This window comes from Aquaspirillum sp. (assembly GCF_055136605.1).
The window spans coordinates 57,672-99,973 of sequence record NZ_JBSQVP010000002.1 but is presented as its reverse complement, the minus strand read 5'-3'; the positions used below and the strand labels follow the sequence as shown (position 1 = coordinate 99,973).

At 51.0% G+C, this 42,302-nt stretch carries 35 protein-coding genes (1 of these 35 only partly in view); 19 read left to right on the top strand and 16 right to left on the bottom strand.

From position 1 onward, the window contains the following. On the top strand, positions 1 to 236 hold a 236-nt coding region (locus tag ACTBZS_RS00980; RefSeq protein ID WP_463043022.1), incomplete at its 5' end, for a hypothetical protein. A gap of 654 nt (positions 237 to 890) precedes the next feature. Here the strand turns inward: ACTBZS_RS00980 and ACTBZS_RS00975 are convergent. The 7 genes from ACTBZS_RS00975 to ACTBZS_RS00945 all read right to left on the bottom strand — a co-directional run bounded on the left by ACTBZS_RS00975 (position 891) and on the right by ACTBZS_RS00945 (position 8,365). Further along, the gene (locus ACTBZS_RS00975; protein WP_022652540.1) at positions 891 to 1,601 is read right to left on the bottom strand and encodes an ABC transporter ATP-binding protein; all 711 of its coding nucleotides are present in this window, start codon (positions 1,599 to 1,601) and stop codon (positions 891 to 893) included. Next, on the bottom strand, positions 1,598 to 2,368 hold the full coding sequence (locus ACTBZS_RS00970; RefSeq protein ID WP_460431081.1) for an ABC transporter ATP-binding protein: 771 nt from the start codon (positions 2,366 to 2,368) through the stop codon (positions 1,598 to 1,600). Before ACTBZS_RS00970 ends, ACTBZS_RS00975 begins: the two co-directional genes overlap by 4 nt. A gap of 3 nt (positions 2,369 to 2,371) precedes the next feature. After that, complete coding sequence (locus ACTBZS_RS00965) at positions 2,372 to 3,487, bottom strand: ABC transporter permease subunit (RefSeq protein WP_022652542.1); 1,116 nt, start codon at positions 3,485 to 3,487, stop codon at positions 2,372 to 2,374. A 19-nt stretch (positions 3,488 to 3,506) separates the two neighbouring features. Then, complete coding sequence (locus tag ACTBZS_RS00960) at positions 3,507 to 4,436, bottom strand: branched-chain amino acid ABC transporter permease (RefSeq protein ID WP_460431082.1); 930 nt, start codon at positions 4,434 to 4,436, stop codon at positions 3,507 to 3,509. Between the two features lie 659 nt (positions 4,437 to 5,095). Continuing rightward, entirely contained in the window at positions 5,096 to 6,124 is a 1,029-nt protein-coding gene (astA, locus tag ACTBZS_RS00955) for an arginine N-succinyltransferase (protein WP_463043021.1), read from the bottom strand. Next, positions 6,118 to 7,143 carry an arginine N-succinyltransferase gene (locus ACTBZS_RS00950; RefSeq protein WP_463043020.1) on the bottom strand — a complete coding sequence of 342 codons (1,026 nt, stop codon included), beginning with the start codon at positions 7,141 to 7,143 and terminating at the stop codon, positions 6,118 to 6,120. The genes astA and ACTBZS_RS00950 overlap by 7 nt, the downstream gene beginning before the upstream one ends. A 4-nt stretch (positions 7,144 to 7,147) precedes the next feature. After that, positions 7,148 to 8,365, bottom strand: coding sequence for an aspartate aminotransferase family protein (locus tag ACTBZS_RS00945; protein WP_463043019.1), 1,218 nt, complete (start codon positions 8,363 to 8,365; stop codon positions 7,148 to 7,150). 357 nt (positions 8,366 to 8,722) lie between these two features. On the opposite strand from ACTBZS_RS00945, the gene ACTBZS_RS00940 reads away from it, so the two are divergent. Next, positions 8,723 to 10,234, top strand: a complete 1,512-nt coding sequence (locus tag ACTBZS_RS00940; RefSeq protein WP_460431086.1) for a methyl-accepting chemotaxis protein — start codon at positions 8,723 to 8,725, stop codon at positions 10,232 to 10,234. Here ACTBZS_RS00940 and ACTBZS_RS00935 read toward each other — a convergent pair. After that, positions 10,212 to 10,955: a response regulator transcription factor gene (locus tag ACTBZS_RS00935; RefSeq protein ID WP_245556733.1), complete on the bottom strand. Its 744-nt coding sequence runs from the start codon at positions 10,953 to 10,955 to the stop codon at positions 10,212 to 10,214. The two genes, ACTBZS_RS00940 and ACTBZS_RS00935, sit on opposite strands and share 23 nt — an antisense overlap. Next, on the bottom strand, positions 10,937 to 12,997 hold the full coding sequence (locus tag ACTBZS_RS00930; RefSeq protein WP_460431087.1) for a PAS-domain containing protein: 2,061 nt from the start codon (positions 12,995 to 12,997) through the stop codon (positions 10,937 to 10,939). The genes ACTBZS_RS00935 and ACTBZS_RS00930 overlap by 19 nt, the downstream gene beginning before the upstream one ends. Before the next feature lie 164 nt (positions 12,998 to 13,161). Here ACTBZS_RS00930 and ACTBZS_RS00925 point away from each other — a divergent pair, with 164 nt between their 5' ends. The 3 genes from ACTBZS_RS00925 (at position 13,162) to ACTBZS_RS00915 (ending at position 16,889) form a co-directional block, all read left to right on the top strand. Beyond that, positions 13,162 to 14,805: an acyl-CoA synthetase gene (locus ACTBZS_RS00925; RefSeq protein WP_022652550.1), complete on the top strand. Its 1,644-nt coding sequence runs from the start codon at positions 13,162 to 13,164 to the stop codon at positions 14,803 to 14,805. 102 nt (positions 14,806 to 14,907) lie between these two features. Next, a complete protein-coding gene (locus ACTBZS_RS00920; protein WP_460431089.1) occupies positions 14,908 to 15,219 on the top strand; it encodes a DUF485 domain-containing protein in 312 nt (103 codons plus the stop codon). Beyond that, positions 15,216 to 16,889 (top strand): cation acetate symporter, encoded by a 1,674-nt coding sequence (locus tag ACTBZS_RS00915; RefSeq protein WP_022652552.1) that lies wholly within the window; start codon positions 15,216 to 15,218, stop codon positions 16,887 to 16,889. The genes ACTBZS_RS00920 and ACTBZS_RS00915 overlap by 4 nt, the downstream gene beginning before the upstream one ends. 93 nt (positions 16,890 to 16,982) lie before the next feature. Here the strand turns inward: ACTBZS_RS00915 and ACTBZS_RS00910 are convergent, their stop codons facing one another. Beyond that, positions 16,983 to 18,830: an extracellular solute-binding protein gene (locus tag ACTBZS_RS00910; RefSeq protein ID WP_463043018.1), complete on the bottom strand. Its 1,848-nt coding sequence runs from the start codon at positions 18,828 to 18,830 to the stop codon at positions 16,983 to 16,985. A gap of 93 nt (positions 18,831 to 18,923) precedes the next feature. On the opposite strand from ACTBZS_RS00910, the gene fabI reads away from it, so the two are divergent. After that, complete coding sequence (fabI, locus tag ACTBZS_RS00905) at positions 18,924 to 19,718, top strand: enoyl-ACP reductase FabI (RefSeq protein WP_463043017.1); 795 nt, start codon at positions 18,924 to 18,926, stop codon at positions 19,716 to 19,718. A gap of 12 nt (positions 19,719 to 19,730) precedes the next feature. Here fabI and ACTBZS_RS00900 read toward each other — a convergent pair whose 3' ends face one another. Next, a complete protein-coding gene (locus tag ACTBZS_RS00900; RefSeq protein WP_022652576.1) occupies positions 19,731 to 20,630 on the bottom strand; it encodes a LysR family transcriptional regulator in 900 nt (299 codons plus the stop codon). Between the two features lie 168 nt (positions 20,631 to 20,798). Here ACTBZS_RS00900 and aceB point away from each other — a divergent pair, with 168 nt between their 5' ends. The 10 genes from aceB to ACTBZS_RS00850 all read left to right on the top strand — a co-directional run bounded on the left by aceB (position 20,799) and on the right by ACTBZS_RS00850 (position 31,206). After that, complete coding sequence (gene aceB, locus ACTBZS_RS00895; RefSeq protein ID WP_463043016.1) at positions 20,799 to 22,394, top strand: malate synthase A; 1,596 nt, start codon at positions 20,799 to 20,801, stop codon at positions 22,392 to 22,394. Between the two features lie 85 nt (positions 22,395 to 22,479). Further along, a complete protein-coding gene (locus ACTBZS_RS00890; protein ID WP_460431091.1) occupies positions 22,480 to 24,933 on the top strand; it encodes a heavy metal translocating P-type ATPase in 2,454 nt (817 codons plus the stop codon). 16 nt (positions 24,934 to 24,949) lie between these two features. Continuing rightward, positions 24,950 to 25,111, top strand: coding sequence for a cbb3-type cytochrome oxidase assembly protein CcoS (gene ccoS, locus ACTBZS_RS00885; protein WP_022652579.1), 162 nt, complete (start codon positions 24,950 to 24,952; stop codon positions 25,109 to 25,111). 9 nt (positions 25,112 to 25,120) lie between these two features. Continuing rightward, entirely contained in the window at positions 25,121 to 26,434 is a 1,314-nt protein-coding gene (locus tag ACTBZS_RS00880; protein ID WP_463043015.1) for an MFS transporter, read from the top strand. Continuing rightward, positions 26,431 to 26,922, top strand: coding sequence for a YiiD C-terminal domain-containing protein (locus tag ACTBZS_RS00875; RefSeq protein WP_463043014.1), 492 nt, complete (start codon positions 26,431 to 26,433; stop codon positions 26,920 to 26,922). Before ACTBZS_RS00880 ends, ACTBZS_RS00875 begins: the two co-directional genes overlap by 4 nt. A 3-nt stretch (positions 26,923 to 26,925) precedes the next feature. Next, entirely contained in the window at positions 26,926 to 28,005 is a 1,080-nt protein-coding gene (locus ACTBZS_RS00870) for an efflux RND transporter periplasmic adaptor subunit (RefSeq protein WP_463043013.1), read from the top strand. Further along, on the top strand, positions 28,005 to 29,216 hold the full coding sequence (locus ACTBZS_RS00865) for an ABC transporter permease (protein ID WP_460431095.1): 1,212 nt from the start codon (positions 28,005 to 28,007) through the stop codon (positions 29,214 to 29,216). Before ACTBZS_RS00870 ends, ACTBZS_RS00865 begins: the two co-directional genes overlap by 1 nt. After that, positions 29,209 to 29,907: an ABC transporter ATP-binding protein gene (locus tag ACTBZS_RS00860; RefSeq protein ID WP_022652584.1), complete on the top strand. Its 699-nt coding sequence runs from the start codon at positions 29,209 to 29,211 to the stop codon at positions 29,905 to 29,907. Before ACTBZS_RS00865 ends, ACTBZS_RS00860 begins: the two co-directional genes overlap by 8 nt. A gap of 78 nt (positions 29,908 to 29,985) precedes the next feature. Then, entirely contained in the window at positions 29,986 to 30,774 is a 789-nt protein-coding gene (locus ACTBZS_RS00855) for an enoyl-CoA hydratase-related protein (protein WP_463043012.1), read from the top strand. A gap of 81 nt (positions 30,775 to 30,855) precedes the next feature. Then, the gene (locus tag ACTBZS_RS00850) at positions 30,856 to 31,206 is read left to right on the top strand and encodes a SpoIIAA family protein (protein WP_460431097.1); all 351 of its coding nucleotides are present in this window, start codon (positions 30,856 to 30,858) and stop codon (positions 31,204 to 31,206) included. Between the two features lie 45 nt (positions 31,207 to 31,251). On the opposite strand, the gene ACTBZS_RS00845 is transcribed toward ACTBZS_RS00850, so the two are convergent. From ACTBZS_RS00845 to mpl, 5 genes are all read right to left on the bottom strand, one after another. Beyond that, entirely contained in the window at positions 31,252 to 32,952 is a 1,701-nt protein-coding gene (locus ACTBZS_RS00845) for a sensor domain-containing diguanylate cyclase (RefSeq protein ID WP_463043011.1), read from the bottom strand. Positions 32,953 to 32,999: 47 nt separating this feature from the next. Further along, complete coding sequence (locus ACTBZS_RS00840) at positions 33,000 to 33,437, bottom strand: response regulator (RefSeq protein WP_463043010.1); 438 nt, start codon at positions 33,435 to 33,437, stop codon at positions 33,000 to 33,002. Positions 33,438 to 33,446: 9 nt separating this feature from the next. Continuing rightward, entirely contained in the window at positions 33,447 to 34,763 is a 1,317-nt protein-coding gene (locus ACTBZS_RS00835) for a sensor histidine kinase (protein ID WP_463043009.1), read from the bottom strand. Then, positions 34,757 to 35,974 (bottom strand): sensor histidine kinase, encoded by a 1,218-nt coding sequence (locus ACTBZS_RS00830; protein ID WP_460431101.1) that lies wholly within the window; start codon positions 35,972 to 35,974, stop codon positions 34,757 to 34,759. Before ACTBZS_RS00830 ends, ACTBZS_RS00835 begins: the two co-directional genes overlap by 7 nt. Positions 35,975 to 36,155: 181 nt before the next feature. Next, entirely contained in the window at positions 36,156 to 37,547 is a 1,392-nt protein-coding gene (mpl, locus tag ACTBZS_RS00825; protein WP_463043024.1) for a UDP-N-acetylmuramate:L-alanyl-gamma-D-glutamyl-meso-diaminopimelate ligase, read from the bottom strand. A gap of 213 nt (positions 37,548 to 37,760) precedes the next feature. On the opposite strand from mpl, the gene ACTBZS_RS00820 reads away from it, so the two are divergent. The 3 genes in view from ACTBZS_RS00820 to ACTBZS_RS00810 are tightly spaced (each overlapping or abutting the next) and all read left to right on the top strand, a layout consistent with a single transcriptional unit that may run on beyond the window. Then, positions 37,761 to 40,622 carry a monovalent cation/H+ antiporter subunit A gene (locus ACTBZS_RS00820; protein ID WP_460431102.1) on the top strand — a complete coding sequence of 954 codons (2,862 nt, stop codon included), beginning with the start codon at positions 37,761 to 37,763 and terminating at the stop codon, positions 40,620 to 40,622. Beyond that, entirely contained in the window at positions 40,610 to 40,951 is a 342-nt protein-coding gene (locus tag ACTBZS_RS00815; protein ID WP_022652593.1) for a Na+/H+ antiporter subunit C, read from the top strand. Before ACTBZS_RS00820 ends, ACTBZS_RS00815 begins: the two co-directional genes overlap by 13 nt. Next, positions 40,948 to 42,302: the 5' portion of a monovalent cation/H+ antiporter subunit D gene (locus tag ACTBZS_RS00810; RefSeq protein ID WP_463043008.1), read on the top strand. The gene runs 163 nt beyond the window's last position; 1,355 of the gene's 1,518 nt are visible here — the first part of the coding sequence; its start codon is at positions 40,948 to 40,950; its stop codon lies beyond the right edge, outside the window. The genes ACTBZS_RS00815 and ACTBZS_RS00810 overlap by 4 nt, the downstream gene beginning before the upstream one ends.

Genomic DNA, 42,302 nt, shown 5'->3' with positions numbered 1-42,302 from the left:
GCTACACTCCGCTCGAGGCAATCTACCGCCAACAGTTTACGAGCGGAACATGGCAACAAAAAAACCGATCTTGGTGTCTCAAAAAATTTGACCGTTACACCATCGAGCTACAACAACAGCCGAGTGGGTCTGGTTTTATGTATAGCAATGGCCCGAATACGATTCGGGGCAAAGGCTCAGCTTTGCGGGTGGAAATTGGTCGAATGAGAGCAATAGAATGTGAGGCTAAGAAATAACGCGACTTGGCTAAATCAGTGGGCACAAAAGCAGTGCCCACGCTACCAGTTAAAACAAAAACGAATAGAAACGAAAAAAGCCCGATAACGGGCTTTTTTTATTGGAATTACTCTATCCCTTTAACAACAGGGCTGAATTACTACACAACACAGCAAGCAAAAGCAGTAAACAAAATGTCTTAATCCCTTTAACAACAGGGCTGAATTACTACCGTGTTGACGGGGAATATTGCGATGTCGAATGTGAAGTCTTAATCCCTTTAACAACAGGGCTGAATTACTACTGTAGTAGAGTACTGGGTGGAGAGTCGAAGTGACTGTCTTAATCCCTTTAACAACAGGGCTGAATTACTACCCTTCGCTCTGAATTTCCCTTACAAATCAAGGGCTTCTAGAGGGGGTTACCAACTTTTTAAAGATCGAAAAAGCTGGGCCGTTAATTGCAGTTATTCCTACAACGCGGCACATTCATTAAATATAGCAACACCACAACAACAACACAAGAAAAAATCACACCTGCACCAAACGATAACTTCGGCAGTGGACAAAAAAACCTGCCTACCCTTGGCTTAGCTGCCGGCCCCATCCGCCCCCCAGACAAAAAAATGCCACCCCTCACAGGGTGGCACAAGTCTCGTGAACGGTTGTCGGTGTTTATTCGCCCAAATAGGCTTTTTTCACCGCATCACTGTGTAGTAATTCTTGTGCAGGGCCGGACATAGTAATTTTACCGGACTCCATCACATAACCTCGGTCGGAGACTTCTAACGCCAACTTCGCGTTTTGTTCAACCAGTAAAATGGTCACACCCTGCTGAGAAATCATTTTCACAATTTCAAAGATTTTTTGCACGATAATCGGTGCTAAACCCATCGAAGGTTCGTCTAACAACAACAGCTTGGGTTTCGCCAAAATCGCACGTCCCATCGCTAACATCTGTTGTTCCCCGCCCGACAACGTCCCAGCCAACTGTTTATAGCGTTCTTTCAAACGAGGAAAGAGCTCGTAAACATGCTCGATTTCTGCGTTGATAGCATTTGGGTCGTTGCGGTAAAACGCGCCCATCCGCAGGTTTTCTTCAACGGTTAAGCGTGAAAATACACCACGGCCCTCGGGCACCAAGGACAAACCTTTCGACACAAAATGATGCACCGGAATTTTCGTGCAGTCGTTGCCATCGTAGCTAATCGAACCTGACTTAGGCTTGACCAAACCCACTAAGGTTTTCAAAGTCGTGGTTTTACCTGCACCGTTGGCACCAATCAGCGTCACCAATTCGCCTTGCTCAATATGCAAGTCGATCCCTTTTACCGCTTGAATGCCACCGTAGGCAACTTCAAGCTTTTTCACTTCAAGCAGGCTCATGCGTGGGCAGCTCCCAAATAGGCCTCGATCACGCGAGGATTGTTTTTCACCTCGGCAGGCAAACCTTCGGCAATTTTCTTACCGTAGTCCAGCACCGCAATCCGGTCACATAAAGTCATCATTAACTTCACATCGTGTTCAATCAACAACAACGTAACGCCGGTGGCGCGGATTTTTTCCATCAACACCTGCAAGTCTTCTGTCTCACGCGGGTTCATGCCAGCAGCAGGCTCATCCAAGGCCAACAAAGTCGGCTCGGTAGCCAAAGCACGCGCAATCTCTAAACGCCGTTGGTGACCATAGCTGAGGTTTTTTGCCCGTTCATTGGCCACTTCGGAAATGCCAACATAGGCCAACAGCTCACGCGCCCGTTGTCGGATGGCTTTTTCTTCGTTGCGAGTTTTTTTATCCCGCAACATCGCACCCAACGCCCCAGCAAAAGTACGGACATGACGGCCAACCATCACATTTTCCAACGCCGTCATTTCACCAAACAGACGGATGTTTTGGAATGTCCGAGCAATCCCTGCTTCCACAATCACATGCGGTTTTTTGCAGAACAGGTCTTTACCGTTAAAAGTAAACACCCCTTCATCAGGCTGATACAAACCGGTTAGCACGTTAAACAAAGTGGTTTTACCCGCCCCATTCGGGCCAATCAAACCGTAAATCTCACCTTTGTTGATCGTCAGCCCAACATCGTTGAGCGCATGCAGACCACCGAAGCGTTTGTGAATACCTTCAATTTTAAGTAGTGCTTCTGCCATGATTTACCCCTTGATTCCTTCTTGACGTGCCTGAGAATCAACAGCAGGCAAATCTTCGTCGAGGGCATCGTGGAACTCAGCTGCCCGACGCTTATTCGGCCACAGGCCTTCTGGACGCAACAACATCACCAAAATCAGCGCTAAACCGAACAACAACATCCGTGCATTTTCTGGATCGATCAACATTTTGCCAAAAACAGCCATTTGGACTGGGCCAATCACATCACGCAGCAATTCTGGGGTAATGGTCAGCAAAATCGCGCCCAAAATCACACCCGGAATATGTCCCATCCCGCCCAAGACCACCATCGCCAACACCATAATCGACTCTAACAAGCCGAAGGATTCTGGTGACACGAAACCTTGGAAGCTGGCAAACAAACCACCGGCAATCCCACCAAACACCGCACCGAGGGCAAAAGCCAACAGTTTGATGTTGCGAATGTTAATCCCCATGGCAGAAGCTGCAATGTCATCTTCACGCAATGCCACCCATGCCCGACCGATGCGAGAGTGTTGCAAACGCGAACACACAATCACGGTTAAGACGCAGAGAATCAGGAACAAGTAGTAGTAGAGATACACCGAGTTAATTTTGGTACCAAACAGCTCAATCGATTTACCTAAGCTTACGCCGGCAATTTCAACAGGGGCGATCATATTCACCCCTTGTGGGCCGTTGGTAATGTTGATTGGTGCGTTGAGGTTATTCATAAAAATCCGAATAATTTCCCCAAAACCTAAGGTCACAATCGCCAAGTAGTCACCGCGTAGTTTTAATACCGGTGTCCCCAACATAATCCCCGCACATGCAGCAAGAAAGGCTCCCACGGGTAAGATGGTCCACCACGGTAAGAAGATACCGAAGTGTGGCGAGTTGAGCAGCGCGTAGGTATAAGCCCCCACCGCATAGAAAGCGATAAACCCTAAATCAAGCAGGCCAGCAAAACCAACCACGATATTCAGGCCCAACGCCAGCATGATATACAGCAGGGCAAAATCGAGGGTACGGACCCAAGAATTCCCCAATGTCCCGCCGACAATAAAGGGTAGGCAGGCCAAACCAATCGCTGCCAAGCCGAAAACGGCCAGTTGTTTTACCTTGTTGACTTGTGTCATCTGTCTGTCTCCCAGTCAATCAAGCACGTTCGGCCACGCGTTCGCCCAACAAACCAGACGGACGGAACACCAACACTAAAATCAATACCATAAAGGCAAAGATGTCTTGATAGTGGCTGCCGAGGAAACCACCGGTTAAATCACCGATATAACCCGCGCCCAACGACTCAATCACCCCTAACAGAATGCCACCCACGACGGCACCACCAAGGTTGCCAATCCCACCTAACACCGCAGCAGTAAATGCTTTCAGACCAATCAAGAAGCCCATGTGCGAGTGTGCTTGGTCGTAGTTTGCCGCGACCATCACGCCAGCAATCGCGCCTAAACCGGCGCCAATCACAAAGGTCATCGAAATCACGGTGTTGACATTGACCCCCATCAAGCCAGCCACCGCTGGGTTTTGGCTGGTAGCACGCATGGCACGGCCAAGCTTGGTTTTTTCTACCATCAGCAACAAGCCAATCATGATGGCAATGGCCAAGAAGATAATGACGACTTGCAACACGGTAATCGAGGCACCAAAGATATTGACGCTATCGTGAGGCAACAAGGGAGGGAATGGGATGTAGTTACGACCCCAAATTAAGATGGCCAAGTTCTGCAACACAATCGACAGACCAATCGCCGTAATCAGCGGTGCTAAGCGCGGTGCATTACGCAATGGCCGATAGGCGACCCGTTCGATGGTGAAACCCAGCAACATACACACCGGAATTGCCACCATGAGGGCCAACAACACCATCACTGCCCCCGGTAAATCAACACCGGCATTGGCTAAAACACCCAATACGGTAATCGTTACCATGGCACCAATCATCGTCACTTCACCATGGGCAAAATTGATCAAGCCCATAATGCCGTACACCATGGTGTACCCAAGCGCAATCAGCGCATAAATACTGCCGAGCACCAGCCCATTCAGTATCTGTTGTAGAAAGATATCCACAGCAGGAACTCTCCTTTGCATGGGGTTAAACTTTGTCGAGCAACAAAGTTAAGCAAGGACAGGTCAGAAATTACACACCTCGTGACCCCGTCTTTTTTATTTGAAAAACCGCTTGCGCGGTATGGGGCGGATTATGGTTTTGACTGCCCACCCTGTCAACGCAATAAAAAAATTATTTGCTGCAGTTACGCTAACAGACTGGGGTTTTACACTACCTTAGCGCAGTTTTATGGAAAATTCCCCTATGTTTTCACTATTTTGCAATGTCGCAGCGCACAATAATCTGGCATAAAACATGCCCCAAAACAGGGAAACGCAGCACTGTTTTGCAACGCAATCTGCAGAATGTGAATATTTTTTTAAACGCGAGGAAAAGCCCTGTCACCCTATTGTTTTACTCGAAAAGGCCAACAATAGCTGTAGAGAAAATGGCATTTTTTCTGTCATAGCAGAAAAAATATTCCATAAATTGCATAAAAAGGGCAGAGCATGACCAAGAAAGCCGAAAATTATTTCGTCATGCCAAATTTGAGAAAGGTCAACGTAAAGTCTGCAAAATCATCGTTGAGAATCTTAAACAGTTTGAGTAGGAGACAACCGTGGGATGATTTCAGGATGCACTGCACCGAAATGGCGCAGCGCTGGTGATCACATCTATTTCACCGCACAGGCACTGGACAGGCCCGCACGGTATCGCCCACTTGTCGTAATAACGCTGCAGCCACACCGGATGTCAGCTCAATTTCTTGCCGCTCGTGATAACAGACAGCCGAAGCAAGCACCGCCCGAAACTGTTGATCCACTGTATTGCTCAGAAGATAGGGCGTAGCGGTTGCAGCAAGTTGTTCAACCACCCGCAATTGATAACACCGACTGGCAGCAATGGTACGAATGTGCTCAGTCGCAGCCACCAGCGTTGGCCCACCATCAAAAATATCGACGTAGCCTTGTTGCACAAACCCTTCATCACGCAACAGCGCTTCTGCTAACACCGTATCGGGATGCGTTTGCGCCAGCACTGCTTGAGCTTCAGCAGGCAGAAAATCCAGATAAACAGGATATTTCGGCATCATTTCTGCCACAAAAGCTTTGTGGCCGAGTCCTGTTAAACGATCCGCTTCGGCAAACTCAATTTGGAAAAAATGACGGCCTAGGCCTTCCCAAAAGGGAGAACGCCCTTGGCTATCACACACGCCGCGCAATTCAGAAATCACCCGAGAGGGAAAGCGGTCGATAAATTGTGCAATGAACAAAAATCGCGCCCGTGATAACAAAGCCCCGAACCCTTGGCCTCGGACACTCGGATCGAGATACAGTGAGCACAATTCAGCACAGCCGGTGTAGTCATTTGACAGAAATAAACTTTGATGTTGGCTCCAAATCCCTAAAGCAGGAGAAGCGTGTACCATCGTGCCAATCCGATAGTGATAACACGGCGCATCCAAACCCACCGCGCCACGAATCGCGCTGATCCCCAAGACTTGTTGCCGCGATTGATCTTCTAGCACGAATAAATAGTCGGCTTCAGCCAAGGGACTATTACCGGCAAAAGCACGCTGTGATGCAGTAATCCGTTGAGCAAGACGCGTTTCATCCACCGGCAAGGAAGTCACCCCCACCCCTGCGGCTGCCGCAAAGCGTAGCAAGATGGCAAGATCGGTTTCGGCAATTGGGCGCAGCACTAACATAACGATTCATCCACAGATAAAGCACTCACCACTTCCCCCTCGCGTAGCCCCAGTGCCGCGCATGTCTCTGCTGGGAGATACAGTTTATTGGCTTCGACCATACCAGCGGTGACAGTGGCGCGAAACTCGGCTGTGGCCGTGTTAGCTAAGAGATAAGGTTGGAGATGCGGTGATGAGGGGGGGGCTTGACGCACAAAATAGCGTTTTGCCGCTGCGATTGAACGGACATGATCGGTGCGTGCAACCAAAGTCGGGGCACCATCAAAAATGGCCAAATAATCTTCATCTTCAAAACCTTCTGCCATCAGAATCGACCACGGTAATTCAGCATCAGGATGAATTTGTCCAATCACATGCTGGGCAGCATCAGGTAACAAACTGACATATATTGGATAGCTGGGCATTAACTCCGCAACAAAGGTTTTACTGCGTGTGGCAACCAAATGCTGCGCTTGGGCGTAATCCATATGGAAAAACTTGCGCCCAATCGCTTCCCAAAATGGTGATATCCCTTTTTCATCACTCCACCCCACCATTTCTGCAATCAAACGCCGCGCAAAACGCTCGCGGTGTTGTGCGATAAACAATAAGCGTGCTCGCGACAACAGTTGTGCCGCATAAGGATGGGCGTGATAGGCAGGTTCTAAAAAGAAGGCACATAACTGGCTTTCGCCAGATAAATCATGACATAACGTTAAAGCGTGAATTTTATTGTGGACATCCAAGCTGGCGGAGGCATGGATAAGGGTTTCGTTACGATAGCTATAAAATGGCTCCGAAAACCCAGCCGCCGCCGCAATCGCCGCCGTCCCACACAACCGGCCTTCATCCTCCAACACAAATTGATAAAACTCGGTGCCATAGGTTGCCACATCGGTTTCAAACGAACGCACCGATAAACAAATGCGTTCGAATAAGGTATCTCTTTGATCGGGAAGATTGGTGACGCCCACCCCACTATCGTGAGCCATGCGTTCGATAGCAGGCAGGTCGGACACCCGTACCGGGCGAATGATCATCGCATTACCCTTGTTGAGCCACAAAACGAGCCAATGCACGATCCAAGCGTGCTAAGCCTTCATCAATGTCGGCATCGTCAATCACCAGCGAAGGGGCAAAACGCAACACATTCATCCCCGCCACCAACACAATCAACAATTCTTCTTCTGCTGCTTGCATCAGGGCTTTGGCTTGATTTTGATAACGCTCATTCATCACCGCACCCAACAACAGCCCCAAACCGCGCACTTCGGCAAAGACTTGATAACGGGCATTTAACGCTTCCAGCCCCGCTACTAAACGCTGATGTTTGGCTTTCACACCGGCGAGAGTGGACGGTGTATTGATGACATCCAACACCCGTTCTGCCACAGCACACGCCAAGGGATTGCCGCCATAGGTAGTACCGTGCGAGCCCACGCCAAAACTGGCCGCCACTTTTGCGGTACTTAAAATGGCCCCAATCGGGAAACCACCGCCCAACGACTTAGCCGAGGACAAAATATCGGGAGTCACGCCATATTCCATATAGGCGAACAACGAGCCCGAGCGCCCCATCCCTGTTTGCACTTCATCAAAAATCAGCAAAGCCTGATGACGGTCCGCAATTTCACGGGCAGCCGCTAAAAATTCACGCTGGGCTGGCAAAACACCGCCTTCACCCTGCACCGGCTCCACAATAATGGCGCAGGTATTGTCGTTGACGGCGGCTTCGAGCGCGGCAATGTCGTTATAAGGAATGTGCTCAATGCCAGATGGGGCAGGGGCGAACCCTTCAACATACTTTGGCTGTCCACCGGTCGAGACCGTGAATAAGGTTCGGCCATGAAATGAATTGAGGGTAGAGACAATATGGTGCTTATGTGGCCCAAAATGGTCGTGGGCATATTTACGCGCCAATTTCAAAGCAGCTTCGTTTGCCTCGGCACCGGAATTGCAGAAAAACACTTTTTCAGCAAAGGTCGCCGCTACCAATTTGCTGGCTAAACGCAGCGCCGGTTCGTTAGTCATCACATTCGAGACATGCCATAACTGTTGTGCTTGTTCTGTTAAGGCCTCGACTAAGGCGGGGTGGCAATGGCCAAGAGAATTCACTGCAATGCCGCCGGCAAAATCCACAAATTCACGCCCTGCTTGATCCCACAGACGCGCGCCACGCCCGCGCACCGGAATAAAGGCGGCAGGGGCATAGTTGGGAAACATCACTTCATCAAAGGTGGCGCGGGTGATCGCAGCAGACATCACAGTTCCTTTTCAATATTCAGTCGAAAAACACAGGCTAACAAAAACAGATTGCAATTGTTGATTTTGCAACAGAACCGCCAGATTAGGCGACAACTTTCACCGGCAAGTTTCATTGCCGCACGCAAACCGCGTGAGATTGGCAGGACAAATTATTTTTTTGGCATGACCCAACCCCCAGCAAAAAAAGCTATTGGGATTTTTTGCAAAGCAGCAAATCCCTGTCTTTACAAATATTTATCGCCCAACGCTTGACGCAAAACAAAATAAAACATACGTTTGAACCCCTCAATTCACCGTCGAGTGAAATAACGCATTAGGCAACACCCCATACTAATAACGAGAGGAAAACATCGTATGCAGCAACGCCCATCGCCGACAGAATGGTTTATCCCAGAACACATACGGCAACAACCCGAACAAATGATCCGCGCCCGCACCACTGTGGGCGTGGCACTTTTAGCTGGCACGATTGCCCCTCTCTTTGCCTTGTCCTATTTCAAACTGCAGCATCCAGCGATGGGGTGGGGGATTGTGTTAGGCGGGGCGTTAATGTTTGTGATGGCGTTTTTCTTACGTCTCAGTGGTGCGGTAACCGTTGTAGGCTATGCCGTCAGTGCCGTGATGTTTGGCATGGTGACATGGATGGTGTATGTCAACGGTGGCATTTTATCGACCAGCATCGTGTGGTATGCCTGTGTGCCGGTCGCAGCCACCTTTGTGTCAGGACGGCGAGCCGGCATGATTTGGGCGCTGTTGAGCTTTCTTTGCATTGGTTTGTTTTTATTTTTACACGGCCAAGCCGATGCCTTGCCCCATAGCCCGATTGCGGTGGAGCGGATTCCAGAGCTACAAGCAAAGTCACTGATTGGGCTGATTTTGGTGGTGTTGGCGCTGAGTTTGGCATTCGATAGTGCAAAAACCCGTGGTTTTGCCAAGTTGGAAATTGCCCGCGAACAAGCAGAAACCGCCAGACAACAGGTCAGCGAGATGCTGACACAATTAACCCGTTCGGTGCGCTCGGCCAGCCGCGAAAGCAAAGAGATTGCCGATTCCACGCATTTCATGGTGCAAACCATGGAGGCGCAAAGTGCGCGCACGCAAGGCATGGTGGTCACCGTACAACAAATGTCCACCCTTGCCGGCCAAACCGCTGGTCAATCAGAAGAAGCGGCACAAACCGCCCGTTCAGCCGGAGAAGAAGCCACGGACGGCGGCAATATTATGAATCAAGCGGTATATCGACTTGATGAAGCACAACAGGCAATTTTACTGTCTTCGCAGGCAATTGAAGAATTAGGGCGGCGTTCGAGCGAGATTCGCGGCATTATCGAAATGATTAACGAGATTGCCGAACAAACGAATTTGCTGGCCTTAAATGCAGCGATTGAAGCGGCCCGCGCCGGTGAAGCTGGGCGCGGTTTTGCGGTGGTCGCCGATGAAGTCCGCAAATTGGCCGAGCGTACCCAAGGTGCAACGCAAGACATTACTCAGCGCATTAACCTCATCACCAGCGGCACAGAATCAGCCCTCAACGCCATCCGACAGGGTTCTAGCCGGATGGCTGATGGCACCGAACATACGCGACAGGCACAACAGCGGTTGGAACAAATTATTCGTGGCGCGCAACAGATTGCCCGTATGTTAGGCCGTGCAGCGGAAGCCAATAAAACACAATCGGCAGGTTTCGATACCTTTAGCCATGACATCACTGATTTTGGTCAGGCCACGCTCGCCTTATCATCCGAAACCGCCTCGATTGCACGTTCTATCGCTCGTTTAGACAAACTGATGACCGAGTTGGGCGAATTTGTACGGCGTTTGGATGCAGAACGTGAAGACGAAGTTATTCCCACGTCACGGTACTGACAAACAAATAGCCAGCGCCATAGACGGTTTTAATTAAGCGCGGATTGTGGGTGTCATCGCCTAATTTACGGCGCAAACGCGAAATCCGCACATCAATACTGCGGTCAAACGGGGACATATCGTTTTGACCGAGTAATTGTTCACGCGGCAACACACGGTTTGGACGCTCGAGAAAACGCTGTAGCATTTGCCCTTCGCTGGCACTGATGGATTTTTTACTGCCATCCGGCGCAAACAAGGTATAGCTCTCGGGGTCGTAGCGCCAGCCAGAAAAACACGCAATTCGCGTATTGTCTGGCCCTAGTTCTGCCGCTTGTTCACAACGCCGCAGAATACTGCGCAAACGCGCCACCAATTCGCGGGGTTCAAACGGTTTCATCACATAGTCATCCGCGCCGATTTCCAAGCCCATGACGCGATCTCCGACATGACCTCGTCCGGTCAAAATCATCACGCCACAGCGGGTTTTCGCCCGTAGCTGACGCACGATTTCCATGCCGTCCATATCTGGCAAACCGAGGTCGATAATGCACAAATCGGGGGTCGCCGTCCGTAAGCGGCGGAACAGTTCGCTGCCGGTGCGGAAACACTCGCACTTGAATTGATAGTCGCGCAAGATGGTGGCGATTAAACGCGCCACCGACATATCGTCTTCTACCAGAAAAATCAATTTTTCCTGTCGAGTGGTGGTTTCCATAGCGGTTAAAGGGGTCGTTGACACATTATTACCTCATCCAGGACCTGTGATAACTGTTCCTGGGTAAACGGTTTTTCAAGAATAGGGACAGCCTGCAAGCTGGGATGCGAGACATTCGAACCCGCCGCATGACCACTCATCAACACCACCCGCAAATGCGGACGATGACGACGAGCAAAATCTGCCAAGGTGCGGCCATTCAGTTGGCCGGGCATCACCACATCTGACAGCAGCAGACCAATTTCAGCGATATTTTCCACCATTGCGGCGGCTTCATCACCATTTTCTGCTTCAAGGACAGGATAGCCCAAGCCAGTCAGTTGCAAACGCACAATCCGCCGCACTTCAGGATCATCCTCGGTTAACAGCACCAAGGGTTTGTCACGGCCACCCGCCCGACCGCTGAAATTCAAGCGTCCAGTCGGCACCGACTCCTCATCAGCGCAAGGCAAGAACAGCGATACCACCGTGCCTTTGCCCAATTGGCTATCGAGGCGAATACCGCCGCCAGATTGCTGCACAAAACCATACACCATCGCCAGCCCCAAGCCACTGCCCGAGCCAAAACGCTTGGTCGTAAAAAAGGGCTCGAACACGCGCATTTGGATGGTGGGGTCTATCCCAGTGCCGTTATCACGCACCGAAATGCGGATATATTCCCCCACCTGCATCTGGCAATCTTGCGCTTCTTCTTCGGTCAGTGGATGGCGAGTGGCTTCAATTAACAATTCGCCACCTTCAGGCATCGCATCACGGGCATTGAGCACCAAATTAAGGATGGCGCTTTCCAGTTGATGCGGGTCAACCGTGGCATATAGCGGTGTCTCACCCAGTGCCGTGTTCATGGTGATATTTTCCGGCAACGAACGCCGCAATAATTTCATCATGCCAAGAATCAAACCGCCGATTTGTACGGTTTTGGGTTCGAGTGGCTGTTGTCGCGAGAAAGACAATAAACGCTTAATCAGCTCGACGCCGCGCTCGGCAGCATGGAGCGCAGGCTCTAAAAATTCGGTCACTTGTGGGTCTTGCCCACAACGATTTTGTAACTCGGCCAAGTTACCAATCACCACCGTCAACATATTGTTAAAGTCGTGCGCCAGCCCACCGGCCAGTTGCCCCACGGCTTCCATTTTCTGCGCTTGAACCAAGGCAGCTTGTGTATGTTTTTGCTCAGTAATGTCAAATGACAGCACAAAACACCCTAACACCTTCCCCTCTGGCGAGACCTCGGGCACCAAGGTGCTGCGGGCAAAAATGGTGCTGCCGTCCTCTTTTTCCATCGAATATTCATACGTGACGCGCTCCCCAGTCAGCGCCTGTTCAACATAACTTTTGACGGCGGCATAGAACTTAATCCCGAGCGCCGCTTCGATATGGTGGCCTACGATGTGCTCATTACGGCGACCAAACCAATCAGCGTAGCCGCGATTGGCATAGCGATAGACTTGTTCATGGTCAAAATAGGCAATCAGAGCCGGAATGGTATCGGTCATCAGCCGCAATCGTTCCTCACTGCGTTGCAATGCAGCAGTCATTTGACTGTTGATTTCACTGGCTTCGCGCAAGCGCGCATTGGCCGCTTCAAGTTCAGCCGTTCGCCGCCGCACACTGTCTTCGAGTTGAGCATGATGTTGTTGTACCACCTGCTCTAAAGCGCGCTGTTCTGTGATGTCGGTATATAACGTGATGTAACCAAGTTCGGGCAAAAACTCGCCATGTAGCTTCAAAATGCGCCCATTTGGCCGCACCCATTCGGTTTGATCGGTTAATACCGCCCGTGCTTGCTCCACAATCAGCCGCACCCGTTGTTCAGCATCGCCTTCGCCATATTCTCCATGCAGTGCGTTATGACGAATAAACGCTTCAAACGGTGTTCCCACTTTTGGCAGCGACTCGGGGAAGTCTAAAAGCTGTAAAAAGCGACGATTCCACGCCATTAAGCGTAGATCTGTATCGAACAGCGTCAGACCCTGATCTAGCCAATCTAAGCCCACCAGTAAATGCTCATGGAGATGAGTTTGGGGTTCGTTAGCCGAAGGGGCTGGACGGACGCTTTCAGTCATAGAAAACCTCATACAATAAAGACCGCGCTGCGCAAAAAGCAGGCGCATAGTGAACTAAAAACACCACAAAATGGTGCACTGCAAACATTCGTTACGATTGGTACAAAGTTTTGCAAATTGTTCCATGAATTATGAACGGATAAAAACCAAATGAAGGAGAACTCATGCAAGCGGCTAACCCCTATCAAATCGGTTTGGACAAAACCCCTGCTAATCACGTTTCTTTGTCGCCTCTGACGTTTTTAGAGCGCGCAGCAACAGTTTATCCAAATACCATTTCCGTCATTCACGGCGATCAGCGTTTTACTTGGCAAGAAACCTATGCCCGCTGCCGTCGTCTGGCTTCTGCTTTACAACAACGCGGCATCGGTAAAGGGGATACCGTTGCGGTGATGTTACCTAACATCCCAGCCATGGTTGAATGTCATTTTGGCATCCCTATGACCGGTGCGGTGCTCAACACCCTCAACACTCGCTTAGATGCCGAGGCAATTGCCTTTATGCTCAAGCATGGTGAAGCCAAGGTATTGATTACCGACCGCGAATTCTCTGACACCATCGCCGGTGCATTGAAATTGTTGGAACAGCCTCCGCTGGTGATTGATGTCGATGATGTCGTTTACACCGGCAGCGGTAAATGCTTAGGTGAAATCGAATACGAAGCCTTCATTGCTACAGGCGATGCCAATTTTGCTTGGGGTATGCCAGCCGACGAGTGGGAAGCGATTGCCCTGAACTACACCTCGGGCACCACCGGCAACCCGAAAGGTGTGGTTTACCACCATCGCGGCGCGTATTTGAACGCGGTTTGTAACATCTTGGAATGGGGCATGCCACGCCATGCGGTGTATCTGTGGACGCTGCCGATGTTCCATTGCAATGGCTGGTGCTTCCCGTGGACGATGGCAGCCAATGTTGGCACTAATGTTTGCTTACGCCGTATTGATGCCCGCGCCATCTTTGATCTGATCAAAGAACACAAAGTGACGCACTACTGTGCCGCCCCGATTGTTCACAATTTGCTGATCAATGCCCCTGCTGATTGCAAAGAAGGCATTGAACACGGTGTGAATTGCTTGGTTGCCGGCGCTGCACCACCCTCATCGGTGATTGAAGGCATGGAAAAACTGGGTTTCAACATCACCCACGTTTACGGCCTGACTGAAACCTATGGCCCTGCTTCGGTGTGTGCTAAACATCCAGAGTGGGATAACCTCACCTTGGCTGATCGCACCGAGAAAAATGGTCGTCAAGGCGTGCGCTATTCGATGCAAGATGGCATGACCGTCATGGATCCTAACACCATGACCGAAGTGCCACATGATGGCGAAACCATGGGCGAAATTATGTTCCGTGGTAATTTGGTGATGAAGGGTTATCTGAAAAACCCCGATGCTACCAATGAATCTTTAGCCGGCGGCTGGTTCCATACCGGTGACTTGGCGGTGATTCAACCTGATGGCTACATCAAAATTAAAGACCGTTCCAAAGACGTGATTATCTCGGGTGGTGAGAACATTTCTTCGATTGAGGTGGAAGACGTGTTGTGCCGCTATCCCGGCGTGATTACAGCGGCGGTGGTTGCCTTGCCAGATCCAAAATGGGGTGAAGTGCCTTGCGCCTTCGTTGAATTAGCCGAAGGCTTAGAGGGCAATGAACAAGCGGTGATCGAGTATTGCCGTGAACACCTCGCTCGCTTCAAAGTGCCAAAACAAATTCACTTTGGCCCAATTCCCAAAACCTCGACCGGTAAGATTCAGAAGTTCCTGCTGCGCCAACAGGTGAAGTCGGCCTCTGCCATCGAGTAATCGTATTACCCCCTGTTTCACCTACCCCATCAACCTGCACAACGGGTTGATTGGGGTAGTTTCACCCAGAAAAACCTAAAAACGTATCGAGAAGGATGAAATATGAGCAAAGACCTATATCAACGCATGCGCGACAACCCGCGCTTTAATGAGTTGGTCACTAAACGTTCACGCCTCGCTTGGGGTCTCGCTATTCTGACCTTGGTGATTTACTACACCTATATGATGCTGGTTGCATTTAACCCTAAAGTGTTACACGCTACCTTATCCGAAGGCGGCATGTTGACAGTGGGTGTGCCAGCCGGTGCTTTTATTATCTTTATCACTTGGGCCATGACCGGTTATTACGTCTGGCGTGCAAACACCGAGTTTGACTCCCTCAACGAAGAAATCGTGAAGGAGGCTAAAAAATGAAAAAATTTGTTTCCGGTTTAACAGGCGTTGCCCTGAGCTTGGCAACCACTTTAGCCATCGCTGGCCCTGCAGCGAGTGGCGTAGTAGAAAAACAGCCATTGAACATTCACGCCATCGTGATGTTCTTTATCTTCGTGCTCGGCACCTTGGCCATCACTTGGTGGGCGGCGAGTAAGACACAATCGACCTCCGATTTCTATACGGCAGGCGGCGGCATCACTGGCTTCCAGAATGGTTTGGCGATTGCGGGTGACTATATGTCCGCAGCCACTTTGTTGGGTCTGTCCAGCTTGGTGTTCTCTAAAGGCTATGACGGCTTTATCTATACCGTTGGTTTCTTCGTCGGCTGGCCGATCATCACCTTCCTGATGGCGGAACGTCTGCGTAACTTGGGTCGTTTTACCTTTGCTGATATTGCTTCCTATCGCCTCGACCAAACCAAAATTCGGACTTTTGCCGCATTTGGTTCGCTAACAGTGGTGTGTTTCTATCTGATCGTACAGATGGTGGGTGCGGGTCAGCTGATTCAGTTGCTGTTCGGTCTGGATTACCCTATCGCTGTGGTGGTAGTGGGTGTCTTGATGCTGGTGTATGTGATTTTCGGCGGCATGATTGCAACCACTTGGGTGCAAATCATTAAAGCGGTGTTGTTGTTGGTGGGTGGTACTACGCTGGCAGCGTTGGCGATGAGCGAGTTTGGTTTCAGCTACGAAACACTGGCACAACAAGCTGTTGAAACACACAAAGATGGCTTCAAAATGATGGGCCCAGGCCCAATGTTGGCCGACCCAATCAATGCCGCATCGATGTCCTTGGGCTTGGTGTTTGGTATTGCTGGTTTGCCACACATCATGATGCGTTTCTTCACAGTGCCAAACGCTAAAGAAGCACGTAAATCGGTGTTCTACGCAACAGGTTTCATCGGTTTCTTCTTCTTGGTGGTATGTACCATTGGTTTTGCTGCAATCGTGATGATCGGTAAAGATCCACAATACTTTGTCGGTGGTGAGCTGGGCGGCAAGTTGATCGGTGGTGGCAACATGGTTGCAATGCACATGGCGAAAGCGGTGGGCGGCAACTTGTTCTTAGGTTTCTTGTCTGCGGTGGCGTTTGCAACGATTTTGGCTGTGGTGGCAGGTTTGGCCTTGGCTGGTGCATCGGCAGTGTCGCATGACTTGTATGCAACCGTGATCAAAAAAGGCAAAGCCAACGAGAAAGACGAACTGAAAGTATCGCGTATCGCTACTATCGTGTTGGGCTTGATTGCTGTGGTGTTGGGTATTCTGTTCGAGAAGATGAACGTTGCATTCTTGGTCGGTTTGACCTTCGGTGTAGCGGCTTCGACTAACTTCCCAATCTTGTTGTTGTCGATGTACTGGAAACCATTGACCACTCGCGGCGCTTTGGCCGGTGGTTTTGTGGGTCTGATCTCGGCGGTGTCTTTCGTGGTGTTGTCGAAGTCGGTGTGGGTGACTGTGTTGGGTAACGAAGCAGAAATCTTCCCATACGAACATCCAGCTTTGTTCTCCATGCCGCTGGCCTTCTTGGTCACCATGGTGGTGTCGCTGTTGGATAACTCGCATCAAGCCACTGAAGAACGTGCTCGTTTCGACGATCAATTCGTTCGTGCACAGACTGGTGTAGGTGCTGCAGCTGCATCGAACCACTAATTATTAGTGTGGTTGTATTAAAGAAAGGCCAACAGTTCGCTGTTGGCCTTTTTGTTTGAGGGAAGAATCGGTGTATCCCCCTTTTATCGCGTGTTACTGTTTCCCCTGCATCTCAGGTTTTTGCCACCAAGTATGAATCATCCATTCTTGAGCCTGATAATACAAAGGCAGTTGTTGGGGATAGGCAAATTTATCCCACCATGCCACGCGATGGGTAGCCAAGTGCCAATTTGGTACCAGCAAATACTCTGCCCGTAACACCCGATCTAATGCCCGTGAAGCGGTGACCAATTCATTGCGGTCACGGAATGACACAAAATGATCTAACAAACGCTCTAAAGCCGGATGTTTCACTCCCGCTAAATTCAACGAACCCAACTGATCGGCGCTGGCAGTGGAAAAATAATCGCGCAACTCATTCCCCGGCGACAACGACATCCCATACACTGCCACCGTCATATCAAAATCAAACTGATTGAGCTTTTGTTGGTAAATACTCGAATCCACCGTGCGGATAGCCAACTCAATCCCCAAACGGGCAAGGTTGCGTTGATATGGCGCGACAATCCGCTCATAGGTTTTAGAAAAGGTTAAAAACTCAAAACGGAATGGCCGTCCTTGTGCATCAACCAATTTGCCTTCAGGGGACAACAACCAGCCGGCCTCAAACAATAACTGCCGCGCCTGCAGCAGATTATTTCGCAGGGCAAACGCATCTGGTGAAGCCGGTAAGGTGACGGCAGGGCCAAACACCGCAGCAGGCAGATGTTCACGCAAGGGATTGAGCAAAGCCAATTCAGCCGCCGAGGGTGTGCCCTGTGCTGCTAATTCGCTATTGGAAAAATAACTTTGGCTGCGGCGATATTGGCCATAAAACAGCTGTCGATTGGCCCAATCGAAATCAAACGCCAAAGCCAAAGCCTGCCGCACGCGCCGATCGGCAAATACCGCACGGCGTTGGTTCATCACAAACCCCTGCATCCCCGTCGGGTTTTGGTTGGGGAAGGTGTGTTTCAAAATCCGCTTTTCATCAAAAGCCGCGCCGCGATACGAACGTGCCCATGTTTTAGCGATATTTTCTGCGACCACATCAAATTCACCAGCCTTAAATGCCTCCAGACGCACAGTGTCATCTAATAGATAGCGAAAGCGGATGCGGTCAAAGTTAAACATGCCGCGCCGCACTGGGTGATTTTTCGCCCAATAGTGGGGATTCTTTTTAAATTCGCTGTTTTTCCCAAGTTGATATTTCGTCAACAGATAGGGCCCTGAAGCCAAAGGCGGGGTTAGAGGCTGTTTACCGAGTTGGCCTTGCCCGCCCCAGCGCCGAGAAAACACCGGCAATTCGGCAATAATCATGTGCAATTCAGCATTGCGACGTTTGAAATCGAAACGGATGTGGCGTTTATCTAACACCTCCGCTTGTTTGATATCGCTCCAATAGGCGCGAAAGCGCGGATGGGCGGCAGGGTCTTGGGTTAGGGTATCGAAACTGTGTTTGACATCCGCCGCTTCAACTACCGAACCATCGCTAAACCGTGCAGCGGCATTCAAGCGAAACGTGACCGACAAGCCATCTTCTGCCAAAGCAATGTCTTCTGCCAACAAACCATAAACAGTAAAAGGCTCATCCCATGATTTTTCTGCCAGCGAATCAAATAACAGCATGGCAATACCGGCTTCTTTGTCGCCTTTCAAGGTAAAAGGATTGAGGGTGTCAAAACCGCCAAGGGCAGGTAAAGTCAGCGTGCCACCTTGTGGTGCCGTGGGATTCACATAGTCAAAATGGGAAAAATGCGGTGGATATTTCGGTGTGTAGCCCAAAGCAACCGCTGGCGCACTCCATGCCGCAGGGCTCACTATCAGGCCAATCACCAGCATCCACCACGCTATGACGTGGCCGATTGGCTGCTTCAGCCACAGCTTTACAGATAGCGACATAAATAAATCCGTTGAAAATCGGTGGTCGGATTATAAGACCGGCCATCGGGGTGCGCTATAATCAGAAAATTTACCACCTCAAAAGGTACAAACATGGGTTTCCTCGCAGGCAAGAAGATTCTAATTACTGGTCTTTTATCCAATCGCTCAATTGCTTATGGCATCGCCGCTGCCTGTCGGCGTGAAGGGGCGGAATTGGCATTCACCTATGTCAACGACAAACTGAAAGAGCGAGTCGAAAAGATGGCGCGCGAAGATTTCGGCAGCAATATTTTGCTGAAATGTGATGTGCAAAACGACGCTGAAATTGAACAAGTGTTTACCGATTTGGCCACCCATTGGGATGGTTTAGATGGGTTGGTGCACGCTATCGCCTTTGCGCCAAGCGAATCGCTGAAAGGTGATTTCCTTGATAGTCTGTCGCGTGAGGCTTTCCAAGTGGCCCATGAAGTTTCCTCGTATAGCTTCCCCGCCCTTGCCAAAGCCGCACGTCCGATGATGCAAGGCCGCCAAGCGTCGTTATTGACCCTAAGCTATCTCGGTGCAGTACGGGCAATTCCACACTACAACGTAATGGGTTTGGCAAAAGCCAGTTTAGAAGCCAGCGTACGCTTTACCGCCGCCTCTTTAGGCCGTGATGGTATTCGCGTTAATGGCATTTCCGCCGGCCCCATCAAAACATTGGCCGCCGCCGGTATCTCGGGCTTTGGTAAATTGCTGAAAATGGCAGCGGATAATTCCCCGCTGCATCGCAATGTGACCATTGAAGAAGTCGGCAATGCTGCGGCTTTCTTGCTGTCTGACTTGTCGTCTGGCATCACCGGCGAAATCACCTATGTCGATGGTGGTTACAGCATCAATGCCTTAAATGTGCCAGAAGAAGCCTAACCCACGCTGCGGCTAGGGCCAATAATTGGCTTGGCCGTAGATGGTTTTTAGGTGATCGACAAAACGCCGCACCCGTTCCGGTAAAAACTTACGTTGTGGCAACACAGCATAAATCGGATATTCGGGTGAGGCGTAAGCGTCCAACACGGTCACCAACCGTCCTTCGGCCAAATCTGCCCGCACCTCCCACAACGACCGCCACGCCAAACCAAACCCTGCCACCGCCCAATCGTGTAACACCGCACCATCATTACATTCCAATAGGCCAGAAATTTTGAGTGTTTCTAAGCGGCCATCAATACGAAAAATCCACCCTCGGCTTTGACTGCCGCCGCCTAAAGATAAACAACGGTGATGGGCCAAATCTGCAGGCGTTTTGGGAATACCATGCTGGGCCAAATAAGCAGGGCTGGCCACCACTACCCGTCGATTGTCAGCCAAGCGCACCGCAACTTGGGTTGAATCGGCCAACTCACTGATGCGAATCGCACAATCAATCCCCTCGGCCACTAAATCCACAATTCGATCCGTTAGGCTCAACGTCACTTTGACATCTGGGTGTTGCTGTTGAAAGCTGGCGATATGGGGTGCGACATGGCGGCGGCCAAAACCAGCAGGGGCAGAAATACGCAAGTGGCCACGCATTCGACTATGCCCCGACGCCAACGCCGCTTCAGCCTCGTTGAGCTCGTTCAAAATACGCTGGCACTCTTCAAAAAAAGCACTGCCTTCTTGCGTCAAGGTGACACGGCGCGTGGTACGCACCAAGAGCTTGACCCCTAAACGCTCTTCTAGGGCATCAAGGCGGCGGCCAATCATCGCCGCCACTACCCCTTCATGTCGCGCTGCAGCAGAGAGACTGCCCTGATTCACCACATTGACAAAGCTAGTTAACTGCTTGAGCTGGTCCATTACCACACAAAAAGTAAAATATAAAATGCCATTTTAGTGCTTTCTTTCCAAGAGTCCAGTCACTACAATGCTGCAACACAATATAAATTTCCCATTCAGGGAATCTCACTGGCGCAAACAATGCGGCTCTTTGGCTGCTGTGTTGCAGAATCTAAAAAGGAAAAATAGATGGCTGTTACTCTTCCCGAAGGCGTAGAAATCCTCGCCGCTGTTCCTGCTGCTTATGAAGAGATTTTGACCACCGATGCCTTAGCATTTGTGGCCAAATTACACCGCAAGTTTGAAGCCCGTCGCCGCGAATTGCTGGCTGCTCGTGTCACACGCCAAGCAGCCTTAGACGCCGGCAAATTGCCCGACTTTTTGCCAGAAACCGCCGACGTGCGCGCGGGTGATTGGAAAATTGCCCCGCTGCCAGCCGACTTGCTCGACCGCCGCGTTGAAATCACCGGCCCTGTTGAACGCAAAATGATGATTAATGCGCTCAACTCTGGCGCGAAAAGCTTCATGGCCGATTTTGAAGATTCCAACTGCCCAAGCTGGGAAAACCAAATCGACGGTCAGCTCAATGTGCGCGATGCCTATCGCAAAACCATCAGTTTTGTCAGCCCAGAAGGCAAACAATACAAACTGAATGACAGCATCGCCACCCTGATTCTGCGTCCACGCGGTTGGCACTTGATGGAAAAACACATCACTGTCGATGGTGAAATCGTTTCTGGTTCGCTGTTTGACTTTGGTTTGTCGTTCTTCCACAACATCCATTATCTGGTGGACAACGGCCGCGCTACGTATTACTACCTGCCGAAGATGGAAAGCCATCTCGAAGCGCGTCTGTGGAACGATGTCTTCGTGTTCGCGCAAAATGAACTGAACATCCCACAAGGCACCATCAAAGCCACCGTGTTGATTGAAACCATCTTGGCCGCCTTCGAGATGGACGAAATTCTGTATGAATTGCGTGAACACAGCTCTGGTTTGAATGCAGGTCGTTGGGACTACATTTTCAGCTGCATCAAGAAATTCAAATCGAACAAAGATTTCTGCTTGGCCAACCGTGGTGCGATCACCATGACAGTGCCGTTTATGCGTGCCTATGCCCTGTTGTTGCTGAAAACTTGCCACAAGCGCAATGCCCCAGCTATCGGCGGTATGGCAGCGTTGATCCCGATTAAAAACGATCCCGTGGCCAACGAAAAAGCCTTGGGTGGGGTGAAAGCGGACAAAGACCGCGATGCAGGTGATGGTTATGACGGTGGTTGGGTGGCGCACCCAGGCTTAGTGCCGGTGGCAATGGAAGCCTTCACCGCGGTGTTGGGTGATCGTCCGAACCAAATCGACAAACAACGCGATGATGTCAATGTGACAGCCGCTGATTTGCTCAACTTCCAACCTGAAACCCCCATTACCGAAGCTGGTATGAAACTGAATATCGACGTGGGTATTCAATACCTCGGCTCTTGGATTTCTGGTAATGGTTGTGTGCCAATTCATAACTTGATGGAAGATGCAGCAACGGCGGAAATTTCCCGCGCACAAATTTGGCAATGGATCCGCAGCCCGAAAGGTGTGTTGGAAGATGGCCGCAAAGTGACACAAGAATTGTTCTTACAATTCCATGCTGAAGTGGTCGCTGATCTGAAAGCGAAACTGGGTGCGGGATGGACAAAGCAATATGAAGACGCCGCCGCGATGTTTGCCCAACTGACCAGCAGCGATGACTTTGTTGAATTCTTAACCCTGCCAGGTTACGACTACCTCGACTAATTTGGTATTGCATCAGAATTGACCCTGTTTTGGCCCACTTCGCGTGGGCCGTTTTTTTGCGCGCTTTTCGGTTAGAATCGCAAGCATGTCAGATTCCTGCTTCCATTGCGGCTTGCCTGTTCCGGCAGATGCCGATTATCCGGTTCGCTACCGCGAGCATACCCACCGAGCCTGCTGTGCAGGTTGCCAAGCGGTGGCTCACTCTATTATTGAAAGCGGTTTAGGCGATTATTATCAACACCGACAGCAACAGGCGGGTAAGGTACAAGCCTTGCCAGAAGAATGGCTAGAACGACTTAAGCTGTATGACCAAAGCGACGTACAAGCCAGCTTTGTCCGCCAAGAAAACAGCGAGGACAGCAACGCGGATATTCGCGAAGCAGCGCTGATTTTAGAAGGCATCACCTGTGCCGCCTGCATCTGGCTGAATGAACAACATCTCAAACGGCTGGATGGGGTGTTATCGGTTGAAATTAACTACAGCAGCCATCGTGCCCGTGTCCGCTGGGACAATCGGCGGTTGGTGTTGTCAGATATTTTGCAAGCCATCAGCGCCATCGGTTACCGTGCCCATCCCTACGACAGCGAACGTCAAGAACAGCTGGCACAAAAAAATCGTAAAAGTGCCATCAATCGGCTATGGGTTGCAGGGTTGTCGATGATGCAAGTGATGATGTATGCCGTACCGGTTTATATCGCACAAGATGGCGAAATCGCCTTTGAATACCTGTGGTTATTACATTGGGCCAGTTTTGCCTTAACCCTGCCGGTGGTGGTGTATTCGGCGTGGCCGTTTTATCAAGGCACATGGCGCGACTTAAAAGCCAAACGGGTTGGCATGGATACCCCAGTCAGCATTGCGGTCTTGGTGACATTTATTGCCTCAAGCTATGCCCTGCTTAGCCGCACCGAACACGGTATTTATTTCGACTCGGTGTCGATGTTCGTCTTTTTATTACTGGGTGGTCGCTATTTAGAAGGTATGGCCCGCCGCCGCGCTGGTGCGGCAACCGAAAGTCTGGTCAAACTTGTCCCCGCTTTCGCCCATCGCCTACCCGAATGGCCGCAACCACACAGCCAAGAAACCACGGTCGCCAGCCTACGTATTGATGATGTGGTGTTGGTAAAAGCCGGTGAGACCATTCCTGTCGATGGCATCATCGTGCAAGGCCACAGCCGCTTAAACGAGGCCTTATTAACGGGTGAAAGCCAAGCGATTGCGCGTCAAGAAGGCGAAGCGGTGATTGCTGGTACGTTAAACCTAGACAGCCCGTTATGTATTCGCACCACACACACCGGCCAAAACACCCGCCTTGCCGCCATTGTGCGTTTGCTCGATCATGCACTTGCTGAAAAACCCCGCCTTGCGGTACTGGCCGACCGTTTTGCCGCATGGTTTATCAGTGTTTTGTTGGTGGTCGCGGTATTGACCTTTGTTTGGTGGTGGCAACGTGATGCCGAACAAGCGTTATGGATTACCGTGGCGGTATTGGTGGTGTCTTGTCCCTGTGCGCTGTCACTTGCGACACCGGCGGCCCTTGCGGCTGCCACCGGCACCTTAGCACAACGAGGGATTTTAATTGCCCGAGGCCATACGCTCGAAACCCTGCCACAGATCACCGATGTGGTCTTTGATAAAACTGGCACCCTGACCTATGGCACGCCGCAGGTGCTTAGCCAATATCTGTTTTCACCAGACAATGACGCCATCCACCGCCTTGTCGCTGGCCTCGAAGCACAATCGGAACATCCACTGGCCAAAGCGCTATTGCAGCATGTTGGCGCAGTCGAAGCAGCCACTTTTTTAGAAGTAACCAATCGGGTTGGCAGTGGTTTAGAAGGTTACAGCGCTGAGGGTGATTGCCTGCGTTTAGGTACGTTGTCTTATATCAGTGAGTTATGTGGCCCGATGCCAAACACCGCATGGGATGCCCCCGCTCACGCCACGGTGGTGGCCTTAGGCAGTCAATTACAAGGGTGGCTGGCGGTGTATGCGCTGGGTGATGAAGTACGCGATGACGCCGCACCGATGTTGCAACAGTTACAGCAACAAGGTTTGCAGTTACATCTGTTGTCGGGTGATCGCCAAAGTGCAGTTGCCGCCTTAGCCGAGCAACTCGGTATCAGCACATGGCACGCCGAAGCCACGCCAGAACGTAAACTCGATTATGTTGCCCAATTACAGCAACAACAGAAACGGGTGTTAATGGTCGGTGATGGGGTCAATGATGCGCCGGTATTGGCCAAGGCAGATGTGTCATTGGCGATGGGCAATGGCACGGATGTCGCCCGCGCCAGCGCCGACATGATTTTGCCGGGGGAACAACTGACCGCGCTACCCGCTGCATTGCACTTAGCGCGGCAAACACGACAGATTGTGCGACAAAATCTATGGTGGGCAGTGGGATATAACCTATTGGCTTTGCCGCTGGCAGTATCGGGTTATTTAACGCCGTGGCTTGCCAGTTTGGGGATGGCGTGTAGTTCATTATTGGTAGTGGGTAATGCTTTGCGGCTGTTACAACGCAAGCCCCGCTAAACAAGAAAGAGGAATCATGGAAAGCCTGTATCTGTTAATCCCACTGAGTATTGTCTTGGTGTTCGTGATTGGCGTGATTTTTTGGTGGGCAACACGGTCGGGCCAGTTTGATGATTTGGAAGGCCCCGGTCATCGCATTTTATTGGATGATGACGATCAACCTTCAACGCGAAAATAGGCTAAAACCATGCAGCACACCTCTTTTGCGTTTTTTGCCTCACGTCGTTTTTTGCCGCTGTTCCTAACGCAGTTTCTTGGCGCATTAAACGACAATTTAATGAAAACCGCGTTGTTGGTGATGGTCAGTTACGCCGGCCTACACTTTGCAGGTTTGCCGCCCGAACAAATTGTCAACCTTGCCTCAGCGGCATTTATCTTGCCGTTTTTTTTGTTCTCAGCCACGGCTGGCCGCTTGGCAGAAAAATACGATAAAGCACAGGTTGCCAAACTGACCAAAGTGGCGGAATTGGTAATTATGGCGCTGGCTGCATGGGGGTTTTTACAGCAGCATGTTGGATTATTGCTGTTCACTTTATTTCTGATGGGCGCGCAATCCACGTTTTTTGGCCCCGTCAAATATGCCGTGTTACCACAGTATCTCAAAGGCAATGAATTATTAGGCGGCAATGGGCTGATCGAGATGGGGACATTTATTGCCATTTTGATTGGGCAAATGGGGGGTGCACTGTTGATGCAATATGGCGATAGCAGCAGCGTCTTGGCTTTATTAGCCGTGGCGTTGTTGGGTTGGCTGGCCAGCCTATTTTTGCCCCCTGCTCCCCCCGCCGCGCCACATCTCACCGTGTCTTACAACATCATCGGTGATACCCGACAATTACTGCGCGCCACCAAGCAATATCGCGAGGTTTCGGCCTCGATTATGGGTATTTCGTGGTTTTGGCTGCTTGGTGCCACCTACACCACACAAATGCCAACCTTTACCCGTTTGCATTTACAGGGTGATGCCTCGGTCTACACCCTAATTCTTACCCTCTTTTCACTCGGCATCGCCATTGGGTCCATTTTGTGCGCCAAGCTGTCACGGGGTCGTTTGGAATTGGGTTTGGTGTTAATGGGTGGGGCTGGCATGACCGTGTTCGGGGTGGATTTATATTTTTCGGTGCAATCGCTTACCCCGACGCATCATTTACTCAGCCTAAGCGAGTTTCTCAACCAAGCACAACATTGGCGCAGTTTGCTGAATTTTCTCGGGATTGGGATTGCCGGCGGCTTTTTCACCGTCCCGCTTTACACTTGGCTGCAGACTGCCAGCCCAGAAGATTTCCGTGCCCAAGCGATTGCCGCCAACAACATTATCAATGGGCTGTATATGGTGGTATCGGCAGCGCTCAGTATGGCGCTGTTAGCCCTGACCCATAGTATTGCCCTGCTATTGCTGTGTATTTCCCTTGCCAATCTTTTGGCCATGTGGCGTTTGTGCCACCTCGCCCCCGAGGTGTGGCATAACCGTGGCACATGGCTGCAACGAGGTCCCTCTTGAACACCATCACCTCATCCTGTGAGTTAGCCTTAGGCTGTTGGCCAAGCGCAGCTGCATTGACCACCTATTTGCACCACCATATTCCGCTGACCGCTGCCATGCAGCTCAGCGTCCAAACCGCCTCAGAACAGGGGCTTACCCTACAACTGCCCTTGGCACCCAACCACAATCACCAAGGCACTGCCTTTGGTGGCAGTTTGTCGACAGCGGCAACAGTGGCGGCATGGAGTTATCTCAGTGGTCGCTTAGCCGCCAATAACCTGCGTGCAGTGGTCGTCGTGGCGCGGGCGGAACAGCGGTTTTTGGCACCGGTGGCAGAGGATTTTGTGGTACAGGCACTCGCGCCAAGCGAAAGCGATTGGGCTGATTTTTGGCACCGCTTACAGCATAAAGGCCGCGCCAGCTTAACCCTCACAGCCGAAATCAAACCTAACGGGGAACTTGCCTTGGTATTTGAAGGTCGTTTTCACGTTTCTGTCATCGAGTAAGTTATGCAAAATCGTCTTCCGTGGTGGTTATGGCTGGTATTGCTGGCGATGTTGTTAGCGGCAGGATGGGGCTGGCGAGTGTGGCAAGGGCCTACAGTGGCCGTCAGTCAGGTTTTCACACAAGACATCACGCAAACCCTGCTGGCCAGTGGCCGTGTCACCGCGCAAATCGAATCCACCCTCGGAAGCACCCTTACCGCCCGCGTTGTAGCCACCCCCATTGCTGAAGGCAGCGAGGTCAGCGCCGGTACCGCCTTATTGCAACTCGATGACAGCGAAGCCCAAGCCGAAGTGGCTCGCAATCAAGCCAATCTCGCCGAAGCGGCCGCCACCCTTGCCGAAGCAAACAGTCAACACCACCGCCAGCAACAATTGGCGCGTGCGGGCTTTATCAGCGCGGCCGCCCTCGATCAGTCACAGAAAAGCTTACAACTGGCACAAACCCGCCTTGCGGCAGCTGAAGCGCAAGTGGCACTGGCTGAACGTAAATTGGCGCAATATGTGATTCGAGCGCCCCAAGCTGGGCGCGTGGTAAAGCAACTGGTGGAACAAGGCGACTTATTGACCGCTGGTAAAGCGGCGTTGACCTTTGCTGCCGCTGGGCCATTGGAATTGCGGGTGGATGCTGATGAGCGTTACCTTGCTCGCCTGCGGGTTGGACAGCCGGCGCGAGTGGTGGCCGATGCTTTCCCCGATCAGCCTTTTGATGCCACAGTCCGCGAGCTTGCCACGCAAGTTGACCGTGAACGCGGCATCTTAGAAGTGAAACTGGCCTTGCCACAGCCGCCGGCTTTTTTAAAGCATGACATGACAGTATCGACTGAGATTATTCTTGGCCAACGGCAACAGGCCTTGTTATTGCCACAGGAAACCATTCGTGACAGTGCAACAGAACCGTGGGTGTGGAAGGTCGAACAAAACCAGCTGCAAAAAACCTCGGTCAAAATTGGCCTCAGCAGCCGTGGTTGGGTCGAGATTATTTCGGGTTTGAAGGCAGGCGATTGGGTCGTTAATAGCCCACTGATTTTCGAAGCAGGGCAAACTATCCATCCCGAACCCCTCTCCGCAACAAAGGCAAGCTGATGCAATTTATCTGGACGGTGGCATGGCGTTTGTTGCGAGAAGGCCGTTTTCAAAGCGTGCTCATTCTCAGCGGTGTCACGTTGGGGGTGGCGGTGGTGGTGTATATCACGGCGATTGTGAACGGTTTACAAGCCAACTTAATTAACAAAACCCTCTCGACACAAGCCCATATTGTGTTACGGCCAGCAGATGAAGATAACCGCGCAGTGGTCAATCAGCCGTGGGTGTTAAGTGATGTGCAAAAACGCACCCAACGCGAACGCACATTGCGTGATTGGACTGCCAGCCGTGATCTGGCCCTTGCCACCCCGGGGGTCAAACACAGTGCTGCATTGGCCAGTGGCCCAGCGTTTGCGGTAAAAGGCGGGGTGCGTAAATCGGTCTCGTTGATGGGGGTGGAGCTCGACGATTATCAACGCATTGTGCCGTTACAGGAAAAACTGCGGGCAGGTCGGTTGGCGCTACCGAATGGCTCGGTGATGATTGGGGTGGAACTGGCAGCAGATTTGGGGTTAAAGGTTGGTGATCGGTTGCGCTTTGATGCTGGTGGAGATCGCGAGGAAAGTTTCACAGTCAGTGGGATTTTGGACTTCGGTTTGAAAGACCTCAACCGGCGCTGGGTATTATTGCCTTTACGAGCGGGGCAGTCGTTATTAGGTCATCCGCTGGAAATTACCGAGCTGTATTTAACTGTCGATGACCTATTTCATGCCGACCAAACCGCCTTGCGTGTCGCCGCCCGCACCGGTTTGAAAGCCGAAAGTTGGATTGAAAGCAATGCCCAACTGATGACAGCACTACGCAGCCAACGCGCCTCTAGCACCATGATTCGGGTATTTGTGATGATCGCTGTGGCATTCGGCATCGCCAGTGTGCTGGTGGTGTCGGTGGTGCAACGACAACGCGAGATTGGCATTTTACGGGCAATGGGCACCCCCTCTTCGCGCATTATGTGGATTTTCTTGTTGCAAGGCGGGATGGTCGGTTTAGTCGGTTCTGCCGCTGGTTCTCTACTTGGTGCGGCGATTGCCAGTGGTTTTTCTCGCTTAGCAGCCCAACCAGATGGCACACCCTTATTCCCAGTTGATTTATCACCAGAGCTGTTTATCAGTACCGCGTTGACCGCCACCTTGGTCGGGGTGTTGTCGGCCTTGGCGCCAGCCAGACGAGCAGCGCGTTTAGACCCTGTTGAGGCGATTCGCTATGGCTAACGTGCTAGAACTACAGGCGATTCGTAAACAATACGGTGGGGGCAATGCCCCCATTGTTGAGGTATTACACGGCATTGATTTCAGCCTGCAAGAGGGTGAATTTGTTGCTTTAACAGGGCCGTCAGGGTCGGGTAAATCGACTTTACTCAATTTAATGGGCCTATTAGAACGGCCCAGCCAAGGCGAATTGCTGATTGCCGAACAAGCCACTTCGCCGCTCGACGATAACCAACGCACCGCATTACGCAATCGCTATCTTGGTTTTGTGTTTCAGTTTCATCATCTGCTGCCGGCGTTTAGCGCGATGGAAAATGTACTGATGCCAATGTTTGCTGGACAGGGGAAACGCACTCGGGCGATGGAAGAACGGGCCCTGTTTTTGCTTGAGCGTGTGGGTCTTGCTGCCCACGCCCATAAAAAACCGGTTCAGCTCTCGGGTGGTCAACAACAACGAGTGGCGATTGTGCGAGCCCTTGCCAATCAACCGCGTCTGGTGTTGGCCGATGAGCCAACCGGCAATTTAGACAGTCAAACAGCCGATGAAGTATTCCAACTGATGCGCAGCATCAATCAACAAGATGGGGTGACATTTTTGATTGTGACACATGATCCCCGTTTGGCTGCGCGGACAGATCGTGAAATCAATCTGGTCGATGGCCAAATTGCACGGGATATCCACCAGCCGATTTGACATGATTTCTTCATCATTGCGTGGACACAGACATGCTATGTTTGCTGAGCATTGCCCGTTTTTCTGCATAAAGGACGCATGATGGAACAGGTTTTACGTTATCACAGCCAAGATGGTGTTGTGACGCTCACCCTGACTCGGCCCGATCTTCACAATCCTTTCGGTGCGGCATTGATGCAAGCATTGAATACGGCTTTAGATCAGCTTGAGCAAGAGACCGCACTGCGCGTCGTGGTCTTGGCGGCACAAGGGATGAGTTTTTCCACTGGGTTTGAAAATGAGTGGCTGTTACAACTGTCACAACACGCCAATGCCGAGACCTTTAGCGCCGAAGCCACCGAACTGTCACGCCTCTTGGCACGACTCGATCAACTTCCCGTACCGGTGATTGCGCGGGTACAGGGGTCGGCCTTTGGAGTGGGGTTGGCATTAATTGCGTGTGCAGATGTGGCAATTGCCGTACCAGAGGCCTTATTTGGTTTCTCGGATGTCAAACTTGGCTGGGCACCTGCGGTGATTGCACCGTATGTGCAACGCGCCATCGGCACCCGCGCCACCCGCCGCTATTTCGTAACCGCTGAACGCTTTAATGCCCGCAAGGCCAAACGACTGGGATTGATTCACCAAATTGTCGCTGCGAATGAACTCGATCACACAGTCAATATGCTGATTCAACATGTCAAACATAACAGCCCACAAGCAATTGCAGCGGCCAAGCGGCTGTTACATGAATTAGAAACCCCGCGTCTAGATGAAACCGTACAACAACGGCTGATTGCGCTTACCGCAGAAAATAGCCAACAAGCCCAAGCACAAGAAGGGTTACAGGCATTTGTCGAGCGCCGCAAACCCAGTTGGTCAATCTAGTGGCCCCCCTTGCCTGTTGTTGAATTTCCGGCCATGCTGTAAGCGTTGGCGATGGCCATCAACAGGCAAAGGACACTCCAGATGATTACCATAGAACATACCCCATACGGCCTTGACGTCAGCTTATTTAGCGAATTCACGCTGCATGATTTCAAGGAAATGGAACAAGCAGTGTTGGAATGCGTGCAAAAAGGGGAAAAACCCAGTGTATTGGTCGATCTGACTCAAGTGATGGATTTCACCATCGACATGGCACTGGAAGAATTGAAATTTATGCGCGCCCATGAACACGACTTCCACCGCATCGCCGTCGCTGTCAGCGACACTTGGATGAAGCTTGCCGCTCATCTGGCAGGTCTGTTCACCCATACCGAAGTGCAGTATTTTGACGACAGTGCCAGTGCGCGCCGTTGGTTAGAAACTGCCGACTAAAAACGGGCGGGGTGTGGTGCTCTCCGCCACACCCTCACATCTGAGTTAACCTACAAACAAAGCTTCCACCCGATTTCGCCCATTGGCTTTTGCTTGATATAAGGCATCATCCGCCCGTAACAGCGCCTGATCAGCACTGACATCACAAGGGTGAATCAACGTCAGGCCGATACTTGAAGAATAGGCAATCGGTGGTTGTGATGGAGTTGGGGTGGTGGCAATGGTTTGACGCAAACGCTCGGCATACGCTTTGGCGCCATCAGGGGTAATACCGGTTAACAACACAGCAAATTCTTCTCCACCCAACCGGCCAGCCATATCACTCAAACGCAGTTCATGCATCAGCAAAGAGGCGAAGTGTTTTAATACCTCATCACCGCCGGCATGACCATAAGTGTCGTTGATTCGCTTAAAGCGATCTAGGTCTAACATCAACACCGCGACAGAACTATCTGGAAAACAACGACAACGCTGCCATTCCATTTCCAACCGTGACATAAAGGCTCGCCGGTTGGGTAGGCCAGTCAAGGTATCGGTGCTGGCCAAGGTACGCAGTTCATCTTCTAGGGCTTTACGTTGTGTAATGTCTTGTTTGATGCCGATGAAATGGGTGATTTTACTGTGGTTGTCCAATACCGGTGTAATGGTCATTTCTTCGTGGTACAGATCACCACTCTTGCGCCGGTTGAGCAATTCACCACGCCATGATTGGCCATTGAGAATGGCGTCCCACATGGCACGATAAAATTCCTCGTCTTGATGACCCGATTTCACCAACTCTTTCGGCTTACGCCCCATCGCCTCGCCAACGGAATAGCCGGTGAGTTTTTCAAACGCGGGGTTGACCCACTCAATCACCGCGTCGGTATCAGTAATCACAATCGCATTATCGGCGGCTTCTAGTGCGGTATGCAGCAGATGCAGACGCATTTCGGCCAATTTACGTTGTGTGATATCGAGGTGAATACCGGCGGCGCGCAGTGGCTGGCCATGTTTATCACGCTGCAAAATACGGCCACTGCTGAATATCCACACCCAATGTCCAGCCACATGGCACATGCGGTATTCTTGTTCGTAGATTGGGCTACGCCCTTCGAGATGATCCAACAGTGCCGCTTCGACTCGAGGGCGGTCTTCTGGATGAATCAGCGCCCGCCAAGCGGCCGTGGTTTCAATATTGGCGATGGTTGAGTCATCTTGATAACCCAACATCGTGCGCCAGCGTGAATTGATTAACAGCTGGTCGGACGCAATGGTCCAATCCCATGTCCCAAGGCCAGCGCCATCCAACGCCAGCTGCATCCGTTCTCGTGAGGCTTCTAACGCTTGTTCTAGCTCATGGCGGCTGAGGGCATAGCGAATGGCGCGTTCGAGTTGGTCGGCAGCGATATTCTCTTTTAAAAGATAGTCCTGCACACCGGCTTCGAGGGTTTGTAGGGCAAATTCGGTGTCGTGATGGCCGGTTAAAACCACCACCGGCACCCCGTCTAATAACGCTTGTACCGTTTGGATGGTCTGTAAACCAAATGAATCGGGCAAGTTCAAATCCAACAACACGATGTCGAACATCTCATCGCCATGGCGAGGGTGTTGTTCCCATTCATGTAGTTCACGCAAACAGCTCATCCATGTCACTTGAAATGACACATGTTGTGCCTGACGCAAAGCAAAACGAATTAAACCAGCATCACCGGCCTCGTCTTCAATCAATAAGACATGGATATTTTTTTGCTGTTGCCCGTCCATTTCTCCCCCTACGTATCTTGCCGTACTGCACAGCAAAGCTGCCCAGTCTAGTTCACTTTTGGCAATTTCACCAAAGTAAACCAATAGTTTTCTATTTGCTTCACCGCTTGGATAAATTGTTCCATATCGACCGGCTTGGTGATGTAACCACTGGCACCCAATTGGTAAGAAGCCGTGATATCACGTTCGACATCAGAAGTGGTGAGCACAACGACGGGAACACTGTTTAAGGTGGGGTCGGCTTTGAGATGACGCAGGAACTCTTTGCCATCCATGCGCGGCATATTCAAATCCAATAAAATAAGATCTGGCGTGGGTGCTGCTTGATATTTCCCTTCACGCCGTAAAAAAGCCAACCCTTCCACCCCATCGAGTACATGATGCAAGTTTGATAAAACATGACCTTCACGCAAGGCTATTTTTACCAAGTGGGCATCGGCTAATTCATCTTCGACTAATAAAATTTCAACCGGTGGTGGGCTCATTAACATCATTTATCCTAAAGTATTCTTCAATTCAACAATCACCACCGTGCCATGTGGCATGTTCTCTTCAATCCAAACGCGACCGCCGGCACTTTCCACAATGCGCTGCACAATCGCCAAACCCACGCCGGTATGTGAATTATCATCTTGTACCGTCACCCTCTCGAACGCTCGAAAGACCCGTAGACGGTATTCTGGCTCGATCCCAATACCATTATCCGCAATGCGATATTGGCTACGATTGGCTGTCATTTTGCCGGAGAGGGTAATGCAGGGTTGACGCGAGGGTTCCGTGTATTTCAGTGCATTTTCAATCAAAATACTCAACACATCACGCAAACGAGGCCGATCTAATACGCAGTTTGGCAAAACATCAATTTCGATTTTCGCATTTTTTTGTAAAATTTGGTTGCCTAATCGCTGCACCACTTCATGAGCGACCTCGGTGACATCCTGCTGTCGCATCTCACCACGCGGCTCGCTCGCAGCTAAATAGAGCTGAATATCACGCACTAAATGGCGCAAACGATGGGCCCCTTCACGAATAAAGCGCAGTGCCAACAGGCTGTCTTCATCTTTCAGCTCTTTACTCAGCGCATTATTTAAGAATTGGGCGTAGCTATCTAAACGGCGAATCGGCTCCATTAAATGATGGGCCGACACTTCTGCAAAACGGCGCAATGTTTGATTGGCGTGGTCTAATGCTTCGGCATGTTGTTTCAAACTGGCATTCAGTAGGCGGCGCCGGTAAATGTTATACAACAAAGCAATAATCAAGCCCGCTTGTAATAACAAAAAGAAATACAGCAAGTTGTAGAATTGTTGTTCTTGTTCGCGAATTTCTTTGACTTTTTCATTCACCATCTGTTCAAGACGGTTCTGATAATTCCACAGCGCAGGTTCACTTTGGCGGCGGGTCGAGACATCATGCACCACAGATAGCAAGAGATCTTCACCATCAAAGGCATAAGGGCGCGAAAACACCTCAACGGTACGGAAATCACCATTTTGTAAACGATGGCGAAAGATAAAGTGATTGCGTCCTTCTTTGAGCGCTAAGAGTCGTTCTTCAGCAATCTGCTGTGGGCTCAAGGTGTTGATTTCGTCAATCTTCATCTTCAGCATCTGTTCGCGGTGATAGCCATAGAACGCTACCGCACTGGTGTTCACGTCGCGAATTTCCCCCGATTTCGGTTCAATTAACAACATCACCAATGGATGTTTATCGAAAAAATCACGAAAAGCAGGTTCAGCCTGAACAGGAATAGCCATCACGGCCAACAACACAGCCATCAGCCACCGTATGGCGCGCAATAGCGTCAGCACAAGTCCTCTTTCTCTGCGTCAGTTGGCAGCAAGGGGAGTGAGAACCAAAAAGTGGCACCAAGACCTTCGCCTTCAGAATGCACTCCAATTTCGCCATCGTGATGTTGCACAATCCGCCGGCACAACGCCAATCCCACTCCACATCCTTCAAAACGTGAGCGGGCTTGTAAGCGAGAGAACACTTTAAACAGACGATCAATATGGGCAGGGTTAATGCCAATTCCATAATCACGCACCGACACCCGCCATGTCTTTTCTTGGCAGGCGCTGTTGATTTGGATAATCGGTGCCTGTGCAACGTCATGATATTTCAAGGCATTACCGATCAAATTTTGAAATAACCGCACCATTTCATCGCGACTGACAGTGGCTTGTGGCCACTCACCCTGTACGGTAATGCTGGCAGCAGCTTGAACAATATCAGGCTGCAAAAAAGCCAGCGCCTCATCTAAAGTCTCACGGGTAGAAAGCAACTGTTTGGGCGAGGTTTTACGGCCAACCCGCGAATACTCCAGCAATGAAACAATCATGCTGTCCATTCGCCGCGCACCATCAAGGGCAAAAGCAAGAAACTCCTGTTCGTCGTCTTGTAAACGACCACTCAGACTGCGTTCTAATAGCTGTAGATAGCTACTGACCATCCGCAACGGTTGTCGCATATCGTGCGACACCGCGTAGGCAAACTGTTCTAAATCGGCATTCGATGCTTGTAACTGACGAGCTTGTTCAGCCAACACCGCTTCGTGATGTTTGCGGCGGCTGATGTCGGCAATAAAACCATGCCATAACACTGAGCCATCGTCTAAACGGCGCGGCGTGGCACGGCCTTCTAACCAAATCCAGCCTTTGGTTGGATGGTGAGCACGATATTCAAGATGCCAAATTGACAGACTCTCGGCGGATGCTTGAATCGATTGTCGAATGCGTTCGAGGTCGTTGGGATCTAAAACGGCAAAAACCGGCGAAGCGTCATCAACCACTTGTTGCGGCGTGACGCCGTAGACATCAAAAATCCCTTCGCTGGCATACGGAAAACAAGAACTCCCATTCGGACGCAGTAAATAGAGGTACACCACGCCGGGGACATGGTGAGCCAACTCACGCAAAGAGGCCTCGGCTTGCCAGCTAGCGTGGGGTTTGGCTAGATGATACGCCGCATAGTGCGCCAGTGCGGGAGAGGCCAGAAAACGATAGCGATAGGTAGTGGGCATAAAACATTCCCAAGAAATTAGGCAATTTCCGCGTCCTCGCGGGAAATAAGGATACTTTTCGCGATTTTAAGCTATTTTTAACTTTATAGGCGCGACCTGCTGCAGCAATTCACATAAAATTGCCTAATATCAAATTGGCAATTTTTTTGGCAAATCATTGAGCACCCACTACCAATTTAGCTTAATTTTTTGGCTTAGCTAATGCGTCTAGCAATTGCTGGTGAATACCGTTGAAACTACCATTACTCATCACCAAAATATGATCACCTTCTTGAGCAACACGCACCACATCAGCCACTAATTCAGGGCATGATTCAAAACAGCGCGCTTTCTCTCCCAAAGGGGCCAATGCCGCCGCCGCATCCCAACCCAATTGATATTGATAACACCACACCTGATCGGCTTCATGCAAACTTGCGGCTAAGGCATCTTTTAAGGTACCCAATTTCATGGTGTTCGAACGGGGTTCGAGTAGCGCCAAAATCCGCCCTTGTGTCCCAACCCTAGCACGCAAGCCAGCAACAGTCGTCGCAATGGCCGTTGGATGGTGGGCAAAATCATCATAAACCGTCACGCCGGCAACCACGCCGCGCACTTCCATCCGCCGTTTGACGTTACGGAAAGACGCTAGGGCAGCAATCGCTTGGGCAGGCGGAACACCCACATGGCGGGCAGCAGCAATCGCCGCCAGCGCATTATGGCGATTATGTTCGCCAAGCAAGTCCCATTCCACTCGCCCTTGTTTGATACCGGCATACCAGACATTAAAATGTCCCTGTGCATCGGCCTCGCCAGCCATCCACCCACCTTGTTCAGCAAAATATTCCACCGGCGACCACAAACCACGCGCCAATACCCGATCTAAACTCGGGGCTTGGCCATTGACGATCAATTTACCTTGGCTCGGTACAGTCCGCACTAAATGGTGAAATTGTGTTTCAATCGCTGCTAAATCGGCGAAGATGTCCGCATGATCGAATTCAAGATTATTCAAAATCGCGGTACGCGGATGATAGTGGACAAACTTTGAGCGTTTATCGAAAAAGGCAGTGTCGTATTCGTCGGCTTCAATCACAAAAAACGGACTCCGGCTGTTGAGATCTTGCCGTGGTGTCTGTGGCAAACGTGCCGACACACCAAAGTTTTCTGGTACACCCCCAATTAAAAACCCCGGTGCTAAACCTGCTTCTTCTAAAATCCACGTCAACATGGCCGTGGTGGTAGTTTTGCCGTGAGTCCCAGCCACAGCCAACACCCACAAGCCCTGTAATACATGCTCGGCTAACCACTGCGGCCCCGAGGTATAGGGTAAACCCCGATTGAGAATTTCCTCAATCACTGGCATACCTCGCTTGGCAACGTTGCCTATCACATAACAATCGGCATCAAGGCCATCCAGTTGATCGGCCGCAAAGCCTTGGGTGATATCAATCCCCAGTGCTGCCAGTTGGGTTGACATGGGAGGATACACTTGGGCATCACAGCCGGTAACGGTATGCCCTGCTGCCCGTGCCAATGCAGCAATGCCGCCCATGAATGTGCCGCAGATGCCAATGATATGAATATGCATAATTAACGTGTCTTAAGCAGAATTAAAGCCAGCAAGGTTAAAACAAAAATGGCCTTTCCGCGACGTTTGCTCTTAGTGTCATTGGAACGCTGTCTGTCAACGACACCCGTTATGCTTGCATAGCAACTTGTTTGCCACGGCGGTTATACTTCGCCCCTTGTTGTGCAGTGCTTTCGCACTGCGTGGTTATTGTTTACACGCCAGGACAGTCTAATCATGAGTCTTGCCCTGATTGTCATGCTGCCCTTTATAGGTGCTTTGTTTCCTGCTTTGTTACTACGAGCAGGGCGAAATGCCTGCGCCACAGCGACTTTCACTTTTAGCCTAGCGGCTTTTATTTTACTGATCTTTCAAGCACCCGCCGTGTTACAAGGTGAAACCTTGCACGCCAGTTGGCAATGGTTGCCTAAACTGGGGCTTGCGGTTTCTTTTATGCTTGATGGATTAGGTCTGTTATTTGCAGGATTGATCCTTGGTATTGGCTTATTGGTGATTTTTTACGCCCGTTTCTACCTGTCAAAACAGGACAATATGGGCAGCTTCTATACCTATTTGCTGTTATTCCAAGGGGCGATGCTTGGCATCGTGTTGTCAGATAATATCCTGTTAATTCTGGTATTTTGGGAATTAACCAGCTTGTCCTCTTTCTTGCTGATCGGTTATTGGAAACATCTTCCAGCGGGACGACAAGGGGCACGCATGGCCCTGACAGTCACGGGTGCGGGTGGTTTAAGTTTGATTGCGGGGTTGATGTTACTCGGTCATATTGTCGGTTCGTACGACCTCAGTGTGATGTTACAACACCGCGAGTTAATTCAATCCTCCCCTCTCTATTTGCCCGCACTGTTACTGATTCTGGGTGGCTGTTTTACTAAATCGGCACAATTCCCTTTCCATTTTTGGTTGCCCCATGCGATGGCCGCCCCAACACCGGTATCGGCCTATTTGCACTCGGCCACGATGGTCAAAGCCGGTATTTTTCTGTTGGCGCGCTTATGGCCGGTGTTGTCGGGCACACCAGAATGGTTCTATCTCGTCGCCACCACAGGTCTGATCACCATGTTGGTTGCGGCATGGATTGCGCTGTTCAAAGATGACTTAAAAGGGCTATTGGCGTTTTCGACGGTCAGCCATCTTGGATTGATTACACTCTTGTTGGGGTTGGGTAGCCCAATGGCTGCTGTCGCCGCAGTGTTCCACATCATCAACCACGCGACCTTTAAAGCTGCGTTGTTTATGAATGCAGGCATCGTGGATCATGAAACAGGCACCCGCGACATCAAACAACTGGGTGGACTGTGGCATTTGATGCCCATTACAGCGACCTTAGCCATGGTCGCCGCTGCATCGATGGCAGGAGTGCCCTTACTCAATGGCTTCTTGTCAAAAGAGATGATGTTAGAACAAGTGGCACAAACCGCTTGGTTAGACCAACCGTGGCTCATGGCAATCATCGCCACGCTCGCTGCACTGTGTTCGGTGGCCTATTCCTTCCGCTATATCGTGCATGTGTTCTTTGGCCCACAACGCCATGACTATCCCCATCACCCACATGATCCACCGCTGGGTATGTGGTTGCCGCCAGCGATCTTGGTGTGTTTGGTGATTTTAATTGGCTTATTCCCACAAACCTTTGCCGGTGCATTGGTTGCCAGCAGTGCCAAAGCGGTGATTGGCGGTGCCTTGCCGGATTATCACTTGGCCATTTGGCATGGTGTGACGCCTGCATTATGGATGAGTGTGATCGCGCTGATCGGTGGTTTAAGCCTGTTGGCCAGCTATCGCAAAGTCCGCTCGGCATGGGAGGCAGGGCCACATCCTGATGCAAAAGCGATGTTCCAAGTCTGGATCAAGGGTTTGGTGCAGCTTGCACAGATGGCAAGTCACGGTTTACACAATGGTTCATTGCAACGCTATTTGGCGTGGATGGTGGGTGCAGCCGTGGTTGTCGGCTATGGCGCGTTTATGAATAGCAGTTTAAGCGCCGGTAGCCGCGAGTTACTGCCTGCCCATCCCACCGCCATCGCCGCTTGGCTGTTATTGATCCTCGGTTGTCTGTTAACCGTGTGGTTACATCATCAACGACTGTTGGCCCTGATTATGGTCGGGGTGATTGGCATGGTGGTGTGTGTCGGCTTTGTCTATCTCTCAGCGCCCGATCTGGCCTTGACCCAAATCTCGGTTGAGGTAGTGACTGTGATTCTGATGTTATTAGCATTAAATGTCTTGCCCAAAACCACACCTAAAGAAAGTGGGTTTGGCCGTAAAGGGCGCGATATTTTGTTAGCCACGTCCGCAGGGGTTGGTATTGCCACATTGGTATGGGCGTTCCTGACTCGTGATTTCACCACCCTATCTGACTACTACCTTGCTGAATCGCTGCCGGGTGGGGGAGGGACCAATGTGGTCAACGTCATCTTGGTTGATTTCCGTGGTTTTGATACCTATGGCGAAATCACTGTGTTGGGCATTGCTGCTCTGCTGATTTTTGCCTTGTTAGATGGCGCCTTACATGGCGGCAGTGCGGCCAAACGATTGGCACAATGGCTACCCGATCAAGCCCGTGCGGCGGATCGGCACCCACTAATGCTCGTCGTCGCGGCGCGCGTAATGTTGCCTTTGGCGTTGTTAGTTGGCGTGTTTATCTTCCTGCGTGGTCACAATGTCCCCGGGGGCGGCTTTATCGCTGGCTTAGTGGTATCCGTCGCGTTAATCATGCAATACATGGCCAGTGGCTTTGGTTGGGCGGCACAGAAAATCCGCCTTGATTACCATGCGATGATTGGCTCGGGCGTGTTGTTGGCCGGCTTAACCGGTATTGGCTCGTGGTTATTTGGTTATCCATTCTTAACCAGCAGTGTGCTGCATCTTGATCTACCGGCATTGGGCGAGATTCATATTGCGTCTGCGATGTTCTTCGATGCAGGCGTGTTCTCGGTAGTGGTGGGTGCCACCATGTTGGCGTTGTCTCAACTGTCACAAATTGGACGCCGCGCCGAAGCCCTCCCCGTCAATCAAGCGGCGATGGATTGTGATCCATCCCACCCCTTGCAGAAGGACCCCTCATGGAAGCCTTAGTTGCCTCAGCTGTCGGCGTCTTAACCGCCGCAGGGATTTACCTCTTATTGCGTGGCCGCACCTTTCCGGTGGTGTTAGGACTGGCCTTGTTATCGTACGCCACCAATATCTTTTTGTTTGCTATCGGTCGGTTGAAAATCAATCAAGCCCCGATCTTAAGTGATACCGCCCTAGGCTATACCGACCCGTTACCACAAGCGTTGGTGTTGACTGCGATTGTGATTTCTTTTGCGATGACCGCAGTGATTGTGGTGATGTCATTACGCAGCTATTTGGAAAGCGGCTCTGACCACGTGGATGGCGCACAACAGAACAAGGAGGAGGCATGAATCACTGGCTGATTATGCCAATTGTGCTGCCGGCGGTATTAGGCCCACTGCTGATTATGCTGGGGCGTATCGATCATGTTTTGGCGCGGATTTTATCGTTAGCAGGATGTGTTGCCCTTATCGCGATTAGCGTAGGCCTGTTACAGCAAGCCGATAGCGGGCCACAAACCTATGCCCTAAGTGCATGGGTGGCCCCGTTTGGGATTTTGTTAGTGCTCGACCGCTTATCGGCGGTGATGTTGGTATTAACCGCCGTGCTGGCAACCGTTGTGCTGTTGTATGCCATGGCAGGGTGGGATCGCCGTGGGCGTCATTTTCATGCTCTCTATCAATTCCAATTGATGGGGATTAACGGTGCCTTTCTTACAGGTGACTTTTTCAACCTATTTGTTTTCTTTGAAATTCTCTTAATTGCCTCGTATGGCCTCATGGTACACGGCGGCGGGGCAGATCGACTGCGTGCAGGGGTGCAATATGTGATTGTGAATTTGGTTGGCTCGACCTTATTCTTGATTGCAGTGGGGTTGATTTACTCCGTCACCGGCACACTCAATATGGCTGATTTAGCCCTCAAAGTGCCACAGGTCAGCAGTGATGATTTGGCCTTATTGCAAGTGGGTGCGTTGTTATTGTTATTGGTCTTTGGCGTCAAAGCGGCATTGGTGCCGGTGCATTTCTGGTTACCAGATACCTATGCCCAAGCACCGGCGCCCACCGCTGCGCTGTTTGCGATTTTGACCAAAGTTGGAGCGTATTGCATTTTACGGTTGTATGTGTTGGCCTTTGGTGCACAAGCGGGTGCCTCGGCATGGTTGGCACAAGAATGGTTATTGCCTGCGGCAATGGTGAGTCTGACTTTGGGTTTAGTGGGTGTATTAGCGGCAAAACGGCTAGGACAATTGGCCAGCTTTAGCGTAATTGGCTCGATGGGCACAGTCCTGACAGCCATTGCGTTATTCACACCAACGGCTACCGCTGCCGCGCTTTACTATATGTTGCATTCCACCTTGGCGGCAGCAGCATTGTTTTTACTCACCGACTTAGTGCGCGAACGACGGGGTCACCATAGCGATGCCCTGACGGTAGCGCCGGTCTTTGCTCACCGCAGCCTATTAGCCGCCGCATTCTTTGTCGCAGCGATTGCAATGGCAGGCTTACCCCCTCTATCAGGCTTCCTCGGTAAACTGTTGATTTTACAAAGTGCATGGCCCACCCCCTACGCCTTCGATGTCTATTTAGCACTCCTTTCCACTGCCTTGCTCGGGATTATTGGCTTTGTCCGTGCAGGTAGCACCTTGTTTTGGAAAAGTACCGCGCAACAAGGACGAATTGAAGCGGAAGGCGTGTCACA

Bases quoted from the DNA above. Each gene is read 5' to 3' on its own strand.
- ACTBZS_RS00900 (WP_022652576.1), bottom strand. From the start codon at position 20,630: ATGGACCAGCTCAAGCAGTTAACTAGCTTTGTCAATGTGGTGAATCAG.
- ACTBZS_RS00920 (WP_460431089.1), top strand. From the start codon at position 14,908: ATGAGCAAAGACCTATATCAACGCATGCGCGACAACCCGCGCTTTAAT.
- ACTBZS_RS00940 (WP_460431086.1), top strand. From the start codon at position 8,723: ATGCAGCAACGCCCATCGCCGACAGAATGGTTTATCCCAGAACACATA.
- ACTBZS_RS00820 (WP_460431102.1), top strand. From the start codon at position 37,761: ATGAGTCTTGCCCTGATTGTCATGCTGCCCTTTATAGGTGCTTTGTTT.
- ACTBZS_RS00855 (WP_463043012.1), top strand. From the start codon at position 29,986: ATGATGGAACAGGTTTTACGTTATCACAGCCAAGATGGTGTTGTGACG.
- ACTBZS_RS00880 (WP_463043015.1), top strand. From the start codon at position 25,121: ATGCAGCACACCTCTTTTGCGTTTTTTGCCTCACGTCGTTTTTTGCCG.
- ACTBZS_RS00910 (WP_463043018.1), bottom strand. From the start codon at position 18,830: ATGTCGCTATCTGTAAAGCTGTGGCTGAAGCAGCCAATCGGCCACGTC.
- fabI (WP_463043017.1), top strand. From the start codon at position 18,924: ATGGGTTTCCTCGCAGGCAAGAAGATTCTAATTACTGGTCTTTTATCC.
- ACTBZS_RS00850 (WP_460431097.1), top strand. From the start codon at position 30,856: ATGATTACCATAGAACATACCCCATACGGCCTTGACGTCAGCTTATTT.
- ACTBZS_RS00970 (WP_460431081.1), bottom strand. From the start codon at position 2,368: ATGGCAGAAGCACTACTTAAAATTGAAGGTATTCACAAACGCTTCGGT.
- ACTBZS_RS00925 (WP_022652550.1), top strand. From the start codon at position 13,162: ATGCAAGCGGCTAACCCCTATCAAATCGGTTTGGACAAAACCCCTGCT.
- ACTBZS_RS00975 (WP_022652540.1), bottom strand. From the start codon at position 1,601: ATGAGCCTGCTTGAAGTGAAAAAGCTTGAAGTTGCCTACGGTGGCATT.
- ccoS (WP_022652579.1), top strand. From the start codon at position 24,950: ATGGAAAGCCTGTATCTGTTAATCCCACTGAGTATTGTCTTGGTGTTC.
- aceB (WP_463043016.1), top strand. From the start codon at position 20,799: ATGGCTGTTACTCTTCCCGAAGGCGTAGAAATCCTCGCCGCTGTTCCT.
- ACTBZS_RS00860 (WP_022652584.1), top strand. From the start codon at position 29,209: ATGGCTAACGTGCTAGAACTACAGGCGATTCGTAAACAATACGGTGGG.
- astA (WP_463043021.1), bottom strand. From the start codon at position 6,124: ATGTTAGTGCTGCGCCCAATTGCCGAAACCGATCTTGCCATCTTGCTA.
- ACTBZS_RS00915 (WP_022652552.1), top strand. From the start codon at position 15,216: ATGAAAAAATTTGTTTCCGGTTTAACAGGCGTTGCCCTGAGCTTGGCA.
- ACTBZS_RS00950 (WP_463043020.1), bottom strand. From the start codon at position 7,143: ATGATCATTCGCCCGGTACGGGTGTCCGACCTGCCTGCTATCGAACGC.
- ACTBZS_RS00845 (WP_463043011.1), bottom strand. From the start codon at position 32,952: ATGGACGGGCAACAGCAAAAAAATATCCATGTCTTATTGATTGAAGAC.
- ACTBZS_RS00815 (WP_022652593.1), top strand. From the start codon at position 40,610: ATGGAAGCCTTAGTTGCCTCAGCTGTCGGCGTCTTAACCGCCGCAGGG.
- ACTBZS_RS00965 (WP_022652542.1), bottom strand. From the start codon at position 3,487: ATGACACAAGTCAACAAGGTAAAACAACTGGCCGTTTTCGGCTTGGCA.
- ACTBZS_RS00865 (WP_460431095.1), top strand. From the start codon at position 28,005: ATGCAATTTATCTGGACGGTGGCATGGCGTTTGTTGCGAGAAGGCCGT.
- ACTBZS_RS00870 (WP_463043013.1), top strand. From the start codon at position 26,926: ATGCAAAATCGTCTTCCGTGGTGGTTATGGCTGGTATTGCTGGCGATG.
- ACTBZS_RS00945 (WP_463043019.1), bottom strand. From the start codon at position 8,365: ATGTCTGCTGCGATCACCCGCGCCACCTTTGATGAAGTGATGTTTCCC.
- ACTBZS_RS00840 (WP_463043010.1), bottom strand. From the start codon at position 33,437: ATGAGCCCACCACCGGTTGAAATTTTATTAGTCGAAGATGAATTAGCC.
- ACTBZS_RS00930 (WP_460431087.1), bottom strand. From the start codon at position 12,997: ATGACTGAAAGCGTCCGTCCAGCCCCTTCGGCTAACGAACCCCAAACT.
- ACTBZS_RS00830 (WP_460431101.1), bottom strand. From the start codon at position 35,974: ATGCCCACTACCTATCGCTATCGTTTTCTGGCCTCTCCCGCACTGGCG.
- ACTBZS_RS00890 (WP_460431091.1), top strand. From the start codon at position 22,480: ATGTCAGATTCCTGCTTCCATTGCGGCTTGCCTGTTCCGGCAGATGCC.